At 61.3% G+C, this 57,671-nt stretch carries 52 protein-coding genes (2 of these 52 cut by a window edge); 32 read left to right on the top strand and 20 right to left on the bottom strand.

All coding sequences use genetic code 11. The annotated features are described in order from the left end of the window. The 3 genes in view from J2X76_RS15450 to J2X76_RS15440 are tightly spaced (at most 12 nt apart) and all read left to right on the top strand, a layout consistent with a single transcriptional unit that may run on beyond the window. A protein-coding gene (locus J2X76_RS15450) for an ATP-binding cassette domain-containing protein (protein WP_310217698.1) crosses the window boundary here: on the top strand, positions 1-106 show its end. Its footprint begins 707 nt before the window's first position; only the last 106 of its 813 coding nucleotides appear in the window; its start codon lies beyond the left edge, outside the window; its stop codon occupies positions 104-106. A 3-nt stretch (positions 107-109) separates the two neighbouring features. Further along, positions 110-1,870, top strand: coding sequence for a sulfatase (locus tag J2X76_RS15445; RefSeq protein WP_310217695.1), 1,761 nt, complete (start codon positions 110-112; stop codon positions 1,868-1,870). A 12-nt stretch (positions 1,871-1,882) separates the two neighbouring features. Beyond that, on the top strand, positions 1,883-3,544 hold the full coding sequence (locus J2X76_RS15440) for a glycoside hydrolase family 3 N-terminal domain-containing protein (protein ID WP_310217692.1): 1,662 nt from the start codon (positions 1,883-1,885) through the stop codon (positions 3,542-3,544). Positions 3,545-3,636: 92 nt separating this feature from the next. On the opposite strand, the gene J2X76_RS15435 is transcribed toward J2X76_RS15440, so the two are convergent. Further along, positions 3,637-4,590, bottom strand: a complete 954-nt coding sequence (locus tag J2X76_RS15435; RefSeq protein ID WP_405030042.1) for a formylglycine-generating enzyme family protein — start codon at positions 4,588-4,590, stop codon at positions 3,637-3,639. Positions 4,591-4,786: 196 nt separating this feature from the next. Between J2X76_RS15435 and J2X76_RS15430 the strand changes: the two genes are divergently transcribed. From J2X76_RS15430 to J2X76_RS15410, 6 genes are all read left to right on the top strand, one after another. Beyond that, positions 4,787-5,068, top strand: coding sequence for a hypothetical protein (locus J2X76_RS15430; RefSeq protein ID WP_310217686.1), 282 nt, complete (start codon positions 4,787-4,789; stop codon positions 5,066-5,068). A gap of 161 nt (positions 5,069-5,229) precedes the next feature. After that, positions 5,230-5,463 (top strand): hypothetical protein, encoded by a 234-nt coding sequence (locus J2X76_RS15425; RefSeq protein WP_310217684.1) that lies wholly within the window; start codon positions 5,230-5,232, stop codon positions 5,461-5,463. 155 nt (positions 5,464-5,618) lie between these two features. Beyond that, positions 5,619-6,026, top strand: coding sequence for a hypothetical protein (locus J2X76_RS15420; protein WP_310217682.1), 408 nt, complete (start codon positions 5,619-5,621; stop codon positions 6,024-6,026). Between the two features lie 166 nt (positions 6,027-6,192). Then, on the top strand, positions 6,193-6,591 hold the full coding sequence (locus tag J2X76_RS15415) for a hypothetical protein (RefSeq protein WP_310217680.1): 399 nt from the start codon (positions 6,193-6,195) through the stop codon (positions 6,589-6,591). A 166-nt stretch (positions 6,592-6,757) separates the two neighbouring features. Continuing rightward, a complete protein-coding gene (locus tag J2X76_RS31625; RefSeq protein WP_405030041.1) occupies positions 6,758-7,063 on the top strand; it encodes a GCG_CRPN prefix-to-repeats domain-containing protein in 306 nt (101 codons plus the stop codon). 238 nt (positions 7,064-7,301) lie between these two features. Continuing rightward, a complete protein-coding gene (locus J2X76_RS15410) occupies positions 7,302-7,487 on the top strand; it encodes a hypothetical protein (protein ID WP_310217677.1) in 186 nt (61 codons plus the stop codon). A 59-nt stretch (positions 7,488-7,546) separates the two neighbouring features. Here J2X76_RS15410 and J2X76_RS15405 read toward each other — a convergent pair whose 3' ends face one another. Beyond that, a complete protein-coding gene (locus J2X76_RS15405; protein ID WP_310218064.1) occupies positions 7,547-9,202 on the bottom strand; it encodes an acyltransferase in 1,656 nt (551 codons plus the stop codon). A gap of 329 nt (positions 9,203-9,531) precedes the next feature. On the opposite strand from J2X76_RS15405, the gene J2X76_RS15400 reads away from it, so the two are divergent. Further along, complete coding sequence (locus tag J2X76_RS15400; protein ID WP_310217674.1) at positions 9,532-10,269, top strand: FadR/GntR family transcriptional regulator; 738 nt, start codon at positions 9,532-9,534, stop codon at positions 10,267-10,269. Positions 10,270-10,304: 35 nt separating this feature from the next. Here the strand turns inward: J2X76_RS15400 and J2X76_RS15395 are convergent, their stop codons facing one another. Together J2X76_RS15395 and J2X76_RS15390 are read right to left on the bottom strand one after the other, a co-directional pair. Next, complete coding sequence (locus tag J2X76_RS15395) at positions 10,305-11,093, bottom strand: discoidin domain-containing protein (RefSeq protein ID WP_310217673.1); 789 nt, start codon at positions 11,091-11,093, stop codon at positions 10,305-10,307. A gap of 11 nt (positions 11,094-11,104) precedes the next feature. Further along, a complete protein-coding gene (locus tag J2X76_RS15390) occupies positions 11,105-12,886 on the bottom strand; it encodes a heparinase II/III family protein (RefSeq protein ID WP_310217671.1) in 1,782 nt (593 codons plus the stop codon). A 232-nt stretch (positions 12,887-13,118) separates the two neighbouring features. Between J2X76_RS15390 and J2X76_RS15385 the strand changes: the two genes are divergently transcribed. The 7 genes from J2X76_RS15385 (at position 13,119) to J2X76_RS15355 (ending at position 21,187) form a co-directional block, all read left to right on the top strand. Further along, complete coding sequence (locus J2X76_RS15385) at positions 13,119-14,063, top strand: sugar ABC transporter permease (RefSeq protein WP_310217669.1); 945 nt, start codon at positions 13,119-13,121, stop codon at positions 14,061-14,063. A 3-nt stretch (positions 14,064-14,066) separates the two neighbouring features. Further along, a complete protein-coding gene (locus tag J2X76_RS15380; RefSeq protein ID WP_310217665.1) occupies positions 14,067-14,903 on the top strand; it encodes a carbohydrate ABC transporter permease in 837 nt (278 codons plus the stop codon). Between the two features lie 4 nt (positions 14,904-14,907). Continuing rightward, positions 14,908-16,080 (top strand): glycoside hydrolase family 88 protein, encoded by a 1,173-nt coding sequence (locus J2X76_RS15375; protein WP_310217663.1) that lies wholly within the window; start codon positions 14,908-14,910, stop codon positions 16,078-16,080. Between the two features lie 9 nt (positions 16,081-16,089). After that, positions 16,090-17,199 carry an ABC transporter ATP-binding protein gene (locus tag J2X76_RS15370; RefSeq protein WP_310217660.1) on the top strand — a complete coding sequence of 370 codons (1,110 nt, stop codon included), beginning with the start codon at positions 16,090-16,092 and terminating at the stop codon, positions 17,197-17,199. Positions 17,200-17,218: 19 nt separating this feature from the next. Continuing rightward, a complete protein-coding gene (locus J2X76_RS15365; protein WP_310217657.1) occupies positions 17,219-17,950 on the top strand; it encodes a DUF624 domain-containing protein in 732 nt (243 codons plus the stop codon). A gap of 31 nt (positions 17,951-17,981) precedes the next feature. After that, on the top strand, positions 17,982-19,262 hold the full coding sequence (locus tag J2X76_RS15360; RefSeq protein ID WP_310217655.1) for a sugar ABC transporter substrate-binding protein: 1,281 nt from the start codon (positions 17,982-17,984) through the stop codon (positions 19,260-19,262). 65 nt (positions 19,263-19,327) lie between these two features. Next, positions 19,328-21,187 (top strand): DUF2264 domain-containing protein, encoded by a 1,860-nt coding sequence (locus tag J2X76_RS15355; RefSeq protein WP_310217652.1) that lies wholly within the window; start codon positions 19,328-19,330, stop codon positions 21,185-21,187. 136 nt (positions 21,188-21,323) lie between these two features. Here the strand turns inward: J2X76_RS15355 and J2X76_RS15350 are convergent, their stop codons facing one another. Next, positions 21,324-22,154: a GntR family transcriptional regulator gene (locus J2X76_RS15350; RefSeq protein ID WP_310217650.1), complete on the bottom strand. Its 831-nt coding sequence runs from the start codon at positions 22,152-22,154 to the stop codon at positions 21,324-21,326. Positions 22,155-22,299: 145 nt separating this feature from the next. Here J2X76_RS15350 and J2X76_RS15345 point away from each other — a divergent pair, with 145 nt between their 5' ends. The 10 genes from J2X76_RS15345 to acnA all read left to right on the top strand — a co-directional run bounded on the left by J2X76_RS15345 (position 22,300) and on the right by acnA (position 35,298). After that, on the top strand, positions 22,300-23,460 hold the full coding sequence (locus J2X76_RS15345) for a C45 family peptidase (RefSeq protein ID WP_310217648.1): 1,161 nt from the start codon (positions 22,300-22,302) through the stop codon (positions 23,458-23,460). A gap of 36 nt (positions 23,461-23,496) precedes the next feature. After that, on the top strand, positions 23,497-25,065 hold the full coding sequence (locus J2X76_RS15340) for an ABC transporter substrate-binding protein (RefSeq protein ID WP_310217646.1): 1,569 nt from the start codon (positions 23,497-23,499) through the stop codon (positions 25,063-25,065). 3 nt (positions 25,066-25,068) lie between these two features. Then, a complete protein-coding gene (locus J2X76_RS15335) occupies positions 25,069-26,022 on the top strand; it encodes an ABC transporter permease (protein ID WP_113127675.1) in 954 nt (317 codons plus the stop codon). Further along, positions 26,019-26,834, top strand: coding sequence for an ABC transporter permease (locus tag J2X76_RS15330; protein WP_310217644.1), 816 nt, complete (start codon positions 26,019-26,021; stop codon positions 26,832-26,834). Before J2X76_RS15335 ends, J2X76_RS15330 begins: the two co-directional genes overlap by 4 nt. Then, a complete protein-coding gene (locus J2X76_RS15325; RefSeq protein WP_310217642.1) occupies positions 26,834-28,441 on the top strand; it encodes an ABC transporter ATP-binding protein in 1,608 nt (535 codons plus the stop codon). Before J2X76_RS15330 ends, J2X76_RS15325 begins: the two co-directional genes overlap by 1 nt. A 69-nt stretch (positions 28,442-28,510) precedes the next feature. Further along, positions 28,511-29,716: an ornithine--oxo-acid transaminase gene (rocD, locus tag J2X76_RS15320; protein ID WP_310218062.1), complete on the top strand. Its 1,206-nt coding sequence runs from the start codon at positions 28,511-28,513 to the stop codon at positions 29,714-29,716. Between the two features lie 17 nt (positions 29,717-29,733). Next, positions 29,734-31,173, top strand: a complete 1,440-nt coding sequence (locus tag J2X76_RS15315; protein ID WP_310217640.1) for a M20 family metallopeptidase — start codon at positions 29,734-29,736, stop codon at positions 31,171-31,173. After that, entirely contained in the window at positions 31,170-31,301 is a 132-nt protein-coding gene (locus J2X76_RS15310; protein WP_310217638.1) for a hypothetical protein, read from the top strand. Before J2X76_RS15315 ends, J2X76_RS15310 begins: the two co-directional genes overlap by 4 nt. A 21-nt stretch (positions 31,302-31,322) precedes the next feature. Next, positions 31,323-32,642, top strand: a complete 1,320-nt coding sequence (locus J2X76_RS15305) for an aminotransferase class III-fold pyridoxal phosphate-dependent enzyme (protein ID WP_310217636.1) — start codon at positions 31,323-31,325, stop codon at positions 32,640-32,642. Between the two features lie 28 nt (positions 32,643-32,670). Then, entirely contained in the window at positions 32,671-35,298 is a 2,628-nt protein-coding gene (acnA, locus tag J2X76_RS15300; protein ID WP_310217635.1) for an aconitate hydratase AcnA, read from the top strand. 34 nt (positions 35,299-35,332) lie between these two features. On the opposite strand, the gene J2X76_RS15295 is transcribed toward acnA, so the two are convergent. From J2X76_RS15295 to J2X76_RS15265, 7 genes are all read right to left on the bottom strand, one after another. Then, positions 35,333-36,328, bottom strand: coding sequence for a Gfo/Idh/MocA family oxidoreductase (locus J2X76_RS15295; RefSeq protein ID WP_310217632.1), 996 nt, complete (start codon positions 36,326-36,328; stop codon positions 35,333-35,335). Beyond that, complete coding sequence (locus tag J2X76_RS15290) at positions 36,325-37,206, bottom strand: sugar phosphate isomerase/epimerase family protein (RefSeq protein ID WP_310217630.1); 882 nt, start codon at positions 37,204-37,206, stop codon at positions 36,325-36,327. Before J2X76_RS15290 ends, J2X76_RS15295 begins: the two co-directional genes overlap by 4 nt. Positions 37,207-37,300: 94 nt before the next feature. Beyond that, positions 37,301-38,134, bottom strand: coding sequence for a carbohydrate ABC transporter permease (locus J2X76_RS15285; protein WP_310217628.1), 834 nt, complete (start codon positions 38,132-38,134; stop codon positions 37,301-37,303). Beyond that, entirely contained in the window at positions 38,131-39,054 is a 924-nt protein-coding gene (locus tag J2X76_RS15280; RefSeq protein WP_310217625.1) for a sugar ABC transporter permease, read from the bottom strand. The genes J2X76_RS15285 and J2X76_RS15280 overlap by 4 nt, the downstream gene beginning before the upstream one ends. A gap of 73 nt (positions 39,055-39,127) precedes the next feature. Then, positions 39,128-40,327 (bottom strand): sugar ABC transporter substrate-binding protein, encoded by a 1,200-nt coding sequence (locus J2X76_RS15275; protein WP_310217622.1) that lies wholly within the window; start codon positions 40,325-40,327, stop codon positions 39,128-39,130. A 23-nt stretch (positions 40,328-40,350) separates the two neighbouring features. Then, positions 40,351-41,334: an alpha/beta hydrolase gene (locus tag J2X76_RS15270; protein ID WP_310217618.1), complete on the bottom strand. Its 984-nt coding sequence runs from the start codon at positions 41,332-41,334 to the stop codon at positions 40,351-40,353. After that, a complete protein-coding gene (locus tag J2X76_RS15265) occupies positions 41,331-42,008 on the bottom strand; it encodes a GntR family transcriptional regulator (protein WP_310217615.1) in 678 nt (225 codons plus the stop codon). The genes J2X76_RS15270 and J2X76_RS15265 overlap by 4 nt, the downstream gene beginning before the upstream one ends. A 101-nt stretch (positions 42,009-42,109) precedes the next feature. Here J2X76_RS15265 and J2X76_RS15260 point away from each other — a divergent pair, with 101 nt between their 5' ends. Beyond that, positions 42,110-43,192: a sn-glycerol-3-phosphate ABC transporter ATP-binding protein UgpC gene (locus J2X76_RS15260; RefSeq protein ID WP_310217613.1), complete on the top strand. Its 1,083-nt coding sequence runs from the start codon at positions 42,110-42,112 to the stop codon at positions 43,190-43,192. Between the two features lie 245 nt (positions 43,193-43,437). On the opposite strand, the gene J2X76_RS15255 is transcribed toward J2X76_RS15260, so the two are convergent. The 5 genes from J2X76_RS15255 to J2X76_RS15235 form a co-directional block, all read right to left on the bottom strand. After that, on the bottom strand, positions 43,438-44,610 hold the full coding sequence (locus J2X76_RS15255) for an L-talarate/galactarate dehydratase (RefSeq protein ID WP_405030040.1): 1,173 nt from the start codon (positions 44,608-44,610) through the stop codon (positions 43,438-43,440). A 114-nt stretch (positions 44,611-44,724) separates the two neighbouring features. Then, on the bottom strand, positions 44,725-45,891 hold the full coding sequence (locus J2X76_RS15250; protein WP_310217610.1) for a beta-propeller fold lactonase family protein: 1,167 nt from the start codon (positions 45,889-45,891) through the stop codon (positions 44,725-44,727). A gap of 7 nt (positions 45,892-45,898) precedes the next feature. Then, positions 45,899-47,398 (bottom strand): tripartite tricarboxylate transporter permease, encoded by a 1,500-nt coding sequence (locus J2X76_RS15245; RefSeq protein ID WP_310217608.1) that lies wholly within the window; start codon positions 47,396-47,398, stop codon positions 45,899-45,901. A 44-nt stretch (positions 47,399-47,442) separates the two neighbouring features. Then, entirely contained in the window at positions 47,443-47,907 is a 465-nt protein-coding gene (locus J2X76_RS15240) for a tripartite tricarboxylate transporter TctB family protein (RefSeq protein ID WP_310217607.1), read from the bottom strand. Positions 47,908-48,052: 145 nt separating this feature from the next. Next, a complete protein-coding gene (locus J2X76_RS15235; RefSeq protein WP_310217605.1) occupies positions 48,053-49,030 on the bottom strand; it encodes a tripartite tricarboxylate transporter substrate binding protein in 978 nt (325 codons plus the stop codon). Positions 49,031-49,336: 306 nt separating this feature from the next. Here J2X76_RS15235 and J2X76_RS15230 point away from each other — a divergent pair, with 306 nt between their 5' ends. The 4 genes from J2X76_RS15230 to J2X76_RS15215 all read left to right on the top strand — a co-directional run bounded on the left by J2X76_RS15230 (position 49,337) and on the right by J2X76_RS15215 (position 53,856). After that, the gene (locus J2X76_RS15230; protein WP_310217604.1) at positions 49,337-50,347 is read left to right on the top strand and encodes a LacI family DNA-binding transcriptional regulator; all 1,011 of its coding nucleotides are present in this window, start codon (positions 49,337-49,339) and stop codon (positions 50,345-50,347) included. A 382-nt stretch (positions 50,348-50,729) separates the two neighbouring features. Beyond that, the gene (locus J2X76_RS15225) at positions 50,730-51,950 is read left to right on the top strand and encodes an ATP-binding protein (RefSeq protein ID WP_310217602.1); all 1,221 of its coding nucleotides are present in this window, start codon (positions 50,730-50,732) and stop codon (positions 51,948-51,950) included. A gap of 246 nt (positions 51,951-52,196) precedes the next feature. Continuing rightward, entirely contained in the window at positions 52,197-53,360 is a 1,164-nt protein-coding gene (locus J2X76_RS15220) for an MFS transporter (protein ID WP_310217600.1), read from the top strand. 190 nt (positions 53,361-53,550) lie between these two features. Next, positions 53,551-53,856, top strand: coding sequence for a hypothetical protein (locus tag J2X76_RS15215; RefSeq protein ID WP_310217598.1), 306 nt, complete (start codon positions 53,551-53,553; stop codon positions 53,854-53,856). A gap of 188 nt (positions 53,857-54,044) precedes the next feature. Here J2X76_RS15215 and J2X76_RS15210 read toward each other — a convergent pair whose 3' ends face one another. The 3 genes in view from J2X76_RS15210 to J2X76_RS15200 are tightly spaced (at most 16 nt apart) and all read right to left on the bottom strand, a layout consistent with a single transcriptional unit that may run on beyond the window. Beyond that, complete coding sequence (locus J2X76_RS15210) at positions 54,045-55,505, bottom strand: M20 family metallopeptidase (RefSeq protein WP_310218057.1); 1,461 nt, start codon at positions 55,503-55,505, stop codon at positions 54,045-54,047. Positions 55,506-55,521: 16 nt separating this feature from the next. Continuing rightward, positions 55,522-56,766, bottom strand: coding sequence for a M20/M25/M40 family metallo-hydrolase (locus J2X76_RS15205; protein ID WP_310217596.1), 1,245 nt, complete (start codon positions 56,764-56,766; stop codon positions 55,522-55,524). A gap of 2 nt (positions 56,767-56,768) precedes the next feature. Then, positions 56,769-57,671, bottom strand: the 3' portion of a protein-coding gene (locus tag J2X76_RS15200; RefSeq protein ID WP_310217593.1) for an oligopeptide/dipeptide ABC transporter ATP-binding protein. Its footprint extends 114 nt past the window's final position; the window shows 903 of its 1,017 coding nt (coding positions 115-1,017); its start codon lies beyond the right edge, outside the window — the gene reads right to left on this strand; the stop codon is at positions 56,769-56,771.

The raw sequence follows: 57,671 nt of genomic DNA, 5'->3' as shown, positions 1-57,671 counted from the left end.
CCAACACGACTACACGAAACGCCTGCTTCTCGCCGCCCCGGTTGCCGATCCCGCAAGGCAGGCCGAACGGCGCGCCGCGTTTCGGGCACTTGAGGGAACGATGTGAACCATGCGCGCCATCGTCCTGATGTTCGACAGCCTCAACCGCCGCCTTCTTCCACCCTATGGCGACCGGAGCGCCCATGCGCCGAATTTCGCCCGGCTGACGCACAAAACCGTCACCTTCGACCGCTGTTATGCCGGTTCCATGCCATGCATGCCGGCGCGGCGCGAGATGCACACCGGCCGCTACAATTTTCTTCATCGGTCGTGGTCGCCGATCGAGCCGTTTGACGACAGCGTGCCGGAATTGCTGAGGAACGCCGGCATCTACACGCATCTGGTCACGGATCACCAGCATTACTGGGAGGATGGCGGGGCCACCTATCACACGCGCTTTTCCTCGCACGAATTTTTCCGCGGCCAGGAAGGCGATCTCTGGAAAGGCGTGGTCGAAGGTGTCGATCGCGGGCGCCTCAACGACTTCGTCTATCAGATGAGGCGTCAGGACCCGATCAATCGGACCTTTCTGGGAAACGAGCGTGACCATCCGCAGACGCGCACCTTCGATGCCGGACTGCAATTCATCGAGAGCAATGCCGGCCAGGACGAGTGGATGCTGCAGATCGAAACCTTCGATCCGCACGAGCCGTTTTTCAGTTATGCCGAATATCATGCGCTCTACCCCGACAACGGCGAGAATTTCGACTGGCCGCCTTATGACCGGGTGACGGAGGCGGAAGAACGCGTTCTCCAGGCACGGCATCGCTATCTGGCGCTGCTTTCGATGTGCGACCGCAATCTCGGCCGGTTGCTCGACATGATGGATGAAAAGAACATGTGGGACGATACGATGCTGATCGTCTGCACGGACCATGGTTATATGCTCGGCGAAAAGGGCTGGTGGGGAAAATCCGTCATGCCGTGGTATGACGAGACGATCCACACACCCTTCTTCGTGTGGGATCCACGGGTCAAGGTTGCCGGCGAACGGCGTTCGGCGCTTGTTCAGACCATCGACATCGCGCCGACCCTGCTCGATCTCTTCGGCCTCCCGCCGACGCCGGACATGCAGGGAAAGCCGCTTCTCGAAACGGTCAGAAGCGATGTTCCTGTGCGGACGGCCGGATTGTTCGGAAGTTTCGGCGGGCATGTCTGCGTCACCGACGGGCGATATGTCTACATGCGGTGTTGCGCCGACGAGAACAATGCGCCGCTCTACGAATATACGCTGATGCCGACCCACATGCGCGCGCGCTTCTCCCCGGAGGAACTGTCGAAGACGGAGCTCGCGCCGCCATTTTCCTTTACCAAAGGTGTTCCCGTCCTGCGTATGCCGGGCTGGACGATCCGCGGCCCCTGGGCTTTCGGAACCCTGCTCTACGACCTCGAGACGGACCCCGAGCAGAAAACGCCGCTCCGGGACGATGCGATCGAACTGCGGATGGCTACGCTTCTCGTGGAGTTGATGCGCGCGTCAGACGCTCCCTCCGACCAGTACGAACGGCTGGGTCTTCCGGAGACCGGGGCGGTGCAGGACGAGCATTTGCTGATCGAAAGACAGTGGGCGCAGGTCGTTTCCGGTCAACGCAGCGTCGCGCAGGTGAGCGATTTCGCAGAAGGGGCCTGGGTGGCAAATGTCACCATTGCAGACCTCATGGCAAACGACAAAGCGCGCGGTATACTGATCTCGGAAATCCCCCATTTTGGAGAAAAGCCCTTGCCTGTGCCGCTTGCTGCAAAGACGCTCGTGCAGGCCGCGACAGTCTGGCCGGAACTCGACCGAGAGAAACTTGAGGCGCTTGAACGCGCGCTCGCCGAACTGGTTTGACCGGAGAGATCGATGCCGTCGACACTGGATCATCTGACGAAAGCGCCTTTCAATCTCGATCGTGAGGCCCTCGAATGGGTTACGCGCACTTTCCAGGCGCTCGACGACACCGCTCGCGCAGCCCAGCTTTTCAATCTCAACTCCCGTGGTGACGACCGCGAGGCGGAGGCCGCTCGTCTCCGCGAACTGGCCCCGGGCGGTATCACGCGCTATTTCGGCCCCGACGGATTCAAAGAGCGCGCCCATATGGCGACGATCCAGGCCGAGGCCAAGGTGCCACTGCTCGTTTCCGCCGATCTCGAAGGTTCCCGGATGAGCCTGCCGTTCGGCACGGCCGTCCCCAATCCGCTGGCGCTGGCGGCCGTCGACGACGTCGAACTGACCGAAGCGATCTCCGACCTGATGGCGCGCGAAGCCCGTTCCGTCGGGATAAACTGGTCCTTCACGCCGGTGCTGGATATCAACGCCGCTTTCCGAAGTCCGATCGTCGCCACGCGAGGATACGGGTCGGACCCGGCATTGATCGAACGCCACGCACTGGCGCAGATGCGCGTCTTTCAACGCCTCGGCCTAGCTGCAACCGTCAAACATTGGCCCGGCGAAGGGTATGACGAGCGCGACCAGCACCTCGTCACCACGATCAACCCGCTGTCGATGGAAGAATGGCGCTCTACCTTCGGCGTGCTTTACCGGGCGGCCATCGATCAGGGCGTCAAGTCGGTGATGTCGGCCCATATCGCCCTGCCGGCCTATATCCTGGAACGCGACCCCGATGCCGGGGAAGAAGCCTATCTGCCAGCTTCGGTCTCTGCCGCGCTCAACACCGAGCTCCTGCGGGGCGAGCTCGGCTTCAACGGCCTGATCGTCTCCGACGCCAGCGAGATGGCTGGCCTTTCGGGCGTCATGCCGATGCTTGACGCGAAGATAGAGATCATCGCGAGCGGCTGCGACATGGTTCTTTTCTCATCCAGGCCGGAAGCGGAGATCGCCGCAGTGCGCGACGCCGTCCATTCCGGGCGCATTTCAACGGAGCGTTTCTACGACGCGGTTACGCGCGTTTTGGCTCTCAAGGCGTCGCTCGGATTGCATCGCGCTGTCGATATGCCGGCCCAACCCGGTGCAACTTCGGCTCAAAAGCTGGCCAATGAAGCGTTTGCCCGCGCGCCGACACTGGTGAAGGACAGGAACCAGACGCTGCCGCTCGACCTTGAAAAACATCGCCGCATCCTTGTCGTTTCCGGCGGCATCGTCGAACCGATGCCGAATGCGAGGCTGGATTTCAAGCTGCCGGAAATGCTGGCTGCGGAAGGCTTCGAAGTGACCCTCCATGCTTACGGCACGCCGCTCGATACCGACGGGCAGGATCTCGTCCTCTATCTGTTTGGCGAGGAGACGCTTCTCACCCGCGGGCGAATTTTTCTGGACTGGCGGGCGCTTCACGGAGATTTCAGGGCCGCCATGAAGCGGCCTTGGACGAGCCTGCCGACGGTGATGATCTCCTTCGGTTTTCCCTATTATCTCTACGACGCCGCGCGGGTGCCGACCTATATCAACGCTTATTCCACTCACGAGGCGATGCAGGCGGCCGTGGTGGAGGCGCTGATGGGGCGGAAGCCGTGGAACCGGAAGACCCCCGTCGATCCCTATGCCGGAGCGCCGGACGCGCCGTTCTGACAAAAATCTCGGCATGGGCGCGCGGTGACGGCAATGCCGCGCCAGCCTTCCCTGACGGATTACAGCAGCAATTCGGGAGTATCGCCGTGCGATCAAAGACCACGGTCGTCTCGGGGCATGAGGTCGTAGGCAACCCGGAAGCCCGTATTGCTCGAGGCGCTGTCCGGGGAAAGCCCCATCCGCGCAGCGATCCGATACCGGTAGCAATAGCTTTTGTGACAGAGAAACGAGCCGCCCTTCAGCACCTTGTCCGAAAAGCGCTTCGCGTTCTCATTGCGGACCTTGGCCTGCTTCGAAAGTGAGCGCACTTTGAACGGATCGGCGGTCCATTCCCACACATTGCCGGCGAGATTGTAGAAACCGGCCTCGTTCGGGGCGAAACTGCGCACCGGTGCGGTGCCGAAATATCCGTCCTGCAAGGTATTGGTGTCGGGAAAGCGGCCCTGCCAGATATTGCAGAAGATCACGTCGTCGGTCGGCTCGTCCTCGCCCCAGGGATATCGCCGCCGGCGATTGCCTCCCCGCGCCGCATGCTCCCACTCGGCCTCCGTCGGCAGGCGGCCACGTACCCACTGCGCGAATGCGACGGCGTCGTTCCAGGATACCTGGGTGACGGGATGGTCGAGCCGATCATCGATCGAACTGCCGGGGCCTTCCGGCTGCCGCCACGTGGCGTCATCAATGCGTGTCCACCACGGGGTTTCGATGACACCGCGTCTTGCAAGGCGCGCGTCGGCGACGAGCGGTGCAAATACGGCGGACGAGCCGAACCGCTCCGATTCCGTCACGTGGCCGGTCGTTTCCACGAATTCGGCGAACCGGCGGACAGTAACCGTTTCGGTCTCGAGATAAAAATCCTGCAGTGAGACTTTTCGCGCCGGCCCCTCACCATCGGCGGAGATCACCGGATCGTCCGTGCCCACGAATGTCTCGCCTCCCTTGACGGCAACCATTTCCCCCCGGGCGCCGCTGGAGATCGTGCCTGCCGGTCCGACAGGCAAGCCCTGCCCTGGTTCGCGTCTCGATCCTGAACAGCACTCATCCATTGCGTCTTCCCGACATCCTTGATCTGGCTGATTTTAGGCCAACAGACGATCGGTTCGCAAGAATGCTCCGCCACCTTCGGGCTCGGCCGCATCAAGGGAGCGATCTGGCGTTCGACCTGCAGATTCCAGCGATGTGGAACCAAAGTTTGGAGCAGGATTTATATGCGAACGAAATGTGAGCTTCTTAGGTATCGACATGCGTATCATTGATGATTGGCTGGACGACTGGATATCGGAGCGAAAGAACATCATGGCCGACGACATCGCGTCGCTAGGCGCACGCCTACAGGAATCGGCGCTTTCGGAAGGGTATAGTTTGGGCAAGCTTCGCGATGCCAGCGACGGAGACGTAGACCGGTTTGTGAGGCGCGTCGTGGTTTCGCGCATGATTTCCGAATCGTCCATTGCCCCTCTGCAGCCTCCGCGTCAGGCATTCTACATACACCCGCCCCATCCTGAGCACCGCGCCATCCCTTGATAAAGGGGAGGTGAACGATACGCAGGCCGGTGCCCGGCGCATGGATCAAGGGTCTTACGCTTCGTCGAACGTTCCAAACGATGCTCATTAACCCTTAATTAAGCATCCGCTTGCGGAACCGAGGCGATGTGCCATGCTTCCGACAGATGGGAGACCAGTCCATGAGTCCATACGATCCCACACTAGACGAAGCCTATGATCCGCCAGCCATCAATCGCTTCAAGGTCGAGGCGGCCATGCTCGAGATGATCGAGCATCTGCAACAGGAAGGATTGAGCCAAGCGGAAATCGCCCTGACGCTCGCCGATGCCGCGGAAGATTACGTGATCCGCCTGGCAAACTTGTCCGGAGCGGAACATTCCGAAGACAAGAGCACTTCGCCGCTTCGCCATTGAGTTGCGCCGATCCCTACGTTGGCCAATGGCTGCCGATGCTCCAGGCGAGCTCTCCTACCGATCTTCTTCATCATCCGGAACCTTTTGCCCTCTTCGCGATTGAAAGTGGATCAATCCGCAGAGTTGCGGAAAGACTATGCCGCCGGGAGGGTGAGGTGAACGCGAGTATTTCGGCTGCGCTCCGCGCCGTGCCATCTGAAGCTAAGGAAGGCTTTCTTGACGTGAGGGCCAACTGGCCTTTGCTGTCACTGGGCATGATGGCTGCCGCAAGCGGAATTGCCTTCCTCAACTACGAGCTTAGCGGCTTCCTCTGGTCGCTGGCGCTCACTTTGGGGATCGTTCTGTTCTGCGCTCTGACGTTGATCGGCGCCATTGTGAGCTGGCTGTTCTTCACCGGCCTGACATGGAGGACTTCGGAGGCGCGTCACCCACGGCGGCGAATCCGCCGGCTGGCTGACGATGACATACCGAAACGGTTCTGGTTCTTCGGAATTCTCGTTACACTGGCCTGGATGGTTCCGCTATATGCCGTGGTCATAGGCGTGGTTGCAGCTTTGTCCTGATAGCAGGCCGTTACGTTGAACGCTTCAAATCTCCCGTCCTCTCCGGACGGGTGGGCTTGATCGATCCAAGTCCCTCAAACGCCGGTATATCGAACCACCGGGCGACCGGTTGGAACAAACGCCACTCGGCCGGTGTTCGTTGTCATCCGAAATCGGAGACTACGACATGAAACTTCTTCTCATCACAGCGGCCGTCATCTCGCTGTCGGCGAACCTGGCACTCGCACAGGAAACTCCCGGCGGGCCGCCAAACCCACCCCCGAAGGCGGAGCAAGACCGCCCACCGACCGCCCCCGCGCCTGGCCCTCGTGACCGCAGTGCGGACAGGGACGGCGAAGAATGGCAGATGCGTTCCATGGCGGACCGGCCGCCGCGGGAGCGGGGAGCGCGTTTCCGCATCGAGAACGGCCGGACCACGATCGACCTCCGCTGTGCCGACGGCGAGCCGACGAAGGATTGCGCCGACCTTCTTATACAGGTGCTGGACCGGCTGGAGCGACGCACGTCTTCGGAAGATTCCGGCTCGCGTGACGACTACGGCCGGGACCGCTCCCGGTATCGCTGAAGCCGACTCGTCGGCGGAACGAGTGGGCGCCTTTCTGACGAACCGCCAAGGGGCAATCGTTCAAACAGGAACGCGCCCTTAGCTGAAGCCCAGATGAATACGGACTTCAGCGATGGTTCACTCAAACTGCCGCAATCTGTCAGCGTGTGCACTCTGGAGGAAACCGATGCGCAGAATAACAATCTTGGCGGCCAGTTTGGTCGCAGCTTGCCTCTTCGGAGGCGCCGCAAATGCCATGCCGATTGGAGGCATTGCCGTTCCGGCGAAGCCATCCGCGGAAAATGTCGATTGGGCCTGCGGCCGGGGTTATCACTTGAACCAGTGGGGTAACTGCCGTCCCAACCGCTGGGCGCCCCCGCCGCCGCGCTACGGCTATAGGTGGGATCGTCGCGACCGGTGGGACTATCGAGGACCACCTCGCCGTGAATGGCGAGAGCATCGCGACTGGCGCGACCGCCGAGACTGGCGCTGACGATATGGAAAGCCCTTCTGCCTGCAGAGGGGCTTTTCCTTTGGTGCAATCCAGAACGCTGCGCCATCGGCGCAATCGTCATGGGCCAAGCGCCGTCGGAGGGCCTCCCCTCGGGAAAACTCGATAAAAGTCCCTCATCCTCCGCTTTTTGACCGGCGGTGCCAGCCCAAGCGAACTTTAGCTATCCCTCACGAACATTTACGAGCCAGGCGCGTTATGTGATTCGGAGGAGATAGCCATGAAGAACAATACCACTCGGCAAGTCAGAATTCCCGGTCCCCGCGATCACGACGTCGCTGAACACTGTCAGAAGAGCGGAATGAGGCCGGAAGACGAGAAGAAGATGCTAAGACTGCTGGGAAAACACGCGCCTGCGCACGAAATCCACTCGAACTCCCCGCCCCGACCGCCGCGTTTTCGATAGCGGCCGCGCGATTTTGAAATTGAACCGGTCCACGCGTCCTTTTTCACGAGGCGACTTGGCTACAGACCCATCCCGGCAGGTCGCGTGCGATGCACACCTTTCGGGATAAAGGCAAAGTTTTCAGCGATACCCAAAAGGTCTGCAGCCAGATGCAGGGTCGAAAGCCACATCTCGGTCCCTTGCAGGCTGCCTGCTTGACCATCGGCGAAAGCAAAGCCTCTTCTGGCCTGCCAGCGATCCTGCGAACGCAGAATGATGTCTTCAGCCACGGTTTCCGCATGGCCGCGCATGAAATCCGTCTGCTTGAGGCAGAGCCAAAGCGGATGGATCGTATCGAGAAGATTGCAGGCCGTGTAGGTCGAGCCGGAAAAACCGCGGTTCTTCCGATAGTGTGCAATGACGGAGTTGATGGCCGCCTCAGGAAAAGGGACAGGGATGCCGAATTGGGCATGCGCTCCACGCGTGAGGCGATAGAAGCCGTTGACCGGCTGCAGCAACCCCTGTTCCGCGGTCGGCTTTCCCCACAAGCCGGTCGAACGATCGACACGGGTGGTCAGCCAACCAAAAAGGATTTCTTTCCCCCTGCCGCTCTGGAAATAGCGGGCGTTGAAATAGAGCGCGGTGGCGATCGCATCCACCCTATCGCCGCACCACCATGCGCGGGTGTTCCAAGGCAAGTTCTCGAGCCAGTCGCAGAGCGCAACGGCATCCATCTCGATGCCGCGGATGGGTTGGGACGGATGGCCGCCGAGTATCTCCAGCGCATATCCGACCGCGAGCACATTGTAGAGAGCCGGGGAATCATCGCGGATATTCTTCGCCGGATCAGGCGGGCGAAACGGATCGGGGAAGAAGCCGGTCGCAGGATCCTGCAGCGCCTGCAGCCGATCGATGATGACTTTCGCCTCGGCCCCCGACGGCTGCTGCCCAAAACCGGCGGCGATCTCGATGGCGTCGCATTCATGCCTGACGCTCATATGGGCCCGCCCGTCAGCGTCCGCCGATATATAGCCGTCCGCTGTCCTATGCCGTTCCAGCATATCCGGCCACTCGGCTTCCGCCATCCTGCTGATCCGCAGCAACGCCTGTTCCACGTCAGCACGGCGTGACTTTCCGGCACCTGCCGCTTCCCCGCGGCGGCGCACGACCTTGGCCGGCACGCCGGCCGCAATCGCAAGGTCGGGAATGTCCTTGGTGACAACCGCCCCTGCGGCGATAACCGCGCCCCTGCCGATCGTCACACCATCAAGAATGACTGCATTGGCACCGATCCACACATCATCACCGATCGTGATGCCAAGCGTCTCATGGGGTTGATCGTTGATGGGGGTATCGGGATCGTCGAAACCGTGGTTGAAACCCACGATCGAGACGAGCGATGCAATGCGCACGCCGTTTCCACAGCGGACCTTGCCGGAAATGCATGCATAAGGGTTGACCGAACAATTGGCACCGATCTCCACATCGCCACGGACGAGAGCATGCCCGGCAATCCAGGAACGGTCGCCGACGATCAGGGATGAGGTGAAAACGCGGGCATCTTGCGCGATGTAAGCGGTGGCTGCGATCTGTGCCCCGGCCGACAGAGAAAGCCTTTCCTTGAGCTTCTTCTGGAGGTCGCTTCCAATATCTTCAGGCCCGCGTTCCCAGGTCAGAAATTGGAGCCTCGCTTCCCGATCCGTCTCGGCTTCGGGAATTTCTGGATTTATCTGCATTTCCTCCCTCATCACCTGCCCCGCCGTCCGCCCGCGAGGTTGCAATGTGCGGGAGACGGTCGCCAACGATATCAGCCCGGAAACTCCCATGCTTCCGCATGCCGGAAACGAAAGGACGATGTCATCATACCAATTCCTGTCATTGTCCAACTTGACGAAATACCGCAGACAGGTTTGAGCGTCCAGTTTTAGTTTCGAGCTCGTTTCTGCTGATAAAACCCTTTCCGGAAGCGAGTGGATTTCACTTGCTCATTGAACGGAGCAGAAATTTGTCATACACGTGTGATGAATACGGCGAGAGCGTCGCATCATTGCAGTGGGGATTGAGCGTGACGACCCAGACCAAGGATCGGAACAAAGGACCGGGATCGCTGGTGTCACGGGTAGGCGAAAGCCTTCGGGCGGCAATCGCGAGCGGTCAATATTCACCCGGCGACAAACTTCCCAGCGAGGTCGAGCTGACGGAAGCGCATGGCGTAAGCCGTACGGTGGTTCGGGAAGCGGTCGCCGCGCTGCGCTCGGATGGGCTTGTCGAAGTGAGACAAGGTGCGGGGATTTATGTCCTTAGCCAGGACAATCCGGCTCCATCGAGCCGGAAAATCGACCGGGCGCGCGTCTCATCCGACCTGGAGGTGCTCGAAGTGCGCGCCCCGCTGGAGATCGAGGCTGCCGGTCTGGCCGCGACGCGCCGTTCTCCGGCACAGGAGGAGGCGATCTTCGAGTGTCATCGGCATATTCTGCGCTGTATCGAGCAGAATGAATCCATTCGCGAAGCGGATCTCGCGCTGCACTTCGCGATCGCCGATGCCACCAACAACCCGCTGTTCCGGCAACATCTGGAATTTCACGGCACCGCGGTCATTCCGCAATCGAGAGCGACTCCGGCCGAACGGTCCGGAGAGCAGACCGCCTATCGCCGCATGATCCACACGGAGCACGAAGCAATCGTCATGGCGATCTCCGATCGCAACGAAGAGGCGGCACGCAATGCCATGCGCGACCACCTGAGAGGCAGCCAGATACGCTACCGGGACGTGCTCAGGGATTTCAAGGCGTTCTCGAGCTAGACTGTAGCGACCGGCGGCATCGGCGGTCCGGGGCTCTATTCCGCTTCACGCCCCCAGACCTCGATCTGGGTCAGCGCCGGAAACGGCGAAGGGTCGTCGGCCTTGATCAGACTGTGCAATTTGATCCATTCGACCGTCCGCTCACTCAGCGGGAAGGATTGCGCCGCACCCGATTTGGTCAGGGAAAAACACGCGCTCTCGCCGTTGGAAAAGGTGATGCTCGCCTTTTCCCACCATGCATCATGCGGAAAGTCCGCCCGCAAATAGAAGACGATTTCATCGATTTTCACCGGCCGGCCGAAATCGAGGGTCAGCGTCGCCTCCGGATCGCGATTGATCCCCCAGCTCGTATAGGGCCAGAAGCCATGATCGTCATTGGCCTTTTCGCCGTCGATGGCGTTACGCGCGGCAAACACTGCCTCGCCGCGTGTCTCCACATTCGCCGACGCATGCGGAAAGACCGAGGAATTGGCGTGGTCATCCCACGGATTGAGAGCCAGATTCCGCCGCGGGGCGATTTCCTCCGGCCTTGCCTTTCGCACGCAGAGCCGGTGAATCCTGCCTTCGAAAGCCCGCGGCGAATAAGGGACGCGCTTGGAGCCGAAGGGCACTCCAAGCGCGTAGGTATGGCCTCTCATATAGACGACGGCAGGGCTCATCGCATCATCGAGGGCAAGCACAAGATAACCTGGCTCAGATGCTTCCACGACAACCTGATCGCCTTCGTTATAGATGTCGCGATAAACGAGATATGTCTCGTCCGCACCCGCCGCCTTGGCCCGAACCTCGCCCGTGACATCTACGACTTTCAGTGTCAGTTCCATTCTCGTCCTCCTCAGACGATCCTTAGTTTCAGGCATGTCCCGGCAAAGGGGATACGCAATCGATAAATCCTTGGGGGCCAGGAGATGCGCAGGCGGGGATCGTCGATGTCGATCGCTTCGACTTCGATTTCGCCGGCCCCTTCGAAATCGATACGGCCGAGGCCTTCTAAGCGAAGACCGTGATCCATGATCGGCTCGACGCAGGTCATCAGCGAAAGCGTGGCCGGCAGGTCGCCGTCATGGATGTCCTCGACCTCGACCCGGCTCCCGCGCCGAAGCGTGACGGTCCGCCGATAGGACCGCACACGTGCCTCTGCCGGATAGGCGGACGCAATATCTAGGGACATTTGCGCCTGGTTTTCGGTGAACTCGGCATGAACGGCGCGCGCGGCGAAATCCGCGCCGTCGGCCTGACCGACCTCGCCGAACGTCGGGAGATTGTGGAAGCACGACTGCATGGTCCAGATGTCGTATCGCTGCGGAGAAAAGGTCTTGGCCGTATAGGTTTCGACCCCAACATCGATCAGGAAAGGCTTGCCGTCCTTGTAAAGCGTCAGGCTGCCGACATCGTTGTGGTTATGGCTTTCCCCGTTATTGCCGCCCTTGACGGCCAGCGCGAAGCGATCGTCGCGGGCCACGAACAGGCCAATCCCGGGATAGAAAGCGTCGCCCGCGGGACCGATTTCCTGAAGGATCTCAGGTGTTACCAGCAGTTCCTGAACGCGATACCAGAGGTTCCACTCCTCCGGCAGATGTTTGTGCTCGGACGACAGGCGGTCGCGGGCGGCGAATGCCGCCAATACGTCCGACCCGACCGCCTTGCCGAAGAGATATTCGCGTACGGTGCAGGGTTCCACTATGGCGGCGGAATCGGAAAAATTGAAATACCGGCGGCCGGCCACATGCATGTTGAGGATATATTCCGCCATGCTGCGGATTTTTGGAGCTTTCCAAAGCGGCGCCATGGAAGCCGGGGCAACCTTGTCCAGAATGGCCATCGCTCCGGCCATGCAGAGGGCTGCATGGCGATAGTAGACCACCCCCTCTTCGCATGCCCCATCCTCCGCGTAATCCTTGATGAAGGCATCCAGACCGGAAAGGGCCTTTTCGACGACCCGCCGCCGCAGGCCCTGATCCGTCTTCAGGCTGAAGGCCGACAGAAGGACATTCTGCGTTATCCACGCCGTCCAGTTGTTCATCCGTTCGGCGCCGTTGCCCATCCACCAGAAATGCCGACCCAGGTAAGGCGACAGGATGCGGTCCCGGATTTCCGATTCGATGCGCATAACAACCTGAGGGCTGACCTCATCGAGCCGCTCTCGTAACAGAGCAGCCACAGTCGCCAGCAGGGCACCGGTCTCGGCCGCAAACAGATCGATGACCGGTTGCTCCGTATCGGGCAATGCAAACCGCTGCCCGCCCCGTTCGTAAGCGTTATGCGCCGGAAGCTGCCACCCGCTTTCCTCACAGATCAGAAAGACGCCATCGATGATCGCGTCGATAAAGCGCCCCCCGCCCTCAAGCAGTTCGGCCAGAACCATGTCGTTCAACATCCGCCGGCGCGAGAAATACAGCGCTTCAAAGCGCGAACGATTGCCGGTCAGCGAATATTCCCGGTAGTCCGACGCCCTGATAACCGACCAGGGCCTGGTCAGCGCCGTTTCTGCATCACGCAGCACCGCGGAACGCATTTCATTCGATACGGCTTGCCATGCAGCCCGGTCCTGAACCGGCGCCCCAGGCATGAAGTCTGCCAAAATCGGCGGCAACGATCCGGCGATCTCGCTGAACATCAACCTTCCTCCATGCGTCGGTCAACGACCTGCAACGTCACCTATCATACGTATTTTGAGATGACCATAAAATTCATATGATTTATCTAGAAATTTGTTTGACCAATGTCGGCGATGTGCTATGCCCTCAGCAGGGAGGCGGAACGCCCGCAGCGTCACGGCTGCCTATAGGCCACAACTGAAGCCCTTGGGCATCGATTGGAGCGTCTTGCGTCGAGGAGGGAAAGTGTCCATGTCGAATTCCACCATCGCCGCCAGCGATGCGCCGGCCATGCCCCGGCGATCGGCAAAGGTCCTGTCGCGCCGCCGGCGCAAGATACAAAGCGCCTTGGTTGCCTACTCCTTCATCGCGCCGAACTTCCTTGGCTTTGCCGTCTTCACGCTCGGGCCGATCCTGTTCGCTTTCGTCCTGGCGTTCATGCATTGGGACGGTTCCAATGCGATCACCTTTGCCGGCCTCGACAATTTCTGGAGATTGTTCGAAGACAAGGTCTTCATTGCCGCGTTCTGGAACACGATCATCTATACGGCCGTATCGGTTCCCGCGACGCTTGCCTGCGCGCTCGGCCTGGCGATCCTGCTGAACCAGAAGATTTTCGGGCGTGATTTCTTCCGCACGGCGATGTTCTTCCCCTATGTCGCCTCTCTGGTCGCCGTCGCGGTGGTCTGGAACATGATCTTCAACCCCGAAATGGGGCCGGTGAACATGATCCTCTATACGCTCGGACTGGATCCCAAGGACATGCCGGGCTGGGCCGCCGATCGGCATTGGGCGATGGTGACGGTCATCCTCTTCGGCGTCTGGAAGAGCATGGGTTATTACATGGTCATCTATCTCGCCGGGCTGCAGGGTATCAATTCCGAGCTTTACGAGGCGGCCGATCTCGACGGCGCGAATTCGTGGCAGAAATTTCTCTATGTGACCGTGCCCCAGCTCGCCCCCACGACCTTCTTCGTTACGGTCATGCTGACGATCCAGTCGTTCAAGGTCTTCGATCAGATCTACATGATCACCCAGGGTGGTCCCGGCACCTCAACCCTCGTTCTCGTCTATCACATCTACAACGAAGCCTTCATTTCCTGGGACCTCGGTTATTCCAGCATGATCGCGCTCGTTCTCTTCTTCCTCGTGCTGGCGGTCACGGTCGTCCAGTTCCGCCGACAGAAGGAGGATTGATCCGTGAGGATTGCCGGACGCAAGATCACCGCCAAGAGGGTCGCAATCTACGCGACGGTCATCGTCATCACCGCCGTGATGCTGATGCCTTTCGCCTGGATGCTTTCAGCCTCGCTGAAGCTCAGCCGCGACGTCTTCGTATTTCCGATCGAATGGATTCCGTCGCAGCCGCAATGGCAGAACTACGTGGATATCTGGACGAAGATTCCGCTCGGCCTGTTCATCTACAATACCTCGAAACTGACCATCATCGTCACCCTGCTGCAGTTGCTGACGTCGAGCTTTGCGGCCTATGCCTTTGCCAAGCTCGAGTTTCCCTACAAGAACACGCTCTTCTTGGGCTATATCGCGACCATCGCCATGCCCTGGCAGGTCTATATGGTGCCGCAGTTCCTGCTGATGCGGGAATTCGGCCTGAACAACACCCATCTGGCGCTGATCTGCCTGCAGGCATTCACTGCCTTCGGCGTCTTCCTGATGCGGCAGTTCTACATGTCGATCCCGACGGAGCTTTGCGAAGCGGCCCGCATCGACGGCATGAACGAATATCAGATCTGGGCCCGCATCATGCTGCCCCTGTCGAAGCCCGCGCTGTCGACCCTGACCATCTTCACCTTCGTCACCACCTGGAATGATTTCCTGGGGCCTATGATCTATCTCACCAAGACGGAACTGAAGACGATCCAGATCGGCCTGCGGATGTTCATCTCGCAATATTCCGCGGAATACGGGCTGATCATGGCGGCATCTGTCGTCGCGCTCATCCCCGTCCTGATCGTCTTCCTGTCGCTGCAGCGCTTCTTCGTCGAAGGCGTCGCTTCGTCAGGCATCAAGGGTTAAAGTCATGAATGCCATTGCGCCGATCGCTCCCTCGCCGATCACGGATGCCGAGATCAAGGCGGCGCTCGATCTCGCCGTCTCGCAGATCCGGCGTAATCTGCCCACCTTCACCTACACGTCCCAGAACCATTCCAGCGTTGCCAATTTTTATCCCGCCGTCGAGAACACCCAGTGGACTGCCGGGTTCTGGCCGGGGGAAATCTGGCTGGCGTTCGAGCATACGGGCGACAAGGTTTTCCAGCATGCGGCACAAATCCAGGTGCAGGCCTTCCTGCATCGGATCGAGAACCGCATCGAGACCGATCACCACGATATGGGGTTCCTCTATTCGCCCTCCTGCATCGCCGCCTGGAAACTGGTCGGCGACACGGACGGACGAAGGGCCGCTATTCTGGCCGCTGATCAGCTTATCGAGCGTTTCCAGCCGATCGGCCAGTTCATCCAGGCCTGGGGCCGCAAGGGTGTCGCCGACGAATACCGCTATATCATCGACTGCCTGCTGAACCTGCCATTGCTCTATTGGGCAAGCCGCGAGACGGGCGATCCGAAATATCGCGACATCGCCCTTATTCATGCCCGTACGACGCTGGCGAACTCGGTAAGGCCGGACAATTCCACCTACCACACGTTCTACATGGATCCGGTCACCGGCGCGCCCGTTCGCGGCGCGACGAAGCAGGGTTACAAGGACGACAGTTTCTGGGCGCGAGGCCAGGCCTGGGGCATTGCCGGAATGGCGCTTTCCTACCGCTACGAGCCGATCGACGAATATCGCAATACCTTCGACCGCCTCCTCGATTTCTATCTGAAGAAGCTGCCGGCCGACCTCGTGCCCTATTGGGACCTTGTGTTCACGGATGGGGACGGCGAACCCCGCGACAGCTCGTCAGCCGCAATCGTCGCCTGCGGTCTGCTCGAAATGGCCGAACTGGTCGAGTCCGATGCTGCCGCGCGTTACCGCGAGCTGGCACGCCGGATGATGAAAAGCCTCGTCGAGCATTACGCGGTGAAGGACCCGGCGATCTCCAATGGCCTCGTCCTGCACGGGACCTATTCCAAGAAATCGCCCTACAACACCTGCCGCGGCGAAGGTGTCGACGAGTGCGTCTCGTGGGGCGACTACTATTACATGGAAGCTTTGACGCGCCTCTCGCGCAATTGGTCTTCCTATTGGTGAGAGAACCTGATGGCCAGCATTGCACTCAAGAAACTGAACAAGTCCTATGGCGCGCTGACTGTCGTCCATGACATCGACCTGGAGATCGCCGACAAGGAATTCATCATTCTGGTCGGCCCTTCGGGTTGCGGCAAATCGACGACGCTCAGGATGATCGCCGGGCTGGAGGAGATTTCCGGCGGAGAGCTCGTGATCGGCGGCGACCTGATGAACGACGTGCCGTCGAAGGACCGTGACATCGCCATGGTCTTCCAGAACTATGCGCTTTATCCGCATATGACCGTCTATAAGAACATGGCTTTCGGCCTGCAGCTTCGCAAAGCGCCGCGGGACTTCATCGACAGCCAGGTCCAGGACGCTGCGAAAATTCTCGACATCACGCATCTGCTCAACCGCAAGCCGAAGGCGCTGTCCGGCGGCCAGCGCCAGCGCGTCGCGCTCGGGCGTGCCATGGTCCGCAACCCGGCCGTCTTCCTGCTGGACGAACCGCTGTCCAATCTCGACGCCAAGCTTCGCGGCACCATGCGCGCCGAGATCACCAAGCTGCACAAGCGGCTCGATGCCACGTTCATCTACGTCACACACGACCAGATCGAGGCGATGACCATGGCGGATCGCATCGTGGTGATGAAGGACGGGCATATCCAGCAGGTCGATACGCCGCAGAACCTCTACGATCGCCCGGTCAACATGTTCGTCGCGGGCTTCATCGGCGCGCCGCAGATGAACATGATGCCGTCGGTCATCGAGCGGCGCGGCGACGGATATTTTGCCCTCTTCGATGGACGGGAACTGCCATTGCCGGCGCATTTCGACAGAAATCGCATAGCACCCTATGAAGGCCGGGAACTGGTGATCGGCATCCGGCCTGAGAATTTTCATGAATTGCCGCCGGCCGATATCGCGCCGGAAAACCTCGCGCCCTTCAGCGCCGTCGTCGAGCTTGCGGAGCCGATGGGCTCGGAAGTCCACCTCAATATCGTTGCCGGCGGGCGCAGCTTCATCGCCCGGGTATCGCCCCGTTTCAGGGCGGCGATCGGCGACGAGGTCAAGCTGGTCGTCGACACCACCAATATGCAGCTGTTCGACAGGGAAACGGAGCGCTCGATCCTTTATTAGGCGAGCGGGAGGAAACAGCATGCAATGGCTACGGGACATGTGGGCGAAGGAAGGACCGGGCATTCCCAAGAATGCGCCGAAGAAGACCGGCCTTGCCCTCTTTGCCGAGACATTGGCCCGCGAGTGGTGGGAAATGGTCAAGTTGAACATCCTGTTCATCCTGACCGCGCTGTTCGTCGTCACCATTCCCGCGGCGATTGCGGCAACCGCCCGCGTTTCCGTTACACTCGTCGAAGACCGGAACAGCTATCTCCTGCGGGACTATTTCGAGGCTTTCATCCGATATTTCTGGCGCGCCACCGCCTGGGGGCTGGCCTTCACGCTTGCCATCGGCCTCGGCGTCTTTTCGATAACCAGCTATGCGGCGACCGCCAGGGATAATCTCGTCCTCGCCCTGCCGCTGACGATCGCGCTGGTGGTGACGGTCTTCGTTGTCGTCGTGGCATGCCACCTCGTCGTATTGATGGTGATGCGCGACCTGCCCGCGCCGACGCTGCTGCGGCTTGCCGCCATTGCGGCTGTCATCCGTCCGCTGCCGGCGCTCGCCGCGCTTGCCTTCGTGGCCGTGCTCTGGCTCGCGCATATCGTCTTTTATCCGGTCTCAGTCTTCATGCCGGCCACTCTCAACTTTTCACTCGGAATGTTCGCCGTCGCATTCGGCGTCCATCGGGCAGCGGTCATGGTTCTAGCCCTGCCAATAGCAACACAGGCGCATCGCGAACCGCATGCTGGTGACGCTACGCATATCTAATCCAGAAACACTTCAGGGAAGGAGAACGGAAATGTATTTGGAAAAACTCGGGAGATCATTGAAATTCGCGATGGCGGGTCTCGTTCTTGCGGCTTCCGCCACAGGATCGGCATACGCGCAGTCGGGCGATGCCGTGACGCTCAAATGGGCGCTGTGGGATTGGGACAAGGTCGCCTATTACAAGCCGCTCATTCAAGCCTACCAGGCCAAGCATCCGAACGTTAAGTTCGAGTCCGTGGATCTCGGTTCGCAGGACTACCAGCAGATGATCGCCACGCAGCTCGCGGGCGGCTCCAAGGATATCGACATCGTCACCGTCAAGGACGTTCCGAACTACACCAACCTCGTCCGTGCCGGCTCGATTTCGGACCTCTCCGGCTTCATGACGGAACAGAAGATCGACCCTGCGTCCTTCGGCGGCCTCGTCGACGAACTCAAGATCGACGGCAAGGTCTATGCCCTGCCCTTCCGGTCGGATTTCTGGGTCGTCTATTACAATAAGGACATTTTCGACAAAGCCAATGTTCCTTACCCGACCAACGACATGACCTGGGCGCAGTTCGACCAGATCGCGACCAAGCTCGCCGGCGGCATGGGCGCGAACAAGACCTACGGCGCGCTCTTCCATACATGGCGCTCCACGGTTCAGCTTCCCGGCATCCTCGACGGCAAGCAGACCCTCGCAGGTCCCGACTACGCTTTCCTGAAGCCGTGGTACGAGCGTGCGCTCGCCCTGCAGAAGGCGGGCGTCGTCCCGTCCTATGCATCGCTGAAGACCTCCAACACCCATTATTCGGCGCTGTTCTTCAACGGCACGATCGGCATGCTGCCGATGGGCACATGGTTCATCGGCACCCAGATCGCCAAGGTCGCGTCCGGCGAATCCAAGAGCAAAAACTGGGGGATCGTGAAGTTCCCGCATCCGGCTGGCGTTGCAGCAGGCACGACCGCAGCACAGATTTCAGGCCTGAGCGTCAATGCCAACTCCACGCACAAGGCCGAGGTGCTCGACTTCATCAAGTTCGTGACCGGTCCGGAGGGTGCAGCCATCATCGCCAGCACCGGCACGATCCCGACCGTCCGCACGCCGGAAGTCACTGCCAAGATCGCATCCCTGCCGGGCTTCCCGCAGGACCAGGCGAGCAAGGACGCGCTTCAGTCCGGCAAGTCCTTCCTGGAAATGGCCGTCAATCCGAATGCCGCCAAGATCGAAGTTGTTCTCAACCGAGCGCATGACTCGATCATGACCGACAACATCTCGATCGACGACGGCCTGAAGGAGATGACCGAGGGTGTGAAGGCCATCAAATAAATAGCCTAGCCCGCGGGGGCGCGTTCCCCCGCGGGTCTCTCTTCAGTGAAAAAAACGGTTTGCCAGTGATCTACGACCCAGCTCGAGCCAATCCCCTTTACGGGAACCCTCTTCTGTCCAGAGACGATCTTGGCCGGGCGACCCTGGATCTGTTCAAACCGCTTCTTCGCTATTTTTCAGAAAGCGGCGCGCGGGTCCGCCTGAGCGCGACCGGCGCGCATTTCGACCGCGCCGCAGCGGATCTCGAAGGTTTCGCCCGGCCGCTCTGGGGCATCGTGCCGCTCGCAGCCGGTGGTCACGACTTCCCCTATTGGGATCTCTATCGCCCCGGCCTCGCAAACGGCACCGATCCGTCCCATCCGGAATATTGGGGCGAGATTTCCGATCGCGACCAGCGTCAGGTGGAACTGGCGGCCGTCGGTTTCGCACTTGCCATGGTGCCCGAACACATCTGGGATCCGTTGACCGAAGGACAGAAGAAAACCGTCGCGGCCTATCTCCTGTCGGCATATGACAAGGAATTCATCGACAACAACTGGAAATTCTTCCGGGTTCTCATCGGTCTCGGCCTGACGCGCGTCGGCATAGGCTTCGACCAATCCAAGACCGGGAAATATCTCGATGAGGCGGAGGCCTTCCGGCTTGGCGAAGGCTGGTATCGCGACGGGCCGGTGAAGCGCGTCGATCACTATATCCCTTTCGCCATGCATTTTTACGCTCTGATCTATTCCGTTCTGGCAAAGGCCGACGTCAGGCGCGGCGATGCCTATCGCGGACGTGCCCGCATATTTGCGCAGGATATTCGCCACTGGTTCGGCCCGGATGGCGCAGCGCTCGCCTTCGGGCGCAGCCAGACATATCGGTTCGCCGCCGGCGGCTTCTGGGGCGCGTTGGCCTTTGCCGATACCGAGGCCCTGCCTTGGGCCGAGATCAAGGGCTATTACATGCGTCATATCCGCTGGTGGTCGACGCTTCCGATCGCCGACCGGGACGGCGTGCTGTCGATCGGTTACGGCTATCCCAATCTACTGATGAGCGAGAGCTACAATTCGCCCGGTTCGCCCTATTGGGCGCTCAAATTCTTCCTGCCGCTGGCTTTGCCCGCCGACCATCCATTCTGGTTGGCAGAGGAAGCGCCGGCGCCCTCCTTCGCGGACCCGGTTCCGCTGAAGGAACCGGGCATGGTCGCCATGCACACACCCGGCAATATCGTCGTTCTTGCTTCCGGACAGCAGCACGACAAGATGCGCGGCGCCCATGAGAAATATTCGAAATTCGCCTATTCCACCCGCTACGCCTTCAACATCGAGGCGGACGACCGGAATTTTGCTGCCGCAAGTTTCGACGGCATGCTGGGCCTTTCCGACGACGGCGTGCATTTCCGCATGCGCGAGACGCTCGAACAGGCGTTGATTGCCGGTGACAAGCTGTACTCTCGCTGGAAACCCTGGGGCGATGTGACGGTTGAGACATGGCTGGTTCCGGCCAGCCCCTGGCATATCCGCATCCACCGCATCGTCACGCCGCGCGCTCTGAAAACGACCGAAGGCGGCTTCGCCATCGAGAAGGCGGACTTCAACGCCGATATCGCAGAGCAAGGCGAAGGTTTCGCCGTTTGGCGCGGCCAAACCGATACAAGCGCGATCGTCGATCTCTCACCTGCCTTCAGGCGTGGCGGCCACTCGATGAGCCCGATCGCCAACACCAATCTCGTCCACGCCAAGACGCTTCTTCCACAGCTCCGGGGAGAGATCGTCGCGGGGACGACGCTGCTTGCCGCGGCCGTCATAGCGCTCCCCAATGCCGAGATGGACCCGGCATTTCTGAGCTCCGTCCCCGACTGCCCGGATGTGACCGAATTGGAGCGACTGTTCCGCGCGACAGGCGAGGTGGTTCCAGGCTTCGACCTCGCCGGCGCCAGGTGACGTGGACGATCCTGTCCGGCCGGTCAATTTGCCGGCCGGCGATTGCCACATGCGGCCGCGATGACGACTGGCTTGTTGACTGCGGCGACCTTGCGACGGGATGAAGCGTGAATTTTGTCGTACAAAATTCATTATTTCACTTGGATGTCCCTCGTGCGCCCATCAGGTGCCTACGCATCAGGGCTGCCGCGACTTCGTTTTCGCCACGCTCCAGCCGGTCAAGGATTTCCAGGTGCTCGCGACAGGTTACGGCCACGCGGGCGGCCCCATGTTGCCAATTATAGTTCGAGAGGCGCCGAAGCTGGTTCTGACGATGCATTGCCTCCTTGATGTATCGATTTCCGGAGGCCGCGCTGATACCGAGGTGAAACTCTGCATTCATCTCGAATAGCGTCACGCTCGACGTGTCGGTCCAGGGCGCCGTCATGATCGCCTCGTGCCTTGACCGCATCGACTCGATCCAGTCCACTGAGAGCGAAAACTCGGGGGAAAGGATCGCTGCGCACTCGATCAACTGTCGAAAATCATAACTTTCCTCACGGGCGCGGGCATCACGGACCGGATCGAAGAACTGCCAGCCATAACCCTGCCGGCGCTCGATGACGCCGAGGCCCTCGAGCTTGATCAGCGCCTGGCGCACCGGCGTTCGCTCGCGGCCGGTGAGCCGCATCAGCTCGAGCTCCGCGAATTGTTCGGGTAGTGCGCCTTCGCGGCGCAGCCTTGCGATTGCCACCAGCAGATCTTCGTCGCCAGACGGCGTCTCGAGTTTTTCAACACGCGGCGGGATGGAAGTCAGCATCATGCCCCGATTGGGCTCATGCTGCACGAAACCTTCTTCCGCCAGCATTTCCAGCGCGATGCGCACCGGCGTACGGGAAACACTAAGCCGGTCGGCGAGCTGGTTCTGACGCAGCCGCGCGCCAGGCTGAAGATGATCGTCATGGATGACATCGATGATGCGGCGCATCAGGTCCTGCTGAAGAGGCGTGCTCGCATCCGACATTTTCCGCTTGCCTTCCTGCCAATTTTGGTTTTTGTTTTATGAAATACTTTCTTGGCGAAGGCAATCCCGGTTTGCCTCCGCCCACATTTAGCATCTGGAACAAACCGTCATGACGTTACCCCTTCCCTGCCCGCTCATCGAAGTTTCTGGTACCCCGTTCGAACGGGGCCAACAATATGGCGAGCAGGCCGCGGAACGCATTCTCAAAGGCATCGAACACTACAAGCTGCAGCTGCATTCCTCCGGTCTCAAGGACAGCGACCTTGCCGCGATGATCGATCGTTTTGCCGGTGCGGTCGAGAGTTTCGGCAGCCAGTATATCGAGGAAATGCGCGGCATCGCCAAGGCCGTGAATACCGATCTCGCTGCGATCCTTCTGCTCAACGCGCGCACCGAAATTCTCAAGCTCGCACGCCGCAGGGAAAAGGGGCAGGCGGACTTCATCCAGTCGGACGGCTGCACAGGCGTCTTCGTCATGCCCCAGGCCAGCCGCGACAAGGTCTTCATCCACGCCCAGAACTGGGACTGGAAAGCGGAATGCGCCGAAACGGCGATCGTGCTGAAGATCAAGCGCGACGACGGGCCGGATATCATTACCTTCACGGAAGCGGGCGGGCTGGCGCGCACCGGCTTCAATGCCGCCGGCATCTCCATCAGCGGCAACTATCTGGAAACCGACCGGGATTACCGCGAACTCGGTGTGCCGCTTGCCATCATCCGCCGCAAGGTCCTGGAACAGGACCATCTGGCGATGTCGATGCAAGCCGTTTACGGCACCCGCAAATCGGCCTCGAACAATATGATGATCGGCCATGCGCACGGCATCGCGATCGATTTCGAATGCGCGCCGGACGAGACTTTCCTCGTTCATCCGCAAAACGGCGTGCTCGTGCATGCCAACCATTTCCAGAGCCCCGTGGCGCTGTCGAAACTGCTCGACAAGGGCGTCGTCAACATGCCGGATTCGCTCTATCGCGACTTGCGTGTCCGCGAGCTGATCGAGCCGCATATCGCCAAGGTCACGGTCGACACGGTCAAGACCGCACTGTCCGACACGTTCGAAAGCCCGTGGTCGGTCTGCCGTCCCCCCAGGAAGTCGCTTTCCAACAACCAGTCCGCGACCGTTGCGATGATCGTCATGGTGCCGGCCGAGGGCCGCCTGGAGGTGGCGCTGCTGCCGGCGCTTGGCGCGCATTTCTGGAATTACACCCTCGACATGAACATCCGGCCCGTCGAAGAGCCGCTCAAGGCACAGACGAACGCGGCTTAACTAAGACCAATAAGGGAACGAAGACGGGAGCCTTCCATGAAATATCATAACCTCTTGAAGACCGCGGCGGTGATGGCTCTCATGGCTGCCACCGCGGGCACGGCCATTGCACAGGACAAGACGATGCGGGTGCGCATCAATGCCGACGTCCGCTCGACCGATCCGGGCGTCAACCGCGACGCCAACAGCGACGCCATCGTGCTGCACATGGTCGAGGGCCTCGTCGGATACCGGGACGACGCCTCGGTCGCACCGTTGCTGGCAAAATCGGTCGACGTTTCCGCCGATGGCAAGACTTATACGTTCAAGCTGCGCGAAGGGCTGAAATTCAGCAATGGCGAGCCGCTCACTTCCGCCGACGTGCTGGCCTCCTGGCAACGTTACGTGGATCCGAAGACCGCTTGGCGTTGCCTCAAGGACGTCACGGGGTCGAGCGTTGCGAACGTCACCAATGTAACGGCGCCCGATGCCTCGACCGTCGTCTTCACGCTGGAAAAGCCGACGGCCCTGTTCCTCGCCACCCTCGCCCGCACCGACTGCGGCGGTACCGGCATCTATCAGAAGAGCTCACTCGATGCGCAGGGCAAGTGGGTGAAGCCGGTTGGCACCGGCCCGTTCATGCTGCAGGAATGGCGCAGCGGACAATATGTCCAGCTTGCCGCCAACCCCAACTATGTCTCGCCCGGCGGCGAGCGTACCGGTTACGTCGGTGACAAGACGCCGAAGGTCAGCGCCGTGCGCTTCATGGTCATTCCGGATGACGCGGCGGCCAAGGCTGCTCTTTATTCCGGAGACATCGACGTCATCAGCGACGTCAACAATGCCGATGTCGAGGAATTTTCCGCCAGCGACAAGCTGAAGGTGGACAAGGTCGCCAGCATGGGCCTGACGGCGCTCCTCTTCCAGACACGCGATCCGCTGCTGAAGGATGTGCGGATCCGCAAGGCTCTCTTGCTCTCGCTGGATATCCCGCAGATGACCGAAGCGCTGACCAACGGCCAGTCGCCGGCCAACCTTTCGGTCATTCCTGTGCCAAGCCCCTATTCCGGCAAACTGCAGAAGGCAGTCCCGGCCCGCAATATCGAGGAGGCCAAGAAACTTCTGGCGGAAGCCGGATACAAGGGCCAGCCGATCAAGTGGCTGGCAACGAAATTCTACCCGTCGCTGTTCGATGCCGCCGTTCTCGTACAGGCCATGGCACAGGAAGCCGGCATCAATATCGAGATCGAAACGCTCGACTGGGCGACCCTGCTCGACCGCTACACGGCCGGCAACTATTCGGCCATGTCGTTCACCTATTCGGCGCGCCTCGACCCCTCGCTCTCCTTCGACATGGTGAGCGGCAACAAGGACAAGAGCCCGAACAAGGTCTGGGACAATCCGGAAGGGTTGAAGCTGATCAACGAAAGCACCACGACTGGCGACGACAAGCAGCGCCAGGCGCTGTTCGACAAGCTGGAAGGCATGATCCGCACGGACGTGCCGCTGATCCCGCTTTATTCCGGTACCCGCATCGGCGCGGTACGCGCCAATGTGGAAGGTTACAAGACCTGGCCGGTCGGTTATCCGCGCATGTGGGGCGTTTCCTTCGCACAGGGAAAGTAGCTCATGCATGCCCTTTCGAAATATGTCGCGAAGCGTCTGTTATGGACGCTTCCGACGCTCCTGATCGTGGCCGTGATGGTGTTCTTCCTGGTGCGGATGATCCCCGGCGATCCCGCCCAGCTGATCCTCGGCGATAGCGCCAGCCCCGAAGAACTGGCGAATCTGCGCGCCAATCTCGGCCTCGACAAGCCGGTGCCGCTGCAGTTCCTCTATTGGCTCGGCAATGTGCTCCGGGGCGATTTCGGTCATTCGATCTCCAACGGCGCATCGGTCCTCCTGCTGATGCTCGACCGGTTCCAGGTCAGCGCCACGATCGTGCTGGTCGCCGTGGCGCTTGCGACGCTGATCGCGGTTCCGGCCGGCCTGATCGCGGCATGGCGGCAGAACGACCATGTGGACGTCGCCATCGTGGCGGCATCGACGCTGCTGATGTCGGTTCCGAGCTTCTGGCTCGGCCTCGTGCTGCTGCTGGTCTTCGGCCTCAAGCTCGGATGGCTGCCGGTCGTCGGTTATGTGCCGTTCACCGAAAAGCCGTGGACCGCCATTACCTATGTGATCCTGCCGGTGGTGACGCTGATGCTGATCGAAGTCGGCGTGCTGACCCGCATGATGCGTGCCAGCGCCATCGAAATCCTGCGGCTGGAATATGTCATGCATGCACGCGCCAAGGGGCTTTCGGAACGCAAGGTCCTGCTTCGCCATGTGCTGCCGAATGCCTTCGCTCCGACCTGGACGATGATCGGGCTGGTGCTCGGCGGGCTGCTCGGCGGCATTGCGGTGCTGGAAACCGTCTTCACCTTGCCCGGCCTGGGGCGTCTTCTCGTCGATGCGATCTTCGCTCGCGACTATCCGGTGGTACAGGGATGTCTTCTGTTCACGGCCTTGATCTACGTGATCGTCAATCTGATCGTCGATCTCTGCTATCCGCTGTTCGATCCGCGGGTCACCGCTTCATGATCAGGCAGCCGGCAAACCTCATCATCGGCTCTCTCCTGCTGGTCTTCATCGGCGGAATGGCGCTGCTTGCGCTGTTCTGGACGCCGTACGATCCAGCGGCGATCAAGCTCGTCGCCAAGTTGAAACCGCCATCGGCGCAATTCTGGCTTGGTACCGACGAATTCGGCCGCGATGTCGTCTCGCGCCTGATGACAGGCGCCGTGCAGAGCATGACCGTCGCCATCCTGACCGTCGCCTTCGCGGTCACCGCCGGCACGATCACCGGCCTGATCGCCGGTTATACAAGAGGGCTGGCAGACCGCATCCTGATGGTCTTCAGCGACGCGCTGCTCGCCTTTCCCGGCACCTTGCTGGCGCTCGGCCTGATGGTGATTTCCGGTCCGAACAAATACGGCATCATCCTCGCTCTCGGCATCGCCTATGCGCCATCGGTGCTGCGCATCGTCCGCGCAAGCGTGCTGTCGGCGAGAGAGCGTGAATATGTCGAGGCCTCGCGCGTCATCGGCAATTCCGAGCTGACCACGATGTTCCGCCATATCCTGCCGAACTGCCTGGCGCCGATCGTCGTGCTCGCCACGTCGATGTTCGGCTGGGTCGTGCTGGCGGAAAGCGGCCTGAGCTTCCTCGGGCTCGGTGTTCCGCCACCGGCGCCCACCTGGGGCAACATGCTGTCGGCGGCGCGTACCTATATCGAGAAGGCCCCGTGGCTTGGGCTTGCCCCCGGCATCTGCATCTCGCTGACGCTGCTCGGCATCAATCTGCTGGGCGATGCCTTGCGCGACCGCTTCGATCCGAGAATGGAGCAACGGTGATGATCCCCGAAACTTCCCGTCCGCTGCTGAGCGTCCGCAATCTCCGCGTCGCGACATCCAATGGCCATCCGGTCCTGCACGACGTCTCTTTTGACGTCGAGGCCGGCGGTATCGTCGCGCTGGTCGGCGAAAGCGGCAGCGGCAAGACGGTCGCGGCGCGTGCCGCCATGCGCCTTCTCCCGAAGGCGATCAGCCCTGTGGGCGGTGAGATCCTGTTTGAAGGCCGCGACGTCCTGAAGATGTCGGATCTCGAGGTGCGCCAGGTTCGTGGCGCGAAGATCGGCATGGTCTTTCAGGAACCGATGGTATCGCTCAACCCGGCGATGACGATCGGCGCGCAGCTTGTCGAAGGGCTGCGGCTGCATGAGAAGCTCGGTACCGAGGCTGCCCTTGCGCGGGCAACCGAAATGCTGGAACGCGTGAAGATCCCCAACGCCGAGGCCTGCCTCGCCGCCTTCCCCCATCAATTCTCCGGCGGCATGCGTCAGCGCATCATGCTCGCTTCCGTCATGCTTCTGCGCCCGAAGCTGCTGATCGCCGACGAGCCGACCACCGCACTCGATACGCTGACCCAGCGCGAGGTTCTGGAGGTGATGGTGGACCTTACCCGCACCTTCGGCACCGCCGTGCTGCTGATCACCCACAATCTCGGCCTGGTCGCGCAATACGCCAAGAAGGTCATCGTTCTCGAACGCGGCAGGCTGATCGAGACGGGACCGGTGGAAGACGTGCTTCACCATCCGAAGGAACAATATACCCGTACCCTGATCGACGCGCTGCCGAAACGCGATCATGGCCGCAAGCCGGTTGCCGAGGCCGCGCCGCTGATCGAGGCCCGCAATGTCGAGGTGACGTTCTCCGGCGCCGGCAACATGTTCAGCACCGCGGAAAAGAAACTCGCCGTGCGTGGCGTGTCGCTCGGTGTGCGCCCTGGTGAAGTCGTTGCCGTGGTCGGCGGCTCCGGCTCCGGCAAGACGACCCTTGGCCGGGCGATGCTCGGCCTGCTGCCGCTTTCAGGCGGCGACGTGTTGTTTCGGGAGCGCTCCATGGCGGCAGCCGATCGCCCTGCCGCGCGCGACTACCGCCTGCAATGCCAGCTCGTCTTCCAGGACCCCTATTCCTCCCTCGATCCGCGCCAGAAGATTGCCGAAATCGTCGGCGAACCGCTGGCCCACGGTGCGAAACTCAGCCGAGCGGAAAAGGCCGAGCGGGTGAGCGCCATGCTTGCCGAAGTGGGCCTTGCCGGGCTTGGCGACCGTTTCCCGCATGCGCTCTCCGGCGGCCAGAGACAGCGCGTCGCAATTGCCCGGGCGGTGATCCGCAATCCCGCCTTCGTCGTTGCCGACGAGCCCGTTTCGGCGCTCGACATGACGATCCAGAAGCAGGTTCTCGATCTTTTCCGCAAACTGCAGGAAAACCATGGCTTCGCCTGCCTGTTCATCTCTCACGATCTGGGCGCCGTCTCCCGTGTCGCCGACCGGATCGTCGTCATGCAGCAGGGTCTGATCGTCGAGGAAGGCAGTACTGCCGAGGTTCTGGACCATCCGCGCCACGACTATACGCAGGCACTCCTCGCGGCCACGCCGACCTTGGGCATCGCTGCGTAACAAGAGCAGGCAAATCGCCAGGTAGAGCCTCCCCGGCCCCAGGAGAAATCCACAATGGAGAAATCCACAATGTTGACGGAAGACTTCATCGCTATTGAGGGCCGGCTCGGCGCCAACAACTACAAGCCGCTCGACGTCGTCCTCGCGCGCGGCGCCGGCGTCCATGTCTGGGATACCGATGGGAACCGCTATCTCGACTGCCTGTCCGCCTATTCGGCCGTGAACCAGGGCCATTGCCATCCCAGGATCCTCGCCGCCATGGTCGAGCAGGCGGGCAAGTTGACGCTGACGTCGCGCGCCTTCCGCAACGACCAGCTCGCGCTGTTCTACGAGGAGCTTGCCGCACTGACCCGGTCGCACCGTATCCTTCCCATGAACAGTGGCGCCGAGGCGGTCGAAACGGCCATCAAATCCGTGCGGAAGTGGGGTTACGAGGTTAAGGGCGTCCCGGAGGACAGGGCGGAAATCATCGTCTGCGCCAACAATTTCCACGGCCGGACACTCGGCATCATCAGCTTCAGCACCGACGAGACGGCACGAAAGAGCTTCGGCCCCTTCCTGCACGGTTTCCGGGTCATCCCGTTCGGCGATATCGAGGCGTTCGAACAGGCGATCACCGACCACACCGTCGCGTTCCTGGTGGAGCCGATCCAGGGGGAGGCCGGCGTGCTGATCCCGCCTGCCGGTTATTTCACAAGGGTTCGCGAGGTCTGCACGGCCAACAATGTCATGCTGATTCTCGACGAGATCCAGACCGGCCTCGGGCGCACCGGCAAGCTCCTCGCGGAGGAACACGAAGCGATCGAGGCGGATGTGACGCTTGTCGGCAAGGCATTGTCGGGCGGCTTCTATCCGGTCTCCGCCGTGCTTTCCAACAATGAGGTGCTCGGTACGCTGAAACCGGGGCAGCACGGCTCGACCTTCGGCGGCAACCCGCTGGCCTGCGCGGTCGCGCGGGCGGCGCTGAAGGTGCTTACCGAGGAAGGCATGATCGAGAACGCCGCGGTGCAGGGTGAATATTTCCTGCAAGGGCTCAAGGACATCCGCAGCAACATCGTCCGCGACGTGCGCGGGCGCGGCCTGATGCTCGCCATCGAGCTGCACCCGGAGGCCGGTGGTGCGCGCCGTTATTGCGAGGCGCTCCGCCAGTCGGGCATCCTTGCCAAGGAGACGCATGATCACACCATCCGTCTTGCGCCGCCCCTGGTGATCGAACGGGACCAGATCGACTGGGCTCTGGAGCGGCTGGCGCCTGTCCTGAGCGACATGCACTGATCAAGAAGGAAGACGCGATGCAGAATTCCGAATCCATCTGGACAACCGTCGACGAAAAAAGCCCGGCTTTTTTCGAGCTCAGCGACCGCGTCTGGGATATGCCGGAGATCAATTATGAAGAGTTCCGCTCCTCAGCCGAACATCTGCGACTTCTGGAGGCAGAGGGTTTCAGGATCGAGCGCAATGTCGCCGGCATTCCGACCGCCGTCATGGGAGAGGCCGGCGAAGGCGGGCCGGTGATTGCCATCCTCGGCGAATACGACGCGCTGCCCGGCCTCAGCCAGGAGGCCGGCGTCGCCGAGCAGCGGCCGGTCGTTTTCGGCGGCCACGGCCACGGTTGCGGCCACAATCTGTTGGGCGCCGGCTCGATGCTCGCCGCGGCCGCGGTGAAGGACTATCTCGCCGAAACCGGCCTGAAGGGGCGTATCCGCTATTACGGCTGCCCCGCCGAAGAAGGCGGGTCTTCGAAGGGCTTCATGGTGCGTGCCGGCGTCTTCGATGATGTCGATATCGCCATCTCCTGGCACCCCGCCGCCTTCAGCGGCGTCAACAACCCGATCTCGCTAGCCTGCAGCGAGATGAACTTCCACTTCTCAGGCCGCGCCTCGCATGCCGCGGCAACGCCGCATCTCGGGCGCAGCGCCCTCGATGCCGTCGAGCTGATGAATGTCGGCGTTAATTTTTTGCGCGAGCATATGCCGACAACCGCCCGTATCCACTACGCAATCACAGACACCGGTGGATCGGCGCCCAACGTGGTGCAGGCCAATGCGACGGTGCGCTATCTCGTGCGGGCCAGAACGCTTCCCGAGCTCCTTTCGCTTGTCGCCCGCGTCAAGCGCGTGGCGGAGGGGGCGGCCTGGATGACTGAAACGACCATGCGGCAGGAAATCATCTCCGGCGACGCCAACCTGATGGGCAACGAGCCGCTGGAGCAGTGCATGCATGCGCAGCTCGAACGCCTCGGCCCTCCTGTCTTCGACGAAGCCGACAGGGCGACGGCACGGAAATTCCAGGCGACCTTCACGCCGGAGGAAATCGCCTCGTCCTATGCCCGCTTCAACCTCAAACCGAAAAAGGACGAGCCGCTCTGCGATTTGATCGTGCCGCTTTACGCAGGCGACGGATCGATGGTCGGCTCGACCGATGTGGGAAGCGTCAGCTGGGTGGTGCCGACGGTACAGATGCGCGGGGCGACCTACGCGATCGGCACGCCCGGCCATTCCTGGCAGCTCGTCGCGCAGGGCAAGCTGCCGGCCGCCCACAAGGGCATGGCGCATGCCGCGAAAATCATGGCGAGCACGGCCATCGATCTCATCCGCGATCCGGCCCTCGTCGAGGCAGCCAAGGCGGACCATAGGGGCCGTCTCGACGGCAATCCCTTCGTCAACCCCATTCCGGACGACGTCATGCCGCCGATACAGCCGGCCCCGACCACGCTGGACGCTGCGGAATGACGCAGAAGCTCGCCGATCCCTACTGCGCGGTAGCCGAATGCCGGGGATGCCTGTTCCTCGACACGGCGAACACGCGGGCCGTCGGCGCCGCCATCGCAGACCTCCTCAAGAAGACCGGTCTCCTCTGACCGAGCAACGAAAGCCTCCTTATGCAACAGCTCAACGCCAATTCGCTCGAAGCCTTCTGGATGCCGTTCACGGCCAATCGGGATTTCAAGAAGAAACCGCAGATCATCACCGGCGCTTCGGGCATGTATTACCACATGAGCGACGGCCACCAGCTGCTCGACGGAATAGCCGGCCTTTGGTGCGTGAATGCCGGGCACGGGCATCCGAAGATCGTCGAGGCGATCCAGAAACAGGCGGCGCAGCTCGATTTCGCATCCTCGTTCGGGCTCGGCCATCCGCTCGCCTTCGAATATGCCAACCGGTTGACCTCCGTTGTGCCCGAGGGCCTCGACCACGTCTTTTTCACCAATTCGGGTTCGGAAGCGACCGATACCGCGCTCAAGCTTGCGCTTGCCTACCACCATGCCCGCGGCGAGGGGCAGAGGCAGCGGATCATCGGCCGCCAGCGCGGGTATCACGGCGTCGGCTTCGGCGGGCTTTCTGCCGCCGGCATGGGACCGCACAAGAAACAGTTCGGCATGCTTCTGCCGGGTGCGGCCCACATGCCGCATACCCACGACCCTGCCCGCAACGCCTTCAGCCGCGGCCAGCCGAACCACGGCGCTGATATCGCCAACGCGCTCGAACAGATGTTGCAGACCTACGACCCGTCGACGGTCGCGGCGGTCATCGTCGAACCGGTCGCAGGCTCGACCGGGGTGCTGATCCCGCCTGTCGGTTATCTCGAGCGGCTGAGGGAAATCTGCACGCGCCACGGCATCCTGCTGATCTTCGACGAGGTGGTCACCGGTTTCGGCCGTCTCGGGCGACCGTTCGCGGCGGACCGTTTCGGGGTCACCCCCGACCTCATCGCGATCGCCAAGGGCATGACGAACGGCGCCGTTCCCATGGGCGGCGTGATCAGCTCGAACAACGTCTACCAAGTGCTGATGGAAATCGCGCCGCAGGGGGCGGTGGAATTTTCCCACGGCTATACCTATTCCGGCCATCCGCTGGCGTCGGCGGCGGCGCTTGCGGCACTGGACGTCTACATCGATGAAGGCGTATTCGAGCATGCGGCGGCAGTCGAACCGGTCTGGCAGGAACAGGCCCATGCCCTCAAGGGCCTTTCCGGCGTGGCGGATATCCGCAATCTCGGCCTGCTTGCCGGGATAGAACTTGGCGACGACGTAGCGAGCGGCAAAGCGATGGCCAAGAAAGTCTACGATTACTGCTTCGAGCGCGGCGTGCTGATACGCCCGGTGGCGAATACGCTCGTCCTCTCCCCTCCGCTGGTCATTTCGGGGACGGAAATCGACACTCTGTTCTCGACGATCGCCGCCGGATTGAAGATGCTGTAGTCGGACAACGGAAGGCAGTGCCAAGCACATGCGCACGACGATCGAAATCGATGGCGTAAGTTATGACCTGATCGACCTTCCCGCCGCGGCCGGCGGCGATCTTGTGCGCATGCCGTATATCCACCGGATTCTACTGGAAAACCTCCTGAGAACGGCCGGTGACGATGCATCGCGGGCCGGAGCCGCGATGATCGAATGGCTGGAGACGGGCCGGAGCGACGTCGAAATTCCGTTCCTGCCGAACCGCATCCTGATGCACGATACGACCTGCGGCCCGGCCCTGGTCGACATTGCCGGCATGCGCTCCGCGTTGGCGGAGGCCGGTGGCGATCCGGCACGGCTCAATCCCGTCGTACCCGTCGACGTCTCCACGGACCACTCCGTGGCTGTCGACGCTTTTGGAACTCCGGCCGCCGTCGAGCACAACATGCGGCGGGAATACGAGCGCAATGCCGAGCGTTACAGCTTCATGAAATGGGCGACGAATACGCTCTCTGGCTTTCGGGTCCATCCGCCGGGCACCGGTATCATGCATACGCTCAATCTCGAACGCCTGGCGACGATCGCGACGCCGCACCGGCGGGACGGCCGGCTTTGGGCGATACCGGACACACTGATCGGAACCGACAGCCACACGCCGATGATAAACGGGATCGGCGTGCTGGCCTGGGGAGTGGGCGGCCTGGAAGCCGAGAGCGTCTTTTTCGGCATGCCGGTGACGCTGCGCATCCCCGATGTTGTCGGCGTCCGACTGACGGGGAGGCTGAAGGAAGGCGTTCTCGCCACCGATCTCGCACTCGTGGTGACGCATCTCCTGCGCCGGATCGACCTGCAGGACAAGTTCGTCGAATTCTACGGACCCGGCGTCTCGACCCTGACGGCCGGCGACCGGGCCGTCGTGGCCAATATGGCGCCGGAATTCGGCGCCAATAGTGGCTATTTCCCGATCGATTGCAGGTCAGTCGACTACCTGTTGAAAACCGGCCGGAGCGAAGCCCACGTCCGGTTCGTCGAATCTTATGCGAAACGGGCGGGCATCTGGTTCGATCCCGATATCGATCCTTGCTACACCTCGATAGTCAATCTCGACCTCGGCAGCGTCGAGCCGAGCCTTGCAGGCCCACGCCGCCCCCAGGACAGGATCGCGGTCGGCGAGACGCGTACGGCCGTTCGGGAAATGAAGACATCCTCGGAGAGTTTCGCGGTCGAGGGCGCGCCCAATGACGGCGCCGTGGCGATCGCCGCGATCACCAGCTGCACGAACACTTCAGACCCGCGGCTTCTCGTGGCCGCCGGTCTCCTGGCCCGAAAGGCGCGCACCTACGGCCTGCGCCCGCCGCATTGGGTGAAAACCTCGCTTGCCCCCGGTTCCCCGACCGCCGAGCGTTATCTCGAGCGCGCGGGCCTGCTCGCGGACCTGCAGGCCACCGGTTTCGGCATCGTCGGATATGGCTGCACGACCTGCATCGGCAATTCCGGACCTCTGACCGAGCCCATAGCCGAAGCGATGGCCGAACGCGGCATAGTTCCGGTCGCCGTCCTGTCCGGGAACCGGAACTTTCCGGGCCGGGTACATCCGCAGTTGGAGGCGGCGTTCCTCGCCTCGCCGCCCATGGTCGTCGCTTTCGCGCTTGCCGGGACAGTCGAGCTCGACATTCTCCATGATCCTATCGGCATTTCCGCAGACGGAACCCCGGTGACGCTGTCCATGCTCTGGCCCGACGCGTCCGAGATCGACGCAACCCTTCTGGCTGCGTCCGACGTGAGTGACTTTTCGCCCGCCTATGATGCCGCAGAGGCGAGCGAGGCCTGGAAAGAGCTTCCCGCGCCGGCGACCACACTCTTTCCCTGGGATGAACACTCCAGCTACATCCGGCGTCCACCCTTCGCGAGCTTCGGCGAAGGAACCCGGCTCGGCACCTATGAGGCGCATCCGATCCTCGTTCTCGGCGACGACATCACCACCGACCACATCTCCCCCGCCGGTGCGATCCCGGCGAAGGGCGAGGCTGGACGGTACCTCGTCGAGCGCGGCGAGAACCCGAGCGACCTCAACGTCTTCTCATCCCGACGGGGAAACTGGGAAGTTATGGTACGCGGCCTCTTCACCAACAAGGCCGTGAGCAACCTTCTGGCAACAGGCATCGCGCCCGGCTCCACTGTCCATGCCGGATCGGGAAAAGTCCTGCCGCTCTGGGAGGCGGCTCAGCGTTACAAGGCCGAGGGAAAGTCCGTCGTGCTCGTGGCGGGGGAGCGCTACGGAATGGGTTCTTCCCGCGACTGGGCGGCAAAGGGCGTGGCTCTTCTCGGCGTTCGCGCAGTGCTCGCGTCAAGCTTCGAGCGCATCCACCGCTGGAACCTGATTGGGATGGGCATCCTCCCGTTGCGCCTTCCGCCGGACGTGACGCCGCAGATGCTCGGACTCCGTTCGGGCGATGTCCTCACCATCCACGCCGATCTCGACATCATGTCACCGCGCTGCGATGTGCCGGTAACCCTCGAACGCACCGACGGTTCGCCCCTCATATTCAAGGCTTCTGCCGCGATCGAAACGAATGCCGAGGTCGAGATTCTCCGCGCCGGCGGCATCCTCCCTCTCATCCTCAGGCGATGTCTCGCCGAAAGGCCGTCGCCTCGGCGGGCCGACGAGCTTTGAATGAGGCCCGTTTTCGCCGGAAGCCCAAGACGCATCAGAGCGCAAGTTCGCGCCGGAGCGCTTCCAGACGTTCCATGGCGACGACGCCATCCGCGATCGTCGGCGCAGGGGTTGCAGCCCCGCCGAGTGCGGGAACCACATCCGCCAGCAGCGAATGGTACCCTTTAGGATCCTCGTTGGCGGCGGCGGTGAAATTCGGTTTCCAGGTCAGCGTGTCCGAACTCTCGTTCAGCGTCGCGCCGAGATCGTCGATCTTGAAGGGCGGGTTGCGATGCCAGCGGATCTCGATCACGTCGTCCACTTCGATGCGCTGATGGTCGCCCATCAGTTCGATCCGCTCGACGGGGGTTCCCCGGGACTGGACCGTACCCATGGCGATATTGCCGATCGCTCCGCATTCGAATTCGAATGCCACATGGAAAAGCAGCCGCCCCGGCGTCTTTTCGACCTTGCGGGCGGAGATCGAACGAACCGGCGAGACCAGGAAGGAGACGAGATCCATGTAGTGGACGCAGTGATGCAGAAAGAAACCGGTGTAATCGACATTGCCGGCGAAATAGCCGGGGGCCGTCATGTAGTAGCCGGTCAGGCCGAGCACGTCCCCGAAACGGCCGGATTTGACGATATTCGCCGCCATGCGGTTGCCGATCGAATAACGCTTCATGAACCCGACGAGCAACGGCTTCTTCGCCTTCTCGGAAGCAGCCAGAAGCTCGCGCGCGCCGGCCGCGGAACCCGAGGGCGGCTTTTCCATGAAGACCGGCAGGCCTCGTTCGAGCGCAGCCTTGCCGAAGGCGAGGTGCTGATCCGGGCCGACCGCCATGCCGACCGCATCGAGCCCAGGGGTGGAAAGCAGGGTCTGCGCGTCCGTCGTCAGATTGGTCACCCCGAATTGCCGGCCGGCATCCTTCAGGCGCTTGCCGTCGATATCGCACATCGCCACCAGCTCGATGTCATGGCGCACGAGCTGGGGAAGCAGCATCTGGGTTGCGTGGATTCCGCAACCGATCCAACCGATTTTCAAAGTCATCGACGATATTCCGTAAGCAGGAGGTGGGATTTCATGAATGCGCTGGCCGCTGCGAGACGATTGCTTTCGTCCTCGTGCGGCGGACGCCATTGGGCAAACGGCACGCCGAAACGGTCGTCGTTGCGCCGGAACGGCTCGAGCGATACCGGCCCCCTGTAGCCGACCGCGTGAAGCGCGCGGCAGACTTCGACCCAGTCGGTCATTCCCGTGCCGGGAAAGCCGCGATGGTTCTCATTGGCCTGGAAATGCACGAGACGGTCACCGGCAAGCAGGATCGCCTCGGCAATCGAGCTTTCTTCCATGTGCATATGGAACGTATCGAGCATCAGCTTCACGGCCGGGTTATCCACCGCGTCCAACAGTTCCATCGCCTGCTGCGTCGTGCAGAGCACATCGCTTTCGAAGCGGTTCAGCGGTTCGACTGCCAGCAATACGCCTGCCTTGCCCGCATAGTCGCCGGCTTCCTTCAAGCCCCTCACGCAGCGCTCCTTGCGGGCCAGTCGCTCGGTCTCCTCCACCGGCTGCGGCGGGCGGCCGGCGAAAACCAGCGGATTGCCGGTCAGCGGACCGCCGACGATCTTCGCACCCAGACCGGCCGCGCAATCGACCGTGTATTTCAGGTATTCGATCCCGGCGCGATGCGCCTCGGCATCTGCCGATGCGAGATTGCGCTGCAGATTGACGCGCGCGGCGAGCACCACGCCAAGCCCCGCATCGTCGAGCGCCTTCTTGGTTTCCCTGATGTCGAGCTCGCCGACTTCCGGAACAAGAAGCTCCACGAAATCAAAACCGTGCTCGCGCATCTTCTCAAACAGCGGGAAATGCTCGGCCGTGAAAGGCCTTGCATATTGCATCGAAATCAACCCGATGGGGTTCATTGTCATTTCCTTTTTATCGCATTCAAAAGTTCGATTTTCAGCACCGCCAACCTGCGCAATCGTTTCACCGGCGATGCCCAACAATTCTTTGCGGTCATCCTTTCACCGCGCCCTGCGTCAGCCCGCCGATGAGGCGGCGCTGAACGAGAAGGAACAGGATGGTTGCGGGCATGGCGCCGACAACGGCCCCGGCCGCCAGCAGGCCCCATTCGATCTGGTATTCGCCGATCAGCGTCTGGATCGCGACCGTGACCGGCCGCACGTTTCGCCCGCCGAGCGTCAGCGCGTAGAGATATTCGTTCCAGGCGGTGATGAAGATGTAGATGCCGGTGGAGATGATGCCCGGCATGGTCAGCGGCAGGACGATCTTGCGTAGCGCGGTCAGCCGCGAGCACCCGTCCGTCATCGCCGCTTCGTCGAGGCTTTTCGGGATCGCGCCGATGTAGCTCGTCAGCATCCACACCGCGAAGGGGATCGCCACCGTCGCGTTGGCGAGGATGAGGCCGAAATGGGTGTCGAGGATGTTGAAGCGGCGCATCAGCACGAAGAGCGGCAGGATGAGCAGCACGATCGGAAACATGTTGATCAGCAGGAACTGCAGCATCAGCAGCTTGCGGCCCGCAAAGCGGAACCTCGAAAAGGCATAGGCTGCCGTGACCGAAACGATCAGGCCGACGACGACGGTACCGCCCGCGATGATCAGGCTGTCGAGCATGTTCTTGAGGAAGGACGTCTGCTCGATCAGCCGCACATAGTTGTCGAGGCTCCAGCCACGGGGTGAAAGCGATACTCCAGTAGCGGAAAGCGCGGCGGTCGGCGTCAGCGACGTCAGGATCATCCACGCGAACGGCGCCATGGCGAAAAGGACGATCATGAGGACCGGCAGGTCGGTGGTGAGTATCCGGCGAAACGTGCCCTGCTGTCTCATCGCTCCACCTCGCGCATGGTGCGGGCGAGATAGAGAGCCACGAACGCACCCAGAAGAATGGTGAAGGTCACGGCGATCGACGTGCCGTATCCGAAATCCAGATTCTGGCGAGCCTTGACGAAGGCATAGAGCGGCAGCGTATGCGTCGCATAACCCGGACCGCCGCCGGTCATGACGAAAATGACGTCCATGGAATTGGCAACCCAGATCACCCTGAGCAGCCCGGCCGTCGCCAGCACCGGCGCGATTCCCGGCAGCGTAATATGGACGAACTGCCGCCAGGTCGATGCGCCGTCGATCGAGGCCGCCTCATACTGGCTGCGCGGAATGCCCTGCAGGCCGGCAAGGATCATCACCGCGAAGAAGGGAAAACCCTGCCAGGTCAGCGTCGCGATGATCGCGTAGATCGCGACATTCGGGTCGGCCAGCCACGGCACAGCAGACTTGACGATCGAAAGATAGATGAGGATGTCGTTCAGCACGCCGGTATTCGGATCGTAGATCCAGCGCCACATCAACGCGATCACGACACTCGGCAATGCCCACGGAATGATGATCAGGGCGCGAGCAAGGCCGCGCCAGGGAAATTCGCGGTTGAGAAGCAGGGCTGCGACCAACCCCAACCCCATCTGCAGCGGCACGGTCAGGCCGATCCAGATGATCGTGTTCCAGAGCGCGGTCCAGAAAACCGGGTCGTTGAACAGCTTCACATAGTTTCCGAAACCGACGAACCTGCTGGCATTCGGCCGGAACAGGATGAGATCGTAGAAGCTGGTATAGACCGCCTGCAGCATCGGCATGAAGACGATGACGACGGTGACCACGACGGCGGGAGCAAGCAGCAGGTAGGGCAGCAGCCACTCGGAACGCCAGATCGATGTGGCGCGGCGTTGCACGGGAGAAGAGATCGATGGGGACATGCTTATCCTGCCTGTGGGAAGCAAGGCGGAGAAGGAAGGTCCCGACACATAGCGTGCCGGGACCGGAGCGGCTTTACTGAGCAAACAGCGTCTGCAGCTGTTCCATCATCTTCTTCGCCGTGATCTGGCCCGTCAGCGCCTGCTGCATGTTCGTCTGCCAGGCCGTGTTGACGAATTCCGAGACCGCCGAAGTCTGCGGCAGCACCTTGGCGAACGGCAGGGACTGAACAGTTGCCTCGACGAAACGGCGCTCATGCAGCTTCCAGTCGGCGGAGCCGCTCTTCGTGACCGTCAGCTGACCCGTCGCGCTGTTGAAAGCGACGTTGTTCTGGCCTTCGGCCAGGAAGGAAATCCACTTCCAGGCCGCATCCTTGACCTTGGACGAGGAGAAGATCGCCAGCGACTCGTCACCATAGGACGTCCACTGGCCATTGCCACATTTCGGAACCGGCACCGCTGAGACCTTGTCGCCAAGTGCGGCAACCAGATCCTTGGACGAACCGATATGGTGGATGGTCATCGCCGTCTTGCCGGACTTGAAGGCCGCGACGATTTCCTGGAAACCGTCGTTCGTCGCCGACGGCGGAATGACCTTGTCCTTCTGGAAGAGATCGATCAGCCACTGGTTGGCGGCAATAGCCTCCGGCTTGGTCAGACCGCCCGGCTTCAGTTCGGCGCCTTGAGAGAGAACGAAGGCACCCCACTGATCCCAGCCGCCCTTGCCGCCGCGCAGGCCGAAGCCATAGGTCTGGGGTGCATTGGTGAGCTTGATGGCGGCGTTGCGGAATTCCTCGCAGGTCTTCGGCGGCTGCAGGCCGGCTGCCTGGAAGAGATCGGTACGGTAATAGAGATAGAGGACGACGTACTGGATCGGCAGGTAATACTGCTTGCCGTCAGGCCCCTTGTTCAGCTCGAGCAGGTTGTCCAGCAGGTCGGCCTTGCCTTTCCAGCTGTCGATCTGCTTGCCGATCGGCTCCAGTGCGCCCATTTCGGCGAGCCTCGGCTGCGCGAAAAGCTTGACCATCGCCGCGTCGGGCGCATTGCCGCCGACCAGCGAGGTGTAGAGATTGTCGTAATAGCTGTTCCACGGCACGTTCTCGGCTTCGACCTTGATACCGGGATTGGCTGCCTCGAATTTCTTGACCAGGTCCGACATCGGGTTCGCCGGATTGTCGAAATGGTACCAGAAGCGGACGGTCTCCGCCTTTGCCTGGCTGAAAGCGGCCGAAGCCGCAAGAGCGGCGCCGAGCGCCATTGTCCTCAGAAATCTCATAGTCTCCTCCTCCTTTGTTTATGTCATGGACGTCGTGTCAGTCGCCTTGCTGCATTGCCGGCGGCCGCCAGAGCCTCCCTTGCGGCCGAAAGTTCGTTGGTGTTTTGCAGGAAACCGTGGATGACGCCCGGCACGATGTGCAGTTCGTCGTTACGGCCAAGAGACCTGAGGCGCTGGCTCAGGCTCAGGGTGTCGGAAAGCAGCGGATCCACGGCGGCCGCCATCAGGTAAAGCGGCGGCAGCGCGGAGAGAGCCGCATCGGAAGCCACGAGAGGGCAGGCAAGCGGGTCCTCCTCGACCACGCGCCCGCCGGCATAAAACGACCAGTACCGCTGCATCTTTCCGCGCGTCAATGCGGGGCCCTCGGAGAAGCGGACATAGGATGGCGTCGTGAAGCTGCGTGCGTAGCAGCCGTAGAAAAGCAGCGCCGCGTCCGGCCCCGCACGGCCTTCGGCCTGTTCGTGCAGCATCGCGGCAAGAGCAAGATTGGCACCTGCGGAGTCGCCCGAAATCAGCAATGGGCCGTGGCGAACCCCGGCAGCGGCCGTCACCTCAAAGAGGTTGCGCAGGGAGGCGACAACATCCTTCAGACCCGCCGGATAGGGATTTTCCGGGGCCAGCCGATAATCGGGCAAAACGACCGGCAGACCGCTTTCGAGTGCAAGAACCCGGGCGCACCGCTCGTGGGTTTCGGGCGAACAGAACGCAAAACCGCCGCCATGAACAAAGAGAATGGCGCCAGCCCCGGCCCCAGGGGGCACCAGCACTTTCAGGCGACAGCGTGCCGAACCAAGGCTCAGGTCCTCTGCAACCACGAGCTCCGTCACGCTCTCCATCCGCGGCAGGTTGACGTTGCAGCGGACATTGGCGGCAAGCGATTGTGCCCGGCCTTCCGCGGGCGGCAGCATTGTCGGATCCGGTAACGGCCCCAGTTCGGAGAGAACCCGCTCCATGAGCGCCACCATCTCGTCCGACAGGACATCCGACAATTCGACACCGTCGCTCACTGGATCACCTCCGGGAAGACTTCCGGGCCGAAGTCGACAATGGTCGCGATATGATGATGCATGGCGGCGGTGGCACGCCTTACGTCGCCGCCTTCGATCGCATCGATGATGCTGCGATGGCGCAGCGCCGTCGCCTCGAGATCACGCGCCATCGGGCTGCGGGAAATCTTGAAGCGGTGATTATGAACCAGGCAGCGATGCAGGATCGGGTCGAGCGCCGGCAGGTTGGCATCCTCGAAGATTCGGCGATGGAAATCGCGGTCGAACGAGGCAAGCTCCAGCTCATCGCCCGCCCCGGCCGCGACAAGCATCTTCTCAAGGAGATCATTGAGCTCCTTGACCAGCGTCCGGCTCGGCGCACGCATCACACGCGCCATGCCGCTGCCTTCGATCTGCTGGCGCAGCCGGAACATTTCGATCGCCTCGTCCTCGGTACATTCCGAAACCTGCGTGCCCCGATGCCCCTGACGACGGACAAGCCCTTCTTCCTGCAGCTGAAGCAGCGCCTCGCGCACCGTCCCCTGGCTGCACTGAAAATGCGCGGCCAGCTCCAGCTCGGGCAGCCCGGTCCCGGGCGCCAGCGTCCCGAGCATGATGTCGCGCTTCAACGCATTGAAGGCGACGCCTGCCTTGGGAGGTTTTGTCGATGTCGGTCGAGACGAAAAATACGCCATGTAAGTCGATCCAGCCGGTTGCGCATTTTCAAAGTTATCATTATTGATATTGATATCGATATTTGGCGTCAAGCACGAAAATCGTGTCGAGGAGGAAAGCCGTGGCCGGCATTGCATTGAAGAAAATCCAGAAATCCTATGGAGCTCTGCGGGTCATCCACGACATTGATATCGAGATCGAAAGCGGGGAATTCCTGGTCCTGGTCGGCCCTTCCGGCTGCGGAAAATCGACCCTGCTGCGCATGATTGCAGGGCTGGAGGAGATTTCAGGCGGCGAACTCGACATCGAAGGCCGGGTGGTCAATCTTCTGCCGCCTGCCGAGCGTAACATCGCCATGGTTTTTCAGGACTACGCACTCTACCCCCACATGAGCGTTCGGGAGAACATGTCCTTCGGCCTGAAGATGCGCGGCGGCGATCAGCGCGACATCGAAAACCGGGTAAACCAGGCTGCAGATATCCTGAAGATCCAGGATTACCTTGATCGCCGTCCTGCGCAACTTTCGGGCGGCCAGCGACAGCGCGTCGCGATGGGACGCGCGATCGTCCGAGAACCTTCCGCCTTTCTTTTCGACGAGCCGCTTTCCAATCTCGACGCCGCCCTGCGCGTCGAAATGCGCCTGGAAATCGCCAAGCTGCATCGCCGCATGAAAGCGACCACTGTCTACGTGACCCATGACCAGGTCGAGGCCATGACCCTTGCCGACCGGATCGTGGTGATGAACGGAGGCGTGGTGGAGCAGATTGGCAGGCCGCTGGAGCTCTATCATAAGCCAGCCAGCCTGTTTGTTGCCCGCTTCATCGGCAGCCCAACGATGAACACGGTGCCCGCCGAACTTTCGACGGAGGGCAAAACGATCCTTGCACTCGGCAGGACCATTGGGCTGGGAGGGGCGGAGGTCGCTCGCTCCGCGTCAAAGGATGTCGTGCTCGGCATCAGGCCCGAAGATCTCACTCAATGTCCGGCGGACGAAGCCTGGTTCAGCGGTGAGCTGATGGTTGCCGAACGATTGGGAAGTCAGACCTACGGCTATATGGAGGTCGGCCATTCGAAAATGCTCTCGGTCGAGTTTCCGCGAAACCGCGAAGTGAATGTCGGTGAAATACTCTACGTGCGCGGAGATCCTGCGAGAATTCACCTGTTCGATCCCTCAAGCGGAAAGCGGATGGGATCAGGCTGCTGATCGCAAGGACAAGCGGCGCACCACCATATTATCCATGATTATCCGTCACGCCGGCTTGCCCGCTGGCGAAGGGCTGGCCGCAGGGTTCTGCGGCCGTCGAAGGCTGGGGAAACGGACTCCGATCGCTCGTCTCCCTTGATAGACCCGCCATGAATTGGCGAAGCGGCGCAACCTTGACCGCTTCGGCGATCAGCGATCCGGACCCGCTGCCTTGTGCGTGAAGATCGGCATCACTCCAATCCTGTCTACGGCCTCTTACCGAACTCGGCCTCGACCCTTATCCATTTCCGCGCCTGCTCCGAGAGGGTGAAGCCAAGGCCTGGGCGCGTCGGGACGATCATGCGCCCGTCGCTGATCTCCAGGCGTTCGTTGAAGAGGGGATCGAGCCAGTCGAAATGCTCGACCCACGGATCGAGTTCGTAGGCGGCGGCGAGATGAAGATGGATCTCCATCGCGAAATGAGGCGCCAGCCTGAGCTTCTTGGCTTCGGCAAGCGAGCAGATCTTCAGGAACGGCGTAATGCCACCTACCCTCGGCGCATCGGGCTGAATGAAATCCACCGATTTGTTATCGATAAGGCTCACATGCTCCAGAACGCTGGTGAGCATTTCACCGGTCGCGATCGGGGTGTCCAGTTGAGCGGCAAGCGCCGCATGCCCCTCGGCGTCATAGGCATCGAGAGGCTCCTCGATCCATGTCAGATCGTATTGTTCCAACCGGCGCCCCATGCGCATGGCGGTCGGCCTGTCCCATTGCTGATTGGCATCGACCATCATCGCAACACGGCCGTCGATACGGCGATGCACCGCTTCGACGCGCTTGATGTCGGTCGCAGCGTCGGGATGCCCGACCTTGATCTTGATGCCGCCGATACCCGCTTCGATCGATTGCTCGACATTGTCGAGTATCTCGTCGATCGACGATGACAGGAAGCCTCCGGACGTATTGTAGCACTGGACCGCGTCTCGATGTGCGCCAAGCAATTTTGCAAGCGACAGGCCGGCACGTTTCGCCTTCAGATCCCAGAGAGCTATGTCAAAGGCCGCGATGGCCTGAACTGCAAGACCGCTGCGCCCGACCGACGCACCAGCCCAGCAAAGCTTCAACCAGATCTTGGCGATGTCGTTTGGATCCTCGCCAATCAATGTGGCCGCGATCTCCTTGGCATGCTCGAACTGCCCTGGTCCGCCTGCCCGCTTCGAATAGCTGAAACCCAAGCCGGAGTGACCGTCTCGTGTCTGGATCTCGACGAAGAGGAAGGCGACTTCCGTCAGCGGCTTCTGCCGGCCGGTGAGAACTTTCGCATCGCTGATGGGTGTTTTCAGGGGCAGATGGATAGCGGAGAGCTTGACCCAGGCAATGCCGTTGCCGGACATGGCGGTCGGTTCGGTACGCGTTGAAGAGGTGTCGTGGGGCATGGAATTCTTCATCCGATCAGGTCTGAGGTGCGAAACCCGTGAACAGGTTCCGCATTGATACGTTATCTGGCCGCGTCACTTCGATTGAACCGACGAAAACCGCGGCAGGGGCCTTTATGGAAGTGAAACGATCTCGATCCAGTTCGGCTTCTTGCCCACCGGATAGGACTTCAGTTTGGTCAGGTTTCCATCCTTGCCTATGGAGTAGAGCGTCATGGAGTTCGACGTCTCGCCTGCGGCGGCAAGGTACGAGCCGGACGGATCGACTTTGATGTCACGGGGCTGCGTCTCGGTCGGAACGCTTTCTCTCGCGGTCAGCTTGCCGGTACTGGTATCGACGCCGAAGATCTTGATCGTGCTCGAGGTCCGTTCAGTGGCATAGAGAAAGCGGCCGTCAGGCGTGATGTCCAGGTCCGCGGCCCAGATCTTGTCCTTGAAACCATCGGGCAAGGCGCTTTGCCTGTCGATATTTTTCCAGGCGCCGGTCACCGCATCGTAAGAGAAGGAGGACACCTGGCCGTCCAGTTCGTCCACGACGTAGACGAACTTGCCGTCCGGCGCGAACGTCAAGTGCCGCGGGCCCGATTTCGCGGGGAAGGCGATCGATGCCGGTTGATCGGCCGTCAGTTGCCCCGTCTCGCTGTCGAACTTGAAGGCAACGACCTGGTCTGATCCGAGGTTGGTCGCAAATACTCTGCGATTTTGGGGGTCGGGATGTATGGCGTGGGCGTTCTGGCCCGTCGGGATGACCTGCGATGGCGCGCCGACCGTTCCGTCCTTGGCGATTGGGTTGACGCTCACCTTGTGCCCCCCATAGGAGGCGCCGAACAGATATTTGCCGGAGTGATCCGTATCGATGCTGGCCATGCTATCGGCCAGTTCGCTTTTGCCGATCTGGGTGAGCTTCCCCGTTTGCGGGGCGATCGAGAAGGTCAGCACCATATAAGGCTGCGACCTGATCCCGGCATACAGGAAATGCTTGTCGGGGCTCACCGCCATGGGGACCGAACCGCCGGGCTTCTCTACGCCGGCGAACGGGACCGTCTCGATCAAGGACAGCGCGCCGTCCTCCTTGGCCATCCGAAATACGCTGATGTCGTTGCTGTCGGCATTCCCGACATAAACGAACTCGTCTGCCGCGGCAGAGCCAATCAGAACTCCCGACGCGAAGAGCGCCGCAAGTGAAATCTTTCCTATCCTGCGCATGCCTGCTCCTCCTCCTGTTCGATTTCGAACGTGATTGATTTGTAAGAACTGCCCTGTCTGAAATTTTCGCGTCACAGCGGCCCTACTCGACGAACGCTTCCTCTCGTGTCTTGCGAATCCGCGGTGAAAGCACCAGCGCCAGAAGGCCGACCGCGATGAGAAGCAAAACCAGACTCAATGGGCTCGTGACGAAGATTGAAGGATTTCCTTGCCCGATCAGCATGGCGCGGCGCAGATTTTCCTCGAGCATGGGCCCGAGAATGAACCCGAGAAGAAGGGGCGCGGGCTCGAAACGCATCTTGCTCAGCGCAAACCCGACGACGCTGAAGCCCGCCATGACCAGCACGTCGAAGATGTTGTTGTTGATGCTGTAGGCGCCGATGCAGCAGAACACGATGATGGCCGGAAACAGCATGCTGTAAGGCACCGTCAGCAGCCTGACCCACAGCCCGATCAGCGGCAGGTTCAGCACGACCAGCATCAGGTTGCCGATCCACATGGAGACGATCATTCCCCAAAACAGCGCCGGCTGCGAGGAGATCACGTTCGGTCCGGGCGTTATGCCCTGGATGATCATCGCGCCCACCATCAGGGCCATGACCGGATTGCCGGGAATGCCGAGCGTCAGCATCGGTATGAAGGATGTCTGCGCTCCGGCGTTGTTGGCGGATTCAGGTGCGGCGATCCCCTCGATGGCGCCTTTGCCGAACTCGGCGCGGTTGGAAGACACCCTCTTCTCCAGCGCGTAGGCAGCGAACGAGGACAACATCGCCCCTCCCCCCGGCAGAACGCCGAGAATGGAGCCCAGCGCGGTCCCCCTCAACACCGGCGCGACGATGCGCTTGAGGTCGTCCTTTGCCAACATCAGCCCGCTGACGCGTTTGACGCCGATCGTCCGCTCGCTTTCGCTCTCCAGGTTGCGAAGGATTTCGCAGATGCCGAAAATACCCATGCTGACCGCGACGAAATTCAGACCGTCGTACAATTCGGGGATGCCGAACGTGTATCGGGCTGCTCCCGTCTCGACATCCGTACCGACAAGGCCAAGTGCGAGACCGAACACAATCATCGCGAAGGCTTTCAGGAGCGACCCGCTGGCAAGTGCGACAGACGCGACGAGACCGAGTATCATCAGCGAGAAGTATTCCGCGGGGCCGAAGCTGAGCGCGATCTCGGCCAGCGGCGGCGCGGCCACCGCCAGAAGCAATGTCGAAACCGTGCCGGCGAAAAACGACCCGAGCGCCGCAGTCGCAAGTGCTGCGCCCGCCCGACCCTTCCTCGCCATCTGGTAGCCGTCGATCGCCGTTACGACGGACGAGCTTTCGCCCGGGAGATTGATGAGAATGGCTGTCGTCGAGCCGCCATACTGGGCGCCGTAGAAAATCCCGGCGAGCATGATCAACGCCGACACCGGCTGCAATTCGAAGGTCATCGGCAAAAGCATCGCGATCGTCGCCGTCGGACCGAGCCCGGGCAGAACCCCGATCGCGGTTCCCAGCAGGACGCCGACGAAACAATAGACAAGGTTCATCGGCAGAAAGGCGGTAGAGGCGCCCAGCCAGAGATCTGAAACAAATTCCATAGGCATTCCGATCTTTTTTCGGGTGTCTCAAGGTTGGAGCGACGTCAAAAACTCAACCATGGACCGAATATTTCGAGCGGCAGCGAAAGCAGGCGCGTGAACAGGATGGACGCAAACAGAGCGAGACCTGCTCCCAGGGCCAGAGCCCTTACCGAGCGTACGTAGATGCTGGCAAACGACACCCCCGCCGTCACAAGGAAAACCGTCGGCGCCAGACCCAGCGGCGTGAGCGCGAAGGCAAAGAAAAGCGGGGCGCCGATGACGAGAAGAAAGGCTTTCGGATTGAAAGGCGTATCGGCGTCCTGATCGCCTTCGACGACAACCGATTTCGCCGCCATGATGAGGCCGATCAGTATCAACAGGCTGCTGAGAAGTCTTGGAAAGTATCCAGACCCCATCTGAAACGAATTGCCGACTTCGAGGTCTCTGCCGAACCAGAGAAACAGGCCTCCGGTGACCATCATGCTCAGGCCACCAACGAAGTCGCGGCCGTTACGAATACCTACCATTCACAGGCTCCACCGTCGGAGTTACGGGCACGAAAGGGCGTCAGGGATCGATCGCCGGCAAGGCAGTCCCGGCAGGCATGAGCCGGAACTGCTTGGAGCGAGCCACGAACCGGGCGTGGTCAGCGATCGCGCCGCTGGTTTAAGGCTACTGCAGCGGCACTCCCGCGGCCTTGATGGTCTCAGCCCACTTCTTCGTCTCGACGTCGATGAACTTGGCGAATTCGGCAGGCGTATTGCCTTCCGGTTTTGCGCCCATCCCTTCGAGCTTCTGGCGCATCGCAGGCTCGCGAAGGATTTCTCCGACCGCCTTGCTGACTTTCTCGACGATTTCCGGAGGCGTTCCGGGAGGTGCAAACAGGCCATGCCAGGATGTCGCCTCAAACCCCGGGAAATAGCTCGCCATGGTCGGCGTCTCGGGCAGCAGGTCGGCCTTTCCCGCACTGGTAACCGCAAGCGACAGGACCTTCCCGGCCTTCACCTGCTCGGCCGCGGTGGGGATATTGTCGAACATCATGTCGACGTGACCTGCCACGACGTCCATGATCGCCTGACTGCTGCTCTTGTAGGACACATGGGTCATCTTGACCCCGGCCCGGGTGGAAAACAGCTCGCCGGCCAAATGTATCGAGGTCCCGACACCGGACGAGGCATAGGTGTGCTTCCCCGGCTCCTTCTTCAGGAGGTCGATCAGTTCAGGCACCGTTTTGACCGAGAGTTTTGGATTGACGACCAAGACGTTGGGAAGGGTTGCCACGAGCGAGACAGGGGCAAATCCCTTGTCCTTGTCGTAAGGCAGCACTTTGTACAAGGTCTGGTTGATCGCGTTCGAACTGACCGTACCCATGCCCAAGGTGTATCCATCCGCCTTGGCACGCGAGAGATCGCCCAGGCCGACATTGCCGCCGGCACCCGGCTTGTTCTCGATAATGAAGCGCTGACCGAACCGCTTGTCGAGTTCCTGTCCGACAAGTCTGGCAAATGCATCGGTGTTGCCGCCAGCCGCGAACGGAACGATGATCGTGACCGACTTCGACGGGTATTCCTCAGCACTCAGGGGTTGAAACGCAGCGCCCATGAGCAGGCTTGCAAAACCCGCAATCTTCACCAACCGCTTAAACGTCATATTATCTCCTCCTTATTGACGGGCACCGCCCTACTCCGGCCTCCAAGCCCTCCTCTTGGCTTATGGAAGCGCTTTCATGATGCCATGAGACGCGGTTTACGCAAGCAAAAAAAGACGACAGATACTATATTTTATGAAATTCGCTTTTTCTCATATTATGATTTCTGTTTGGCATCGCCAATCGAGGGACATTGATGAGGCGGTCTTTCGACGCTAGTGTAACGCGCGGTAAACGCGAGACGTCCCTCGCGCCGTTCCGTCAAAACAATTGTTTTTTGTGGTGCGGCTTTGGCAAGAAAGGTCGATATGTGCGACAGCACGGCCGGTACACAGAATGTGACGCTCGCTGAGATCGCGAAAATGGCGGGCGTTTCCTCCGTCACGGTATCACGCGCAATCAACACCCCTCACCTGGTAAAGCCGGAGACACTGCAGGCGGTCCGCGCCGTCATCGACAGAACCGGATATGTCCCGAACCTGCTTGCAGGGGGGCTGGCGTCCCGGAAGAGCCGATTGATCGCGGCGGTCGTTCCCTCGGTATCAAGCACCATGTTCTCGGAAACGATCGAAAGCCTGAACTCCGAACTTGTTTCCGCAGGCTATCAATTGTTGCTCGGGGTTTCAGGCTACGATCCGGCCAGGGAATTCGAGCTTGTTTCCGCTGTCCTTGCGCGAAGACCCGACGGGATAATCCTGACCGGCTTGAGCCATCTCGATCAGACCACCAATATTTTGCGATCGGCACAGTTGCCGATCGTGGAAATCTGGGACCTGTCTTCCGCTCCGCTGGACATGGCAGTGGGCTTCTCTCACCACAAGGCGGGGCAACTCGTCGCCGAACATCTCGCTCCCCTGAACCATGAACGATACGCGCAGATCGGCGCCAAGGATGAGCGCGGGCTTCAACGGCGGGCCGGCTATATCCAAGGCCTGGCTGCAAGCGGAATATTCGACGTGCCCCTCAAAACGGTCAACGCGCCCGGCTCTTTTCGCGAGGGGCGCGAGATGATGGCAGAACTCCTGGATGAGGGCGGCTTATCCCTGGCGGTTTTCTGCAGCTCCGACCTGATAGCGCAGGGCGCCCTGGCTGAAGTGCAGGCCAGAAATCTGAGCATACCCCAACAGGTCGCGATTGTCGGCTTCGGAGACTTCGCCTTTTCGGCCTATACCCATCCGCCACTGACCACTGTCCGGGTTGACCGTGCTGATATCGGCAGCCGGGCGGCCAAGTGTCTGCTTTCACGCCTGAATGGATTGCAACGAGAACCTTCCGTAATCGACGTCGGCTTCGAGATGGTGGTCCGCGAGACTGCATGACGGCGCCACGCCGGCCTGCCCAACGACGGGCGAGGATCGGCAACGGTCCCATCTTTTGCATTGGCGCTCACAAGCCGCTTCTTGCGCATAGCCCTGCATCCAACGCCGCGGGCAATTTCGCCTCGCCGCCGCCCGATAAGCTTGCTTCAGGTCCCGTCAGGACGGAACAAGATCGCGAGCCCATGACAAAGAATAACGGGTAAACATTTTGGCCGACATTATCCAAACGTTAGAGTTTATCGCCGACCGTCAGGAGATCGAGTACGCAGCACCCAGCGGACAGGGATTAATCTACTCTTCGATGTGCCTATAGCTGTTGCAATAGTGCCATCGGCGAAGCTGCCATTCGAACGGTGCTCGATATGGAAGCCGGTGGCTGTCGATGGTTGATGACGATCTTACTCCGCTTGCCCGTCTCGAAAGTGAGCTCGCCGATCAAAGCGCGTGGCTCGATGCCGCGATCAACAACATGCCGCACGGTCTCTGCATGTTCGACTCGGAAAAGAGACTGATCGTCTGCAATGCGGCTTACGCGCAAATGTATGATCTGCCGCAAGCGCTGACGCTGCCCCGAACGCCGCTGAATGCCATTCTTGAATATCGCTACGCCAAGGGCAACGGACCGGTCGACATGGCGACCTATTTCGACGTGGTCGCGAAAGCGGCAGAAATGGGCTGTTTCGCCAGCGAGAACATCAGTATTGCCGATGGACGCGTTATCAAGATCTCCCACAACCCGATGAAGAACGGCGGTTATGTCGCCACCCATCAGGACGTTACGGCCGCGGTCGCGATTTCTGACGAACTCTTGAGACAGAGGGATACGTTGGAGGCGGCCGTGCAGGCGCGAACCGCTGAAATCGAGCGGCAGGCCCAGGAATTGAAACGTATGCTGGCCCAGGAAAGGCAGATCAATGAACTGCAGCGGCAGTTCGTCGCCATGGCCTCGCACGAGTTCCGTACGCCGTTGGCGATCATCGATGCGGCTGCCCAGCGGTTGCGCCGGCGGAGCACCGAGCTGGATCCGGCATTCGTGACCGAAAAGACGGGGCGAATCAGGGCGGCCGTGGCGCGGATGGTCGAACTGATGGAAAGCGTCCTTTCCATAGGCCGTCTCGAGCACGGCGGAATGGAAATATCCTGCGCGCCGCTTTCGCTTTCAGAGATCGTCGAAGCCTGCTGCGCCCGCCAGCGGTCGATCAGCCCCACGCATAACATATTGACCTCTCTCGTCGCGCTGCCCGAACGGATTGAGGGAGACCGGGGGATGCTCGAGCAGGTCATTACCAATCTTCTGTCGAACGCCGTGAAATATTCCCCTGCCGGGCCGGATATACACGTCCGCGGCTGGTTGGAATCGGACACGGTGAAAGTGTCCGTCCACGACAATGGCATCGGTATCGATGCCGAAGACCTGCCCCGCATGTTTCAGCGCTACTTCAGAGCCAGGACTTCGAGCGGGATTGCCGGCACCGGCATCGGCCTGAATCTGGTCAAGCAGATCGTGGAACTGCACGGCGGGACAATAGGGGTAACGAGTGAAAAGGGCCGCGGATCGACCTTTACGGTGACGCTGCCCATCCAAAGGCTACCCGAGCACTGAATTCGACGTGGCCGTCAGTGCTTGTCGATGCCTGTGATGGCCGGCTCGCGCAGCCGCCGCTTCGGGCCTGGCGCATCGGTTCACCTCTACCGTTCTGGTCGGTCGCAGAAACGTATCGCCACAGGCGTTTCATGGCGGCGGTTGCATGCCGGCGTGTTGCTGGTAGTGTCGGAACGATGCTTGCGGGACGGCCTGTCAGCATCGATCACAGGGGACGGCCCCAGTTGCATCAAACCGGGAAACCCTTTGAACTCGATATCCGATGACATCCTGCCTATGACGCCCCCCGCGCGCGGTGCGCTTCACCGATGGTTCGTCTCCAACGGCCTGCTTTCAACTCCTCAGGCTGCGGCGCCGATCGTCTTCGCGCTGGTGGCGCTACCCCTGACCGGCGACGCCAAAAGCGGTGCGGCGGTCGTCATGGCGCTGACGCTGGCGCAGGTTCTTGGCGCCGTGCCGGTGGCGAGGCTCGGGCGTTCCTACAATGCGGTTACCTATCTCAAATTCCTGATCGCCATCAGGACCCTCGCCTTCGCGATCATCGCGGTCCTTGCCGCCTGTCAGGCGCCGTTCGTCTGGATGATCGTTGCCGGCGCTGCCGCCGGCTTCGTCAACGGGGCAGCGAGCGGCTACATGCGGGCCCTTCTCAACTATCTCGTCGAACCCGGACGATTGCTGAAAGCCTTGGGGATCACGGCGACCCTGAACGAGTTGACGTTTGTCATCGCGCCGGTTGCCGCATCTCTTCTGGGTTCGGTCTCCCCTCCCTTCGCAATCGGTGTCATCACCCTTCTGGGAGGCGCGCCGCTCCTCCTCATCCCGCGCATGCCCCATGCCCGCGCGCCTGCGCCGGCACCGACGGAGGGAGGACTGATCACGCCCTCGATCCTGCTCTGGCTGTTCTGTTCGATGGCTGGCGGGGCGGCGGTCGGTGTCATCGAGGTTGGCGCCGTGGCTCTGGCTCTCGATTTCGGGTTCAAGCCCGAGCTCGGCATCATTTTCACGGTGGCGCTCTGCATCGCCTCCGTGTGCGGCGGAGTGTGGGTAAGCTTACGCAACCGCCTGGCGCGGCAAGGAACGGTTATCTTCCTCCTGGCGGCAGCCACCGGCGGTGCCATACTGGTTTCGCTGCGCCATTCGGTCGAACTTTCGGCGTTGGGCTGCATCGTCGTGGGGCTGATGATCGCGCCTCTCGGCACCTATTATTCGGTCGTCCTCGATGGGCTCGCGCCTCCGTCCAAGCGTTCGGAAATATTCGCTTTGCTCCGGACGGCCAATTCCGTGGGCATTATCTTTTCGAGTGCGGCGCTCACCTGGACGTCGCTCCCGTCGGCGTTGATTGCCGGAGCGGCGTTGTTTTTCATCGCTACCCTCGCCACCGCGGCGTCCGTTTTCCGCTCGAAACGTTGAAACAAGGCGTCAAAACCGGGGTGCGATCTACGCCAGCGAAAAAGGACAATTTCGGTCGCGGACCGACGTTTTACGATGCTTCACCGTTTGCGATCGGCGATCGATCGAGAGGAGGGTTTCGCAAAGTTTGAGTTGACCGCTTTTGATGGCGAGGCGACAGTTGGGACCTGAGCAAGGCAGGAGGAAACTGATGGACGAGACAGACCACTGGCGCCACATGGCAACTGCACCAAAAAATGGAAGTCGGATCTTGGTCACAATCCGTCCGTCCGAACAGGGGCCGGCGGAAGTCGACCTTGCCTATTGGTCAAATGGCGATCAGTTCGGCGGAGAGGGCTGGCGTGCCTCCGATTCCTCGCCCGGGCACATCATCCAGTATGCCGAACCGGAGTTGAAGTGTTGGATGCCGATGCCCTCCGCCAACCTCGATCGCCTCTCGATGCCTTCACCCTGGGAAGGCGATGACGGCCCGCAGTTCGACGGATCCGGGATCTGAGAAACCCCGCTGGGGAACTCCCCGAAAAGACGTCGGGCCGTCCGCACGACCCGGCGCCACCTGCAGAAAGCGGTTGAGCGCGCAACAGGCCTTTCTGGTCTCTACCCTCAAGCGACCGAACAATCCCGAGCTTCGGCCACGCTCGATCAGGCCGGCATCAACAGGAAACAACCATTGCTGTCCAGGCGCTACCGCCACGCCTTGGTGGGCGGCTCGCTGCCTTCCGGGAGCGGGGTCCGATACACCTGACTGCCACGTCGGTCATGCAGTTCCTTTTTGGCGAGCGACAGCAGTTCCGGATCGGCAATCGCCCTTGCACCGGTTGCCGCCATCACCTTGGCGGCCGTGACCATGGCCTTGTGGGCGGCGGGCAGCTTGCCCTGGGTCACGGTCTGCCATGCATGGAACGGCGTGCCGATCGCCGCAGTCGCCGTCAGGCACTGAGCGGTAGGGACAACCCAGCTGACATCCCCCACATCCGTCGAACCGAAGAGCAGACCGGGCTGATCCGGCAGCGGCAGGATCCCGTCATGCAGGGATTTCGGATAATCAACCGGCCCGCCAAAGGCTTCGGCGCTGGCGCGGACGTCGTCGTCCGTCAAGGCGGCTGCGCGCAGCCTGTCGGCGAAGTCAAAATCCGCCGCGTCGAAACCGGGGGCACCCAGTCTCTCGAACTGCCGATGCATCGCCTCCTCCAGCGCCCGGTTCGGGAGGATGTTCGAGGTGGCGCGGTCGAACACCATCTCGACCTTCGTCTCCGTCATCAGGGCAGCCCCCTCGGCGATCTTGCGCACCCTCTCGAACAGGCTGCGGACATCGCCAAGGCTCGGCGCACGGACCAGGTAGAGACCTTCCGCGGAAGCCTGCACGACATTGGGAGAAATGCCGCCGGTCTGGGTAATCGCATAATGCACACGGGCGTCCGATGGCATGTGCTCGCGCATGTAGTTGATGCCGACATTCATCAGCTCGACGGCGTCGAGGGCGCTGCGGCCGACCTGCGGGCTCATCGCGGCATGCGCCGCACGGCCGCTGAAGCGGAAATAGGCCTGGATATTGGCGAGCGTCGAAGAGGACATGACGGCATTGTAGACGCAAGGGTGCCAGCAGAAGGCGGCGTCGAGGTCGTCGAATGCGCCGGCCCGCGCCATATAGGTCTTGCCCGACCCGCCTTCTTCGGCGGGGCAGCCATAATAGCGAACCCTTGCCTTGACGCCGCTTTCGGCGAGCGCATCCCGCAGCGCCACCGCGGCAAGAAGCGAAGCGGCGCCCAGGAGATTGTGATGGCATCCGTGGCCGTTGGCTCCCGGCTCGGCAGCCCGCTGTTCCGTGATGCCGGCTTCCTGCGAAAGCCCCGCCAGAGCATCGAACTCTCCCAGGAACCCGATGGTGACGTCACCCTCGCCAGCCTCCGCCATGAAAGCGGTCTTCATTCCCGCAATGTCGCGTGTGATCCGGAAACCTTCGGCTTCCATGGCGGCAATATGCTCCTCGACCGAGCGGAACTCTTCGAACCGCAGCTCCGGCATGCCCCAGACGCGATCGCTGAGATCGATGAAGGCCTGGGCCTTGGCGTCGGCGCAGCGTGAAATGTGGACGGCGTCGAGAACATCGTTGCGCCGTGTCGCTTCAGGCTTGTCGTCCCGCATATCGGTCATTCCTCGATCACTTGATATCGGCGCCCGCGCAGGCGAGCAGCACGGCCAGCCCGACCGACATTTCCGGAAGTGTCGTCGCCGGATCCACGTCGGTCCATTCGGTCAGCGAATGGGCGTCGCCGCCTTTGCCTCCCCAGGACAGGGTAATGGCCGGAACCCCGAGGCTCATGGCGACATTGGCATCCGTCGAAAACGAGCTGAACACCGGAGCCTGACCGATCGCCGCGATGGCAGCGGCCGCGGATCGCGTCAGCTCACCGTCGACGGTGCCCCCGGCAGGCCGGTCGCCGATCAACGCGATCTCGACTGCGATAATCCCCTTTTCGATGGAGCGGCTGTCGTTCTCGACATGGCAGGACTGCAGCACGATCTCGCGAAAACGGGCATCGAGATCGGCAAGCTCGAAGGCCGAATTGGAACGCAGGTCCACCATCAGCGAAACCTCTGCGGGGATGGCGTTGACGGAACTGCCGCCCTTGATGACCGTGGAACTGCACGTGGTCTTCGGGTCGTCCGGCAAGGAAAGGCGCCCCAGTTCCACAACCGCGCGGGCCGCGGCAATCATCGGATTGACGATGCCGTGATCGGCAAAGCTATGGCCGCCCGGTCCTCGGAACGTCACCCGGTAGCGCTTCGACCCCGTTCCCGCCGAAACGACGGTATTGGCCGGCGTCGGGCCATCGAGGCATACGAGAGCCGCGATGCGGTCACGATAGGCGCTATTGGCAAAGAAGTGCCGCATGCCACGCAGGTCGCCCTCGCCTTCCTCGCCAACGCTCGCCAGAACAAGAATGTCGTCCCGGGTCTCCATTCCGGCGGCATCGAGTGCGCGCAGATAGGCGAGGATAACGGCAAGGCCACGGGTATTGTCGCCGACGCCCGGCGCGGAAAGGCGAAAGCCCTCGCGCCGGACAGTAACATCCGTACCCTCGGGAAACACGGTATCGAGATGAGCGGAAACCGCGATCATGCGCCCGCCGGAAACCTTGCCCCGGCGGACTCCTGTGACATTGCCGATGGAATCGATCGCCACGTCCATGAGGCCGGCAGCTTCCAGCATGTCCCGGTATGCCTGCCCGCGGACTTCTTCCTTGAAGGGAGGTGACGGAATTTCGGTGAGCGTCACCAGTTCGCCGATGAAGCGCTCATGCGTCTGGGCGAGAGAGTTCATCGCCGCGCCAAAAGACGCGCTGGCGAGAAGCGCCGGGATCGCGGTGTCTCCGGCGGGCGGGGCAGTTTTAGAGGTTTGCATGGTCAGGCCGCTTCGTTGAGATGACAGGCTGAAAGGCGCCCAGGGCCAATCGCCTTGAGTTCGGGAACGTCTCGCTTGCAGCGATCCATCGCGCTCGGGCAGCGCGGGTGGAATGGACAACCGGATGGAGGATCGAGCGGCGACGGCAGCTCGCCTTGGATCGGCTTGTAGTCGCGCTCGCCGGCTTCGAGCACCGGCAACTGCTCCAATAACAGCCGCGTATAGGGATGGTCGGGTGTGGAAAACAGCGCTTCGGTCGGCGCGATTTCCACCACGCGGCCGAGATACATGATGACCACCCGGTCGGAGATATGTTCGACGACGCCGAGATTGTGCGAAATGAACAGATAGGTCAGGTCGAGCTCGTCACGCAGATCCATGAAGAGGTTCAGCACCTGAGCCTGGATCGATACGTCGAGCGCCGCGACCGCCTCGTCGCAGATGATCAGCGACGGCTTTACCGCGAGGGCACGGGCAATGCCGATGCGCTGCCGCTGGCCGCCGGAAAACTGGTGCGGATAACGGTTGGCATAGGCGCCGGAAAGCCCGACTTTTTCCATGAGGTCGACGACATAGGCCCGCTGCTCGGCCTTGCGGATGAGCCCGTGAGCGACCGGCGCTTCACCGATGATATCGATCACCCGCATGCGCGGATTGAGCGAGGCGAACGGATCCTGAAAAATCATCTGGACGCTCAGCGCAAAATCCCGCCGCTGCTCGGGCGTCATCGCCGCGGACGAAACGCCCTTGTAGCTGATGGTGCCGGCGCTGATGCTGCTGATGCCCGCGATCATCCGGGCCACCGTGGACTTGCCGCAGCCGGACTCGCCGACGATCCCGACGACCTCCCCCTTTCCGATGGAAAGATCGATACCCGCAACGGCGCGCACGTCGATCCTCTTGAC

This window comes from Neorhizobium sp. 2083 (assembly GCF_031455615.1).
Lineage (GTDB): Bacteria > Pseudomonadota > Alphaproteobacteria > Rhizobiales > Rhizobiaceae > Neorhizobium.
This window is presented reverse-complemented; position numbering and strand designations above follow the sequence as displayed.

Coding starts and splice junctions, on each gene's coding strand:
- J2X76_RS15445 (WP_310217695.1), top strand. CDS start 110: ATGCGCGCCATCGTCCTGATGTTCGACAGCCTCAACCGCCGCCTTCTT.
- J2X76_RS15440 (WP_310217692.1), top strand. CDS start 1,883: ATGCCGTCGACACTGGATCATCTGACGAAAGCGCCTTTCAATCTCGAT.
- J2X76_RS15435 (WP_405030042.1), bottom strand. CDS start 4,590: ATGGATGAGTGCTGTTCAGGATCGAGACGCGAACCAGGGCAGGGCTTG.
- J2X76_RS15430 (WP_310217686.1), top strand. CDS start 4,787: ATGCGTATCATTGATGATTGGCTGGACGACTGGATATCGGAGCGAAAG.
- J2X76_RS15425 (WP_310217684.1), top strand. CDS start 5,230: ATGAGTCCATACGATCCCACACTAGACGAAGCCTATGATCCGCCAGCC.
- J2X76_RS15415 (WP_310217680.1), top strand. CDS start 6,193: ATGAAACTTCTTCTCATCACAGCGGCCGTCATCTCGCTGTCGGCGAAC.
- J2X76_RS31625 (WP_405030041.1), top strand. CDS start 6,758: ATGCGCAGAATAACAATCTTGGCGGCCAGTTTGGTCGCAGCTTGCCTC.
- J2X76_RS15410 (WP_310217677.1), top strand. CDS start 7,302: ATGAAGAACAATACCACTCGGCAAGTCAGAATTCCCGGTCCCCGCGAT.
- J2X76_RS15405 (WP_310218064.1), bottom strand. CDS start 9,202: ATGCAGATAAATCCAGAAATTCCCGAAGCCGAGACGGATCGGGAAGCG.
- J2X76_RS15395 (WP_310217673.1), bottom strand. CDS start 11,093: ATGGAACTGACACTGAAAGTCGTAGATGTCACGGGCGAGGTTCGGGCC.
- J2X76_RS15390 (WP_310217671.1), bottom strand. CDS start 12,886: ATGTTCAGCGAGATCGCCGGATCGTTGCCGCCGATTTTGGCAGACTTC.
- J2X76_RS15385 (WP_310217669.1), top strand. CDS start 13,119: ATGTCGAATTCCACCATCGCCGCCAGCGATGCGCCGGCCATGCCCCGG.
- J2X76_RS15375 (WP_310217663.1), top strand. CDS start 14,908: ATGAATGCCATTGCGCCGATCGCTCCCTCGCCGATCACGGATGCCGAG.
- J2X76_RS15370 (WP_310217660.1), top strand. CDS start 16,090: ATGGCCAGCATTGCACTCAAGAAACTGAACAAGTCCTATGGCGCGCTG.
- J2X76_RS15365 (WP_310217657.1), top strand. CDS start 17,219: ATGCAATGGCTACGGGACATGTGGGCGAAGGAAGGACCGGGCATTCCC.
- J2X76_RS15360 (WP_310217655.1), top strand. CDS start 17,982: ATGTATTTGGAAAAACTCGGGAGATCATTGAAATTCGCGATGGCGGGT.
- J2X76_RS15350 (WP_310217650.1), bottom strand. CDS start 22,154: ATGCGCCGCATCATCGATGTCATCCATGACGATCATCTTCAGCCTGGC.
- J2X76_RS15345 (WP_310217648.1), top strand. CDS start 22,300: ATGACGTTACCCCTTCCCTGCCCGCTCATCGAAGTTTCTGGTACCCCG.
- J2X76_RS15340 (WP_310217646.1), top strand. CDS start 23,497: ATGAAATATCATAACCTCTTGAAGACCGCGGCGGTGATGGCTCTCATG.
- J2X76_RS15335 (WP_113127675.1), top strand. CDS start 25,069: ATGCATGCCCTTTCGAAATATGTCGCGAAGCGTCTGTTATGGACGCTT.
- J2X76_RS15330 (WP_310217644.1), top strand. CDS start 26,019: ATGATCAGGCAGCCGGCAAACCTCATCATCGGCTCTCTCCTGCTGGTC.
- J2X76_RS15325 (WP_310217642.1), top strand. CDS start 26,834: ATGATCCCCGAAACTTCCCGTCCGCTGCTGAGCGTCCGCAATCTCCGC.
- rocD (WP_310218062.1), top strand. CDS start 28,511: ATGTTGACGGAAGACTTCATCGCTATTGAGGGCCGGCTCGGCGCCAAC.
- J2X76_RS15315 (WP_310217640.1), top strand. CDS start 29,734: ATGCAGAATTCCGAATCCATCTGGACAACCGTCGACGAAAAAAGCCCG.
- J2X76_RS15310 (WP_310217638.1), top strand. CDS start 31,170: ATGACGCAGAAGCTCGCCGATCCCTACTGCGCGGTAGCCGAATGCCGG.
- J2X76_RS15305 (WP_310217636.1), top strand. CDS start 31,323: ATGCAACAGCTCAACGCCAATTCGCTCGAAGCCTTCTGGATGCCGTTC.
- acnA (WP_310217635.1), top strand. CDS start 32,671: ATGCGCACGACGATCGAAATCGATGGCGTAAGTTATGACCTGATCGAC.
- J2X76_RS15295 (WP_310217632.1), bottom strand. CDS start 36,328: ATGACTTTGAAAATCGGTTGGATCGGTTGCGGAATCCACGCAACCCAG.
- J2X76_RS15290 (WP_310217630.1), bottom strand. CDS start 37,206: ATGAACCCCATCGGGTTGATTTCGATGCAATATGCAAGGCCTTTCACG.
- J2X76_RS15285 (WP_310217628.1), bottom strand. CDS start 38,134: ATGAGACAGCAGGGCACGTTTCGCCGGATACTCACCACCGACCTGCCG.
- J2X76_RS15280 (WP_310217625.1), bottom strand. CDS start 39,054: ATGTCCCCATCGATCTCTTCTCCCGTGCAACGCCGCGCCACATCGATC.
- J2X76_RS15275 (WP_310217622.1), bottom strand. CDS start 40,327: ATGAGATTTCTGAGGACAATGGCGCTCGGCGCCGCTCTTGCGGCTTCG.
- J2X76_RS15265 (WP_310217615.1), bottom strand. CDS start 42,008: ATGGCGTATTTTTCGTCTCGACCGACATCGACAAAACCTCCCAAGGCA.
- J2X76_RS15255 (WP_405030040.1), bottom strand. CDS start 44,610: ATGCCCCACGACACCTCTTCAACGCGTACCGAACCGACCGCCATGTCC.
- J2X76_RS15245 (WP_310217608.1), bottom strand. CDS start 47,398: ATGGAATTTGTTTCAGATCTCTGGCTGGGCGCCTCTACCGCCTTTCTG.
- J2X76_RS15240 (WP_310217607.1), bottom strand. CDS start 47,907: ATGGTAGGTATTCGTAACGGCCGCGACTTCGTTGGTGGCCTGAGCATG.
- J2X76_RS15235 (WP_310217605.1), bottom strand. CDS start 49,030: ATGACGTTTAAGCGGTTGGTGAAGATTGCGGGTTTTGCAAGCCTGCTC.
- J2X76_RS15230 (WP_310217604.1), top strand. CDS start 49,337: ATGTGCGACAGCACGGCCGGTACACAGAATGTGACGCTCGCTGAGATC.
- J2X76_RS15225 (WP_310217602.1), top strand. CDS start 50,730: ATGGTTGATGACGATCTTACTCCGCTTGCCCGTCTCGAAAGTGAGCTC.
- J2X76_RS15215 (WP_310217598.1), top strand. CDS start 53,551: ATGGACGAGACAGACCACTGGCGCCACATGGCAACTGCACCAAAAAAT.
- J2X76_RS15210 (WP_310218057.1), bottom strand. CDS start 55,505: ATGCGGGACGACAAGCCTGAAGCGACACGGCGCAACGATGTTCTCGAC.
- J2X76_RS15205 (WP_310217596.1), bottom strand. CDS start 56,766: ATGCAAACCTCTAAAACTGCCCCGCCCGCCGGAGACACCGCGATCCCG.